The organism is Photobacterium ganghwense, from assembly GCF_017329545.1.
GTDB classification, from domain to species: Bacteria; Pseudomonadota; Gammaproteobacteria; order Enterobacterales; family Vibrionaceae; genus Photobacterium; species Photobacterium ganghwense.
In genome coordinates this window covers 1208315-1265985 of sequence record NZ_CP071326.1, presented here as the reverse complement: position 1 = coordinate 1265985, position 57671 = coordinate 1208315, and the positions used below count along the sequence as shown (strand labels likewise).

General features: G+C 48.8%; 53 protein-coding genes and 2 pseudogenes (2 of these 55 running past the window's edge). 35 read left to right on the top strand and 20 right to left on the bottom strand.

Annotated features, from left to right (window positions below; translation table 11 throughout):
* Positions 1-306, top strand: partial view of a L,D-transpeptidase family protein gene (locus FH974_RS21920; protein WP_047886348.1) — the 3' portion only. It extends 597 nt beyond the left edge of the window; 306 of the gene's 903 nt are visible here — the last part of the coding sequence; its start codon lies beyond the left edge, outside the window; the stop codon is at positions 304-306.
* Positions 307-588: 282 nt separating this feature from the next.
* Here FH974_RS21920 and FH974_RS21915 read toward each other — a convergent pair whose 3' ends face one another.
* Both FH974_RS21915 and FH974_RS21910 read right to left on the bottom strand, forming a co-directional pair.
* Positions 589-1215, bottom strand: coding sequence for a hypothetical protein (locus tag FH974_RS21915; protein WP_047885931.1), 627 nt, complete (start codon positions 1213-1215; stop codon positions 589-591).
* Between the two features lie 453 nt (positions 1216-1668).
* Entirely contained in the window at positions 1669-2046 is a 378-nt protein-coding gene (locus FH974_RS21910; protein WP_242551908.1) for a hypothetical protein, read from the bottom strand.
* A gap of 730 nt (positions 2047-2776) precedes the next feature.
* On the opposite strand from FH974_RS21910, the gene FH974_RS21905 reads away from it, so the two are divergent.
* From FH974_RS21905 to FH974_RS21870, 8 genes are all read left to right on the top strand, one after another.
* Positions 2777-3538 carry a DUF3450 domain-containing protein gene (locus FH974_RS21905; RefSeq protein WP_047885929.1) on the top strand — a complete coding sequence of 254 codons (762 nt, stop codon included), beginning with the start codon at positions 2777-2779 and terminating at the stop codon, positions 3536-3538.
* 1 nt (position 3539) lies between these two features.
* Positions 3540-4874, top strand: coding sequence for a MotA/TolQ/ExbB proton channel family protein (locus FH974_RS21900; protein ID WP_047885928.1), 1335 nt, complete (start codon positions 3540-3542; stop codon positions 4872-4874).
* Positions 4874-5434: a MotA/TolQ/ExbB proton channel family protein gene (locus FH974_RS21895; RefSeq protein WP_047885927.1), complete on the top strand. Its 561-nt coding sequence runs from the start codon at positions 4874-4876 to the stop codon at positions 5432-5434. Before FH974_RS21900 ends, FH974_RS21895 begins: the two co-directional genes overlap by 1 nt.
* On the top strand, positions 5434-5838 hold the full coding sequence (locus FH974_RS21890; RefSeq protein ID WP_047885926.1) for an ExbD/TolR family protein: 405 nt from the start codon (positions 5434-5436) through the stop codon (positions 5836-5838). The genes FH974_RS21895 and FH974_RS21890 overlap by 1 nt, the downstream gene beginning before the upstream one ends.
* Positions 5838-6458 carry an energy transducer TonB gene (locus FH974_RS21885; RefSeq protein ID WP_047885925.1) on the top strand — a complete coding sequence of 207 codons (621 nt, stop codon included), beginning with the start codon at positions 5838-5840 and terminating at the stop codon, positions 6456-6458. Before FH974_RS21890 ends, FH974_RS21885 begins: the two co-directional genes overlap by 1 nt.
* Positions 6455-7627, top strand: a complete 1173-nt coding sequence (locus FH974_RS21880) for a tetratricopeptide repeat protein (RefSeq protein WP_107193880.1) — start codon at positions 6455-6457, stop codon at positions 7625-7627. Before FH974_RS21885 ends, FH974_RS21880 begins: the two co-directional genes overlap by 4 nt.
* A 367-nt stretch (positions 7628-7994) precedes the next feature.
* Complete coding sequence (fusA, locus tag FH974_RS21875; protein ID WP_047885923.1) at positions 7995-10022, top strand: elongation factor G; 2028 nt, start codon at positions 7995-7997, stop codon at positions 10020-10022.
* A gap of 262 nt (positions 10023-10284) precedes the next feature.
* The gene (locus FH974_RS21870; RefSeq protein WP_047885922.1) at positions 10285-11172 is read left to right on the top strand and encodes a DMT family transporter; all 888 of its coding nucleotides are present in this window, start codon (positions 10285-10287) and stop codon (positions 11170-11172) included.
* A gap of 122 nt (positions 11173-11294) precedes the next feature.
* On the opposite strand, the gene FH974_RS21865 is transcribed toward FH974_RS21870, so the two are convergent.
* On the bottom strand, positions 11295-12185 hold the full coding sequence (locus FH974_RS21865; protein WP_169776040.1) for a LysR substrate-binding domain-containing protein: 891 nt from the start codon (positions 12183-12185) through the stop codon (positions 11295-11297).
* A gap of 145 nt (positions 12186-12330) precedes the next feature.
* Here FH974_RS21865 and FH974_RS21860 point away from each other — a divergent pair, with 145 nt between their 5' ends.
* Genes FH974_RS21860 through phnE form a run of 4 tightly spaced genes read left to right on the top strand, consistent with a single transcriptional unit; the run spans position 12331 to position 15951 of the window.
* Positions 12331-13422 (top strand): phosphonoacetaldehyde reductase, encoded by a 1092-nt coding sequence (locus tag FH974_RS21860; RefSeq protein WP_047885921.1) that lies wholly within the window; start codon positions 12331-12333, stop codon positions 13420-13422.
* Positions 13423-13441: 19 nt separating this feature from the next.
* Positions 13442-14293 carry a phosphonate ABC transporter substrate-binding protein gene (gene phnD / locus FH974_RS21855; RefSeq protein ID WP_084712605.1) on the top strand — a complete coding sequence of 284 codons (852 nt, stop codon included), beginning with the start codon at positions 13442-13444 and terminating at the stop codon, positions 14291-14293.
* A gap of 40 nt (positions 14294-14333) precedes the next feature.
* Entirely contained in the window at positions 14334-15149 is an 816-nt protein-coding gene (phnC, locus tag FH974_RS21850; RefSeq protein WP_207103770.1) for a phosphonate ABC transporter ATP-binding protein, read from the top strand.
* Between the two features lies 1 nt (position 15150).
* Complete coding sequence (gene phnE / locus FH974_RS21845; RefSeq protein WP_053061874.1) at positions 15151-15951, top strand: phosphonate ABC transporter, permease protein PhnE; 801 nt, start codon at positions 15151-15153, stop codon at positions 15949-15951.
* Between the two features lie 319 nt (positions 15952-16270).
* On the opposite strand, the gene FH974_RS21840 is transcribed toward phnE, so the two are convergent.
* The 9 genes from FH974_RS21840 to FH974_RS21800 all read right to left on the bottom strand — a co-directional run bounded on the left by FH974_RS21840 (position 16271) and on the right by FH974_RS21800 (position 27042).
* Positions 16271-17545: an FAD-dependent oxidoreductase gene (locus FH974_RS21840; RefSeq protein WP_084712604.1), complete on the bottom strand. Its 1275-nt coding sequence runs from the start codon at positions 17543-17545 to the stop codon at positions 16271-16273.
* Positions 17546-17606: 61 nt separating this feature from the next.
* Positions 17607-18749 (bottom strand): ABC transporter substrate-binding protein, encoded by a 1143-nt coding sequence (locus FH974_RS21835; RefSeq protein WP_207103769.1) that lies wholly within the window; start codon positions 18747-18749, stop codon positions 17607-17609.
* A 74-nt stretch (positions 18750-18823) separates the two neighbouring features.
* Complete coding sequence (locus FH974_RS21830; protein ID WP_047885919.1) at positions 18824-19831, bottom strand: Rossmann-fold NAD(P)-binding domain-containing protein; 1008 nt, start codon at positions 19829-19831, stop codon at positions 18824-18826.
* A gap of 2 nt (positions 19832-19833) precedes the next feature.
* The gene (locus FH974_RS21825; protein ID WP_084712602.1) at positions 19834-22731 is read right to left on the bottom strand and encodes a type I polyketide synthase; all 2898 of its coding nucleotides are present in this window, start codon (positions 22729-22731) and stop codon (positions 19834-19836) included.
* Between the two features lie 12 nt (positions 22732-22743).
* Complete coding sequence (locus FH974_RS21820) at positions 22744-23319, bottom strand: allene oxide cyclase barrel-like domain-containing protein (RefSeq protein ID WP_047885918.1); 576 nt, start codon at positions 23317-23319, stop codon at positions 22744-22746.
* A complete protein-coding gene (locus tag FH974_RS21815) occupies positions 23306-24352 on the bottom strand; it encodes a pyridoxal-phosphate dependent enzyme (RefSeq protein ID WP_047885917.1) in 1047 nt (348 codons plus the stop codon). Before FH974_RS21815 ends, FH974_RS21820 begins: the two co-directional genes overlap by 14 nt.
* Positions 24353-24378: 26 nt before the next feature.
* Positions 24379-25161, bottom strand: coding sequence for a thioesterase II family protein (locus FH974_RS21810; protein ID WP_047885916.1), 783 nt, complete (start codon positions 25159-25161; stop codon positions 24379-24381).
* Between the two features lie 2 nt (positions 25162-25163).
* Positions 25164-26774: an AMP-binding protein gene (locus tag FH974_RS21805; protein WP_047885915.1), complete on the bottom strand. Its 1611-nt coding sequence runs from the start codon at positions 26772-26774 to the stop codon at positions 25164-25166.
* Positions 26767-27042 carry a hypothetical protein gene (locus FH974_RS21800; RefSeq protein WP_047885914.1) on the bottom strand — a complete coding sequence of 92 codons (276 nt, stop codon included), beginning with the start codon at positions 27040-27042 and terminating at the stop codon, positions 26767-26769. Before FH974_RS21800 ends, FH974_RS21805 begins: the two co-directional genes overlap by 8 nt.
* A gap of 274 nt (positions 27043-27316) precedes the next feature.
* Here FH974_RS21800 and FH974_RS21795 point away from each other — a divergent pair, with 274 nt between their 5' ends.
* From FH974_RS21795 to FH974_RS21785, 3 genes are all read left to right on the top strand, one after another.
* Positions 27317-27811, top strand: a complete 495-nt coding sequence (locus FH974_RS21795) for a TonB-dependent receptor (RefSeq protein ID WP_107193879.1) — start codon at positions 27317-27319, stop codon at positions 27809-27811.
* A gap of 199 nt (positions 27812-28010) precedes the next feature.
* Positions 28011-28982, top strand: a complete 972-nt coding sequence (locus FH974_RS21790; protein ID WP_207103768.1) for a FecCD family ABC transporter permease — start codon at positions 28011-28013, stop codon at positions 28980-28982.
* Entirely contained in the window at positions 28982-29773 is a 792-nt protein-coding gene (locus tag FH974_RS21785; RefSeq protein WP_047885912.1) for an ABC transporter ATP-binding protein, read from the top strand. Before FH974_RS21790 ends, FH974_RS21785 begins: the two co-directional genes overlap by 1 nt.
* A gap of 23 nt (positions 29774-29796) precedes the next feature.
* On the opposite strand, the gene FH974_RS21780 is transcribed toward FH974_RS21785, so the two are convergent.
* Entirely contained in the window at positions 29797-30429 is a 633-nt protein-coding gene (locus FH974_RS21780) for a TetR/AcrR family transcriptional regulator (protein ID WP_207103767.1), read from the bottom strand.
* Between the two features lie 309 nt (positions 30430-30738).
* Here FH974_RS21780 and FH974_RS21775 point away from each other — a divergent pair, with 309 nt between their 5' ends.
* The 5 genes and pseudogenes from FH974_RS21775 to FH974_RS21760 all read left to right on the top strand — a co-directional run bounded on the left by FH974_RS21775 (position 30739) and on the right by FH974_RS21760 (position 37546).
* A complete protein-coding gene (locus tag FH974_RS21775; protein ID WP_207103766.1) occupies positions 30739-32295 on the top strand; it encodes an MFS transporter in 1557 nt (518 codons plus the stop codon).
* Positions 32296-32420: 125 nt separating this feature from the next.
* Positions 32421-32531: pseudogene (locus tag FH974_RS26540) on the top strand (transposase); the annotation flags it as partial.
* A gap of 829 nt (positions 32532-33360) precedes the next feature.
* A complete protein-coding gene (locus FH974_RS21770) occupies positions 33361-35619 on the top strand; it encodes a TonB-dependent siderophore receptor (RefSeq protein WP_207103765.1) in 2259 nt (752 codons plus the stop codon).
* Positions 35620-35624: 5 nt separating this feature from the next.
* The gene (locus FH974_RS21765; protein WP_157038325.1) at positions 35625-36230 is read left to right on the top strand and encodes an ATP-binding cassette domain-containing protein; all 606 of its coding nucleotides are present in this window, start codon (positions 35625-35627) and stop codon (positions 36228-36230) included.
* The gene (locus FH974_RS21760) at positions 36227-37546 is read left to right on the top strand and encodes an LLM class flavin-dependent oxidoreductase (RefSeq protein WP_207103764.1); all 1320 of its coding nucleotides are present in this window, start codon (positions 36227-36229) and stop codon (positions 37544-37546) included. Before FH974_RS21765 ends, FH974_RS21760 begins: the two co-directional genes overlap by 4 nt.
* A gap of 692 nt (positions 37547-38238) precedes the next feature.
* Here the strand turns inward: FH974_RS21760 and FH974_RS21755 are convergent.
* The gene (locus FH974_RS21755) at positions 38239-38652 is read right to left on the bottom strand and encodes an LmrA/YxaF family transcription factor (protein WP_242551907.1); all 414 of its coding nucleotides are present in this window, start codon (positions 38650-38652) and stop codon (positions 38239-38241) included.
* Between the two features lie 65 nt (positions 38653-38717).
* On the opposite strand from FH974_RS21755, the pseudogene FH974_RS21750 reads away from it, so the two are divergent.
* Positions 38718-39077, top strand: a pseudogene (locus tag FH974_RS21750) (helix-turn-helix domain-containing protein); the annotation flags it as partial.
* On the opposite strand, the gene FH974_RS21745 reads toward FH974_RS21750, so the two are convergent.
* The 5 genes from FH974_RS21745 to FH974_RS21725 form a co-directional block, all read right to left on the bottom strand.
* Positions 39078-39953 carry an efflux RND transporter periplasmic adaptor subunit gene (locus FH974_RS21745; protein WP_047885909.1) on the bottom strand — a complete coding sequence of 292 codons (876 nt, stop codon included), beginning with the start codon at positions 39951-39953 and terminating at the stop codon, positions 39078-39080.
* Positions 39950-40180, bottom strand: coding sequence for a DUF1656 domain-containing protein (locus FH974_RS26475; protein ID WP_084712599.1), 231 nt, complete (start codon positions 40178-40180; stop codon positions 39950-39952). Before FH974_RS26475 ends, FH974_RS21745 begins: the two co-directional genes overlap by 4 nt.
* Entirely contained in the window at positions 40173-42113 is a 1941-nt protein-coding gene (locus FH974_RS21735; protein ID WP_047885908.1) for an FUSC family protein, read from the bottom strand. The genes FH974_RS26475 and FH974_RS21735 overlap by 8 nt, the downstream gene beginning before the upstream one ends.
* Entirely contained in the window at positions 42110-42574 is a 465-nt protein-coding gene (locus FH974_RS21730; RefSeq protein WP_047885907.1) for a MarR family winged helix-turn-helix transcriptional regulator, read from the bottom strand. The genes FH974_RS21735 and FH974_RS21730 overlap by 4 nt, the downstream gene beginning before the upstream one ends.
* 164 nt (positions 42575-42738) lie before the next feature.
* Positions 42739-43662, bottom strand: coding sequence for a LysR family transcriptional regulator (locus FH974_RS21725; RefSeq protein WP_207103763.1), 924 nt, complete (start codon positions 43660-43662; stop codon positions 42739-42741).
* 127 nt (positions 43663-43789) lie between these two features.
* Here FH974_RS21725 and FH974_RS21720 point away from each other — a divergent pair, with 127 nt between their 5' ends.
* The 10 genes from FH974_RS21720 to FH974_RS21675 all read left to right on the top strand — a co-directional run bounded on the left by FH974_RS21720 (position 43790) and on the right by FH974_RS21675 (position 53215).
* Positions 43790-44707 (top strand): alpha/beta hydrolase, encoded by a 918-nt coding sequence (locus tag FH974_RS21720; RefSeq protein WP_047885905.1) that lies wholly within the window; start codon positions 43790-43792, stop codon positions 44705-44707.
* Positions 44708-44938: 231 nt separating this feature from the next.
* Entirely contained in the window at positions 44939-45121 is a 183-nt protein-coding gene (locus tag FH974_RS26265) for a DUF1330 domain-containing protein (RefSeq protein ID WP_242551906.1), read from the top strand.
* Positions 45122-45176: 55 nt separating this feature from the next.
* Positions 45177-45815, top strand: a complete 639-nt coding sequence (locus tag FH974_RS21710) for an SDR family oxidoreductase (protein ID WP_047885904.1) — start codon at positions 45177-45179, stop codon at positions 45813-45815.
* A 179-nt stretch (positions 45816-45994) separates the two neighbouring features.
* Positions 45995-46825: an SDR family oxidoreductase gene (locus FH974_RS21705; RefSeq protein WP_207103762.1), complete on the top strand. Its 831-nt coding sequence runs from the start codon at positions 45995-45997 to the stop codon at positions 46823-46825.
* A 90-nt stretch (positions 46826-46915) separates the two neighbouring features.
* Positions 46916-48061, top strand: coding sequence for an NADH-dependent flavin oxidoreductase (locus FH974_RS21700; protein WP_207103761.1), 1146 nt, complete (start codon positions 46916-46918; stop codon positions 48059-48061).
* A gap of 178 nt (positions 48062-48239) precedes the next feature.
* On the top strand, positions 48240-49367 hold the full coding sequence (locus FH974_RS21695; RefSeq protein WP_047885901.1) for a low temperature requirement protein A: 1128 nt from the start codon (positions 48240-48242) through the stop codon (positions 49365-49367).
* A 294-nt stretch (positions 49368-49661) separates the two neighbouring features.
* Positions 49662-50576: an alpha/beta hydrolase gene (locus FH974_RS21690; RefSeq protein WP_047885900.1), complete on the top strand. Its 915-nt coding sequence runs from the start codon at positions 49662-49664 to the stop codon at positions 50574-50576.
* A 60-nt stretch (positions 50577-50636) separates the two neighbouring features.
* Positions 50637-51575 carry an alpha/beta hydrolase gene (locus FH974_RS21685; RefSeq protein ID WP_207104249.1) on the top strand — a complete coding sequence of 313 codons (939 nt, stop codon included), beginning with the start codon at positions 50637-50639 and terminating at the stop codon, positions 51573-51575.
* Between the two features lie 97 nt (positions 51576-51672).
* Positions 51673-52338, top strand: a complete 666-nt coding sequence (locus tag FH974_RS21680; protein WP_047886335.1) for a flavodoxin family protein — start codon at positions 51673-51675, stop codon at positions 52336-52338.
* A complete protein-coding gene (locus FH974_RS21675; RefSeq protein WP_047885898.1) occupies positions 52325-53215 on the top strand; it encodes an AraC family transcriptional regulator in 891 nt (296 codons plus the stop codon). The genes FH974_RS21680 and FH974_RS21675 overlap by 14 nt, the downstream gene beginning before the upstream one ends.
* A 739-nt stretch (positions 53216-53954) precedes the next feature.
* Here FH974_RS21675 and FH974_RS21670 read toward each other — a convergent pair.
* Entirely contained in the window at positions 53955-54860 is a 906-nt protein-coding gene (locus tag FH974_RS21670) for a LysR family transcriptional regulator (protein ID WP_107193877.1), read from the bottom strand.
* Between the two features lie 264 nt (positions 54861-55124).
* On the opposite strand from FH974_RS21670, the gene FH974_RS21665 reads away from it, so the two are divergent.
* From FH974_RS21665 to FH974_RS21655, 3 genes are all read left to right on the top strand, one after another.
* Positions 55125-56033 (top strand): alpha/beta hydrolase, encoded by a 909-nt coding sequence (locus tag FH974_RS21665; protein WP_207104248.1) that lies wholly within the window; start codon positions 55125-55127, stop codon positions 56031-56033.
* 72 nt (positions 56034-56105) lie between these two features.
* Positions 56106-56771, top strand: a complete 666-nt coding sequence (locus FH974_RS21660) for an NAD-dependent epimerase/dehydratase family protein (protein ID WP_047885895.1) — start codon at positions 56106-56108, stop codon at positions 56769-56771.
* Between the two features lie 10 nt (positions 56772-56781).
* Positions 56782-57671: the 5' portion of an NAD(P)-dependent alcohol dehydrogenase gene (locus FH974_RS21655; protein ID WP_047885894.1), read on the top strand. It continues 163 nt past the right edge of the window; the window shows 890 of its 1053 coding nt (coding positions 1-890); its start codon is at positions 56782-56784; its stop codon lies off the right edge, out of view.

Below are 57671 nucleotides of genomic sequence, written 5' to 3'. Positions count from 1 at the left end.
ATGCGTGTAAGTTCAGGTTGTATTCGCATGAACCCTTGGGATGTAGAGTGGCTTTTCCACCAAGTGTCACGAGGTACTAAAGTGCGTATTATCAACCAGCCTGTTAAACAGGCGATAGAAGCAGATGGTTCAGTATACGTTGAAGTTCACGAACCGCTGTCACGCGATGAAGATCAGATGGGCGAGCATAAACGTGTTTCTGCCCCAGATCAGCTGTTGGCGGAAGTTGCTGGTGATGTTCGAGCTCGTCAGTTACTGGATGAAGCCCTGATGAACCAGGTTGGCCTACCGGTGCAGCTTCGCTGATTAACTCGTTTTCATGGCGCTATTGTTTCATAACGGTTCTGTTTATGGCGTATTTTTTCATGATGCTAACTGTGATTTTATACGTTGACCGACACATTTATCGTGTGGTGTTCCCTCATGGTTTTTTGGCTGTTGGGAACATTGGTGAGCCTTATGAACAGGGCACAGTAAAACGCCATTATTACCGCTTGAACACGAAAAGCTTTGAATGAAAAACGGCAACCTTCGGGTTGCCGTTTTGTTTTGGGTTAGCTGATGCTAACCCGAAGTCAGCTCATTCGATCAGTTGGTGACCGTCGAAGGAATGCGGCTGTCGGTTAACCCTGTCAGAGGAGAGATGACGAAGGACATTGTGCGTAAATTCGGGTTGTGTTTGTCAAATAGCGATTTGTCCCGTTGGCTGGCATCACTGTGTGTGACAACGCCGTATCCGCTTGGGAAAAGTGTGTTCCACAAGGTACTTTTGGCGACCAGGCTAGAAGTGAGGAACTGGCCAATATAGGTGACCTGAGCCGGTCGGACGGTAAACGCGATATTCAGGTTATCTTTCGTTTTTGATTCAACACTCTGAATCCCGTTACTTCCCCTGAAGCTGATACTGTATAGCTCATACTGCCCAGGCGGCAGCGCAATAGTGAACAGCTGACCTTTTTGCAGGCCGTTATTGTAATCAAAGTCGGATTTAGAACTGGTGACCGTGATTGGATCTGCACTGCCTTGCTGTCTGAGATACAGCGTTGTGACAAGTCCTTCCCCCGTTGATGGCCATTCTGTGGTCACCCCCAAACTACCGGTAACATATCCGTTGTTCGATTCAGACTGAGCCAGTCTGTCTGGGACGGAAATGTTGATGCCGTTACTGCACCCGGATAGCAAAACTAATAAGAACAGAGAAATAAAAAGTTTCATATTGCATCCTAGCAAACGGTTAACGCTTCGTTTTAAAGCTGATACCACAAGTTTCCAATGTCACAACCAATGAAAACACTAATTTAACAAGTGCCAATGGTTGAATATAGACAACTCTGACCTCTTAAAATAGCGAGCCGCCAAAAAAAATCTACTGCTTTTCTCAATTTCACGAGGAAAAGTAGACGGATCACAAATTCAGTGCAGCAAGACACGATGATCAGTTGATTTTGACTGATCGCTGATCGCTGATCGCTGATCGCTGATTGGTGATTGGTGATTGGTGATTGGTGATTGGTGATTTTATATGCAGCTAGTTGGTATTAAAGGGAAAGATTATTTTAGCCGGGGAGATCTTGCTAGCGCAGATGATAGAGACGCAGAAAATATTACTCAAATCGAAAGACAGAGAGAAAACGAAAAGCCCCTGTAAAATACAGAGGCTTGAAGGCATTATTTTCGTTTTATTTTATCAACGTCAATGACGTTTTTAAATTTTTCAGCCTTACTCAGTACGTAATCAACATCCGGCGGGAAATCCTTGTTAGACTTCGCGTGTTTCATCATATCGAACACAGTAAACTCGGTCAGGACTGCAAACTGATATTCAGAAAACTCGCCCTCTGACTGCAGAGTAGGGTCGTAGTACTTGTCGCCTTTACGAATAATCGCGTGGTCAATCACGGTCTCTTCACAGCGGTAACCCAGGACATAGCGATCGCCTTTCCCGTAGATCACATTCATGTAGCTGTTGTAAAAGCATTCACCTGCGGTGGTGGTGCAAGACTCCAGTAAGTCAGCATCCATGGCCGAAACAGTTACAATACGCATCTTGTCTGCTTTAAAATTCAGCGCAGCAAGTTGATGACGTACGTCATCAAGGTTTACTTCATTCACTTCAAAGTACCGGAAAGTTCATTTTGAGCGCGGCATTATACATGAGGGATCAGAAAAAACGCACACTTTATGCGTTTATCGACAGGATGTTATTGCGAAGTCGTTTGAAGGTCAACGCTGTGACATGACTGGTGTCCTTGAGCTTTTAAATTAGGTCTTATTCAAAGAAAGATATAGAGGGGATAAGTGGCATTGGTGACATTGTCACTTAGTTATTGGAAATAGAGACAGGCATACATACACGTTGGCTGAGGTGTGTAGACGTAATCATGTAAAATAGACGGCGCGTATCGGGCTAGAAGTCTGGGGTGAAGTCTGGGTGTGTAGATATAGTTATATACACACGTCGTGTTGGTACCACACTGCGACAACTTATGAACAGGGTGATGCTCATGCTTGTTATTAGATCGCGTACAGACTCGCGACTGTTATCGCATTTATCAGGGGATTGCATGCAAACCGTACAACAGGGCAGGTAAACACATGATTCAGATCGTAGTCAGAGGTGCTATTACGGTTTTTTGTATGAAAATGGTTTAAATGAGATTCGTTTACAATTAGAATCTATAACCATTACCAGCTATGACGATAGCGGTTTATGTTTGTTTTTATATCTTCATTGATTGAAGCCTTTTATTTTTCTTAACCGACTGATTTATTAACAATGAAAGTAGCAAAAACCAGCCTGGCACTGTTGATGCTGGGCATGATTAGCGGAGCCAACGCCAGTACGCTGGGTGACGCACGTTCCATCGAGAACTCCATGAACGCCGCCTCGGCTAACAGCCAGAAGAAAATCGATCGCAGTGCTGACTCTGTGCTCAGCATGAAAGCGGAAATGGAACAGCTGAAGGAAGAAGTGAACAACCTCGGCATTTACCGCGATCACCTTTCAAACCTGGTGGCCAGTCAGCAGCAGGAAGCTGAAAGCCTTCAGCATCAGATCGAGGGAATCAAAGATACTCGTCAGGGGGTTGTGCCTCTGATGTACCGTATGCTTGCTGGCCTGAAGACAACAGTGGAAAACGATAAACCGATTCGCCATGAACAGCGCCTGGATCGTATCAGCAAGCTGGAAGACATGATGGCAATGGCGGATGTCAGCGACGCGGAGAAATTCCGCCGTATTCTGGAAGCCTACCAGATTGAAATGGATTACGGCACCAAGATGGGGATCTATCAGGGCCAACTGGCGCTGGATAACACGAAGATTGAAGCGGATATGCTGTACCTGGGACGCATTTCGCTGGTTGCCCGCAGCCTTGATGGCAAGCGTTTCTGGGCCTGGAATGATAAAACGTCCGGCTGGCAATCGCTGGAAAACGGCTATGCCAAAGACATCAATAAAGCATTTGCGATTGCTTCCAAGCAAGCTGCGCCAAGCCTGATCACCCTGCCGGTTTCCGTTAACGTGGAGAATAACTAAGATGAAATTCAAAGCGTTAGCAACTGCGCTGTGCCTTGTTTCCATGCCAATGCTGGTGTCAGCCCAAACTTCGCTGGCCGATCAAACACGTCAGGAACAACGTGTTCAGAAAGCGCATGACGCCGATCGTGAGCAGGATTTTCGTCTGACTGAGCAGGAAATTCGTGCTCAGTACAATGCGTTGGTCAAGCAGCGGGATCAGCTACAAGCCGAAACCGATGAGCTGAGCGCCACATTCAGTAAAAATGAAAACGACCTGGCCCGCCTGGAAGAACAGCTGCGTTTGGAAACCGGTAGTCTTGGTGAACTGTTTGGGGTTGTTCGTCAGGCCGCCAAAGAGCTGGATAACGAATTGGCTTATTCCGTGACCGGGGTCGACCGCAAAACATTCCGTCCGGTGGTCGACTCAATTGTTGAAGCCAAAGCGCTGCCTTCATTAAAGCAGCTGACTGCGCTGTGGCAGGGAATGGAAGACCAAATTTCGGCCAGCCGAGAAATGCGTCTGGTGCAGGTGCCTTTTATTAACGGCGAAGGGCAGACCAATAATGTGGATGCTTACCGACTGGGCAGCATCGGCCTGGTGGCTGAATACGGGTACATCAATTGGGACGGCAAGCGTGCTGTAGCGAAACCTTATCTGAAGCAGCCTGAAAATGGCCCGGTACTTAACACCCTTACGGGGTTGACGGAAACTGGGATGCAGGCAGCCGTGGTGGATCCATCACGCGGTATCATGTTGGAACAACTGGCAAACTCTCCAGAGTTGTCTGACCGTCTCGAGCACGGCGGCATCGTCGGAAAAATTATTCTTGGTTTGCTGGCGATTGGTCTGGGAATTTCTTTGTTCCGCGGTATCAAGCTGACCCTGGTGCGCCAGCAAATCAACAAGCAGCTGAAGTCGCCGACTCAACCGGGCGATAACCCACTGGGACGCGTGCTGTCAGTTTATAACAAAGAACAGAAGCGCAGCGTGGAAGCACTGGAACTGCGCTTACTGGAAACCATTGTCGATGAACAGCAGGGATTGGAAAAAGGCCTGTCGATGCTGAAACTGCTGGCGGCCTTGGCGCCAATGCTGGGTCTGTTGGGTACTGTAACGGGTATGATTGAAACCTTCCAGGTTATTACTCAGTTCGGCAATGGTGACCCAACCATTATGGCTGGTGGTATTTCTACTGCATTGGTTACGACGGTTCTTGGTCTGGTTTCAGCCATGCCGTTGTTGCTTGCTCATAATATCCTGAGTTCACAGGCAGAAAATATTCGCACCATTCTAGAGAAACAGGGAATAAGCCTGGTCGCAGAACAGGCTGAAAAAGCAGGAACTGCCGCATAATGGAAAACAGTCTTTACGACATCCCATTGATCCACAACTCAGCACTGGAAAGCTGGTGGTACTCACTGGAGCAGTTTATGAATCAGGGAGGCCAGATCCTATGGTGGCTGGCCGCCGTGGTAATGCTGTGCTGGGTACTGGTTGTTGAGCGGGTTGTGTATCTGTCTGTGACATATCCGAAGCAGAAGCAGCAATGGCTGACGTTGTGGCAGGCCAGAGATGATCAAACGTCCTGGTATGCCCACGCGGTTCGTAGTGGCTGGCTGAATCAGGCTCATCTGGCGCTGAATCAGAATCTGAACCTGATCAAAGTGCTGGTTGCAATATGCCCGATGCTGGGACTGCTTGGCACAGTCACCGGGATGATTTCTGTGTTTGATGTCATGGCCACGCAGGGCAGTAGCCAGCCTCGTCTGATGGCGTCTGGGATTTCCCTTGCGACCTTACCGACAATGGCCGGTATGGTTGCAGCGCTGTCTGGTATGTTTGTCCATTCCCGTCTGGCTAAAGCCTGTCATTTACGGGAAATGAAACTTGAAAAATTATTAAGGAGCCAGTGATGAGACTTAATCGTCCGTCTTCTGCCCGTGAAGATGCCCAGGTTGATCTGACCTCAATGCTGGATATCGTCTTTATTATGTTGATCTTCTTCATCGTCACCAGTTCATTTGTCCGTGAGTCCGGTGTTGAAGTGAATCGTCCGCAGGCCAGTAATGTTGTCAGCCAAAAAGACGCCGGGATTTTTGTGGCCATCACGTCAGCTAACGATGTCTATATTGATAAGCGTGTTGTGGATGTGGAGCGTGTGCAGGCGACGTTGGAACACTTGTTGCTAGATCAACCGGATGCCTCCCTGGTTATTCAGGCTGATGAACATGCTTACAACGGTACCGTGGTCAAAGTTATGGATGCGGCCAAAGGGGCCGGAGTGAAGAATATTGCTTTGGCCGCGGAGAAACGCTGATGTTTCGATTGTTAATCGCTCTGCCCGTGGCTTTTTCTGTCGCCTTGGGACTGTTTACTTTCATGGCATGGATGGTGGATAACGGCCATCCTCGAGCCCAGGAGGAAAAACAGGTTCTGGCGTTTGACATGGTTATGGTTGAGCAGGAACGGGACGTATCCCGCCGTCAGCGCGCGGTACCTGAACCGCCGGAGACACCGGAGCCGCCGCCACAGGTAATGCCGAAAACATCGCAGTCAGTGACAACCAATACGGTTACTCCGACCATGCCGAGCCTGAGTCTGGATACCGCAATTTCCGGGCTGGCGATTAATGTCCCGACGTTTTCTGATTTTGGGACAAGCGTTAATCAGCAGGCGATGCCGCTTTATAAACAGGATCCGGTTTATCCCCCTAAAGCGCAGCAGAGGGGCATTGAAGGTTATGTGGTGTTTTCGTTTACCGTGGATGCACAAGGACGCCCGACGGATATTCAGATAACCGATGCGAATCCTAAACGTATCTTTGATCGGGAAGCGATGCGGGCGCTGAAAAAATGGAAGTATCAGCCTAAAGTAGTGGATGGCCGAGCTGTGCCTTACGTCCAGACCGCGAAAATTGTGTTCAAGATGGAGAAATGATGAAGAAGTTCACTCTGGTTGCTTTGCTGGCAATACCACTCAGTGTTGCTTCTGTTCATGCCGCAGATTTGTCGCAGGGTATCGCGAACAAGGTGCAGCGGGCGAATACGTTGCAGCAGAATGAAAAGCTGGGCGAAGCCATTAATCTGCTGAAGGGGCTGAACCCTTCAAGGGAGTACGACAAAGCTTACGTACAACGTATGCTGGGGGTGTTCTATTGGCAGAGCGGTAACAAAAATCAAGCCATTACTAACTTGCAGAATGCGGTTGAGTCGGGTTTGCTGCAAGACGAGCAAGCCTGGGTAACTCGCCGAATGTTGGCTGACATTCTGCTGTCCAGCGAGAAATTCCGGCAGGCTTTGCCGCACTATTACACGCTTTCAAAATCGGTTCCGGAAAATCAGAACGCTGCCGAACTGTGGCTGCGTATTGCGCAAAGCCATTATCAACTGGAACAATGGAATGACGTGTTGAAGGCTGTTGCCAAACGCGATCGTTTTTTAAAGAAAACGGATAAGCATTCACTAAACATGAAGCTGGGAGCACAACTGCAGCTTCAACAGTGGAAAGGGGCGGTACCCACTCTGGAAGCATTGATTGCGCTGGAACCGAACCATGTGGCCTGGTGGCAGCAACTGACCGGTATTCAACTCCGACTCGGTCGTTCGCATGATGCCCTCAATACCATGGCGCTGGCGAAAAGGCAGGGGGTCGCACTAACGCAGCGGGATCTGCGAAGTCTTGCGCAATTATATGCCCAGAGAGGCATTCCTGAGCGAGCGGCACAGCAAATTGCTGAACTGGAAGGAGCCGAGTCCGACAGTGAATTGCTGGCGATTCAGGCCCAGTACTGGCAGATGGCAAGAGAGTGGGAGCAGGCGGTGAAAGTCTGGGAACTGGCAGCCAACCGCGACAATAAATACCGTTGGCAATTAGCTCAGCTATTGCTTCAGGAAGGGCATTACCGGCAGGCATTGACTCAGTTGCAAAAAGTGACGGATAAACGCCGTGCGGCAGATGTTGAACTGGCCAAAGTAAGGGCGTACTACAAGTTGACCGACTTTGATAAAGCGATTATCCACGCCAAGCGTGCCGATAATATTCAGTCGACTTCGACGTCACAAAGCTGGATTCGTTATTTGAATCAAATGCGTAAGATGGATTCCTGAACCATCCCTTTTTATTAAAGGCTGCAAACGACAAGGTATACGATTATCGTGTTAGACCTTTGTCACATTTGCAGCCTTTTCTTTCTCTGCCACGTTGCCCATTCTTCTGGTCATGAATTGCTTCACAGTATTGTGTCTGTCTGAAAGGCAAGCTGATGAAGTCTGTCAACTTTCCTATCCTTAATGCATAGCTCCTGACTTAGAGTTACTGACTCAGAGCTACTGACATCTTGTTCCTGACGACGGGCAACCAATAGGGTACGCGTATGAATGTTCCCATCCGGAAAATGACCTGGAAGACGATGAGGCGGAAATCCCGCCTACCTCAGCCTGTCTTTTCGTTTTCTGCGTGTAATGGGAGCAAGGTATGTCTGTTAATGAAATCCGCAATATCGTCTTTGTCGGCCAGAGTGGCGTAGGGAAAACGTCGCTTATTGAGCGGTTGCTGTTTGACGCTCAGGCAACAACTCACCTCGGGACAGTAAAAGGGGGGGATACCGTCACCGATTTTGATGATCAATCCATCCACTATCAACACAGTATCGAAGCTACTCCGGTTGCCTTGAGCTGGCAATCTCACCGGATGAACATTCTCGATACGCCGGGACTGCCTGAGTTGATTGGCAGAGCACTCAGTGTATTTCCGGCGGTAGAATCCTCAGTGTTGGTCATTGATGCTAACACGCCTTTGAATCAGGTCTCTGACAGACTCTATCAGTTTGCCCGCGATCAGCAGAAATGCCAGATGGTTGTCATCAACAAGATTGACCTCAATCCTTCTAAGTTAAGCGCATGCCTGACACAGATTCAGGCGCAGTTTGGTGCGGAGTGTTTGCCATTGAATCTGCCATCAGAAGATGCCAGCCAGGTGATTGATTGTTTCTTTACACCGGAGGAATCTGCTTCGACCTTGTTCAGCTCTGTCAGTGAAGCCCATGAACAGCTAATCGATCAAATCATCGAAGTGGATGAAGATCTGATGGCGTTGTATCTGGAACAGGGCTCGGAACTCAGCCCGGTTCAACTGCATGCGCCTTTTGAGGAGGCACTTCGTACCGGGCATGTTATTCCTGTTTGTTTTGTTTCTGCTGAAACCGGTGCTGGCTGTGACCTGCTGTTGCAGACACTGGCTGAAATCATGCCTATGCCGGAAGAAGGCAACCCGCCAATGCTTGAGAAGAAGGGTAAGCAGGTTCCCGTCAACAGTGAGCAACTGGATCATGCTGTCGGGCATGTGTTTAAGATCAGCGTGGATCCATATCTCGGTAAACTGGCTTACATCCGGTTGTTTCAGGGGGCAATAAACGCTGGTTCTCAGCTGTACATCGGAGAAAACAATAAAGCGTTTAAAGTCGGTCATCTCTACCAGCTTCAGGGCAAAAAGCGCAATGAAATCAGCGCTGCACGGTGTGGTGATATCTGCGTGCTGGCAAAGGTTGATGAGCTTCAGTTTGACTCGGTGATCCATGATTCACATGATGAAGACGGCATCACCATGCGTACGCTGGATTTTCCTGAACCTATGTATGGTTTGTCGATCAGTCCGATCAAGCGGGGCGATGAACAAAAGCTGTCTGAGATCCTGAATAAGATCGTGGCGGAAGATCCGTCTTTGCGGCTTGAACATCGGGCGCGGACAAATGAAACCGTACTCAGCGGACAGGGAGAGTTCCACCTCAAGATTGCGCTCGAAAAAATGTCATCACTCTATAAGCTCGATGTGGAAGCCACCGTGCCCAGCATCGAGTATTTTGAAACGATCACGCAGCCTGCAGAAGGCCATTACCGGCATAAAAAGCAGAGTGGCGGTGCGGGACAGTTTGGTGAAGTCCAGCTGCGGGTCAGGCCGCTTGAACGCGGTGAGGGATTTGTTTTTGTCAACAAGGTGGTTGGCGGAGCCATTCCGACGTCACTGATCCCTGCGGTTGAAAAAGGGATTCGGCAGGCGTTGGCTGAAGGCGCTATCTCTGGTAATCCGATTCGCGATATCGAAGTGACAGTGTATGACGGTAAGTATCACTCGGTGGATTCGAAAGAAATTGCTTTTGTGATTGCCGGTAAGAAAGCGTTTTTAGACGCGGTGCGTAACGCCAACCCGATTGTGCTGGAGCCGATTGTAGAGATGGCACTGACTATTCCAACCGAAGCCGTCGGGGATATCACCGGGGATTTAGCGGCCAATCGCGGAATGATATTAGGCACCAATGCAGAAGACAGCCATTTCACTCATATTCAGGCCCGCATGCCGCAAAAAGAGTTGATTGAATATGCCCAGCGACTGAAAGCCATGACCGGCGGAGAGGGCAGTTTCAGTATGTCGATGAGCCATTATGAGCCTGCACCGGCTCAGGTTCAGATGGAAGTGTGTAAGGCGGCTACTGCCTCAGACTACTGACAGGTGAAAGTGACTGATACAAGCTAGCTGCCAGATTATGGGAACTCGGTGGTGTCGTCTGAATAACACGCCCAGAATACCATCACACGTACAGGCAGAAAAACTATCCCCCTGAGCTGCCGCTTCTGGCGGCTCTTGGGGACACTCCGCTAATTTCCGTCTATACCCTCAGGTAATTAATCAGTTAGTACTTCATTCCTTGTAGTAAATGACGTTACAATATCGGTACAAAATTATCATACAAATAACATAACAGGTTGCTATGTCGTCATCACGTCGTGCTGATTTAATCTTGGTCGCCACCACCATGCTCGCGGCATCGGGCTGGATTTTTTCCAAAGAGACTATTCAGGGCTTGCCACCATTTGGGTTTATCGGATTCCGCTTCGTGCTGGCTTCAATCTGTTTGCTGCCATTTTGTCTGCGTGCTTTTCGACAGGTACATCGCTCTGATATTTTCAAGGCAATGGGGGTCGGGGTGTTATTGGGTATCTCCCTGATGTGTTGGGTTTATGCGATCTCTCACTCTCAGACGTTAGGTGAGGGAGCGTTTATCATGAGCTTGTCCATGCTGTTTGTGCCAATTGTCGCGTGGGGAGTCTTCAAGTTAAAGCCGTCGCGGAATTTCTGGTTTTCATTGCCCGTTGCGGTGGGGGGGTTATTGCTCCTGGCGCTTGGCGGCGGGCAGGCGTGGCAATTGTCTGTCAGTCAGCTTTGGTTTCTGATTGCAGCTTTGACGCTCGCAGTGCACTTTAACTTCAATAGCAAATATGCCAGCCGTATTCCAACTCTGCTGCTGACCTGCTTGCAGCTATTTGTGACGGGATGCATGGCACTGAGTGTTGCCATTTTCACTGAAACCTGGCCCGAAAGTGTACCAGGTTCAATCTGGGGATGGTTTGCACTGAGTACGTTAGTCGCAACCAGCCTGCGATATGTGATGCAAACGACAGGTCAGAAATATGCCAACCCAACCAATGCTGCCATCATCATGATTCTGGAACCGGTCTGGACGGTGATTCTCAGTGTGATTTGGTATGGAGAGCAAATGCCACCGCATAAGGTGATGGGCTGTATGATGATTCTCCTGTCTCTGCTCATGTTCCGGGGTGGCCATTTGATCTTCAGGCGTTTCAGAGCCCGGGCGTAACCAGTTGTTTTCGCGTTTTGTGATTCAGGAAAAACATCTGATACCACATTGATCTTATTGATAAAAAAGCGACACCCATTAATGGGTGTCGCTTTTTTAATATCTAATTCTTTCCATCGTGATTACACGGTAATAGCTACGGTATGGCTGGTTTTAATGGAAGCCAGTATCGCGATGATGGCCTGTATCATGGGCAGGTTTTCCAGCTCTTTAGAGTAAATCAAATAGGACTTTGACAAGGTATCCAAGTCATTCAGATGAACCAGTGAAATGTTGGGATGAGGCTGAAACTCATGTTGTCCCACATAGCTGATGCCGATGCCATAAATACTGGCTTCCCGAACGCCTTCTCGGCTATTGACCTCCAAAATGCATTTCGGACTGATACGTTGTACCTGCAGCGCATCTTCAATGATTTTTCGGGTGGTCGAGCCAACTTCACGGTGTACCAGAGGCACATCTTCCAGCGCCGCTATGGGAATCGCACGACGGCGTGACAGTGGGTGGGAATTGGGAACCGCTAACACAACCGGTTGCTGGGTTATCTCAAGGGACACCAGGTCCGGATTCGGTTCGCGGTAGGCGAGCATGCCCATATCCAGTTCGCCGTTGAGCACACCGTTTTTGATATGTTCTGAGCCCCCGGTATGTATCGTGATATCGATGCCGGGGTAGTGGGTGTTGAATGCATCAACCAAAGGCATCACTGCGCCGGGACTGACCGCACCCAGATGGAGCTTGCCCGAACGTAGTGCGCCGTTTGACTGGAGTAGCTGTTTGGCACGTTGCTCGAGTGAAAACATGATCAGTGTTTGCTGGTACAGCTGCTGACCGGTTTCCGTCAGTCGATTATTGTTTCTTTGTCGGTAAAACAATCTTACGTTGTACTGTGATTCCAGCTCCCGAATTTGAGCCGTAATTGTCGGTTGCGTAATGTTGAGTTCATCTGCGGCTTTTGAAAAGCTGCCAAATTTAGCAACCATATGAAAAGAACGTAACTGAGTATGTCGCACTGGCATCATCCAACCAAATAGAATCCTAGCAGCATAGATTTTTTCTATGACAATCCTATTTAATTAGTATTTTCACTCCATATTACTGTCATTTCGCACGCTTACCTTGTGTTCATTCAGAACAGAATCAGAAAGGTAATGCGATATGTGGCAGTTTCATAATCCGGTCAACGTCATCTTCGGCCAGGGGGCGATTACTGCTCTGACTGAGCAGATAAACGGACGTTCGTTTGCGTTGGTGACCTACGACCATCCTTATTTTGCATCACTGGCTGTTGGTATCAGGGAGTCGCATTCAGGCTGTCGAGTTGTACTCAATCAGGTGAGTGAAAATCCGGATATCTCAGATATGGCGACGATTTGTGCGGCGTTTTCCCCTTATGCGGCGGAAGTCGAGGTGCTGGTGGCATTGGGGGGCGGGTCGGTGATTGATGCAACCAAAGCACTGGCGGTGGCGAAAACTGAACCCAATCACATTAGGGCTGTGTTGACGCAGGGCGAAAAGATCATTGGCACGCCCCTGCCTATCATCGCGGTGCCAACCACTACCGGCACAGGCAGTGAAGTGACATCTTGGGCCACAATCTGGGATACCTCCGCAGGTCGCAAGTATTCACTTGTTCACCCCCATTTATACCCGGAAGTCGCAATTTGCGACCCGCAACTGACGTACCAGCTTCCGGTTTCGCTGACTATCCAGACCGGGTTGGACGCGTTGTCTCATGCGCTGGAAAGTCTTTGGAATAAACACCGAAACCCTCTGTCGACTCAGTATGCCAAGCGGGCTATCCGTCTCATTCTGAAGGTGCTGCCGAAGCTTAAGTGTGAACCAACAGACTCGTTGTTACGAGAGCAGATGATGACGGCGTCACTACTGGCCGGGTTGGCGTTCTCTAACACCAAAACCTCCATTGCCCACAATATTTCCTATGCCATCACGATAGAGACCGGACTGGCTCATGGCATTGCCTGCTCATTCACTTTGCCGGCGATTGTACGGAGCTTTGCGAACGATGACAGTGATATTGCTGATTCGCTGCGCTCATTGTTTGGAACTGATCTGACTGATGCAGCCTGTGAGCTGGAAGGCTGGTTGGCAGCGTTGGGGGTAGCAACAGAACCACAATGCTACGGCTATAGCGAAGAGCGCTGGCAAATACTCGTCAATGATGCGCTAAGCGGCGAACGGGGAAAAAATTTCGCGGGCAATTCAACCACTTTACTTCAATCATTTTGAAACAGATGAGGAAATCCTAATGAACAATACATGGAAGAAACATGCAGCGGTATCTGGTTTACTGGCCGTTTTACTGGCAGGGGCTTTACCAGCACAGGCAATGGATGATCTGAAAATGGCGCTGATTCCTTCTGAAGATTCACGAGCCATGCTCAAACAGAGCAAAGTGTTGATAGAGACACTGAGCAAAAAGTTGGGAGTGAACGTCGAAGGCTATGTGGCGACAGATTATAACGGCGTGATTGAGGCACTGCGTGCCGGGCATGTAGACATTGCTTATCTGGGGCCGTTTTCGTATGTGAAAGCCAGTGAAGTAGCTGATGTTGAAGCCTTTGTGGTTGCCGAAACCGCAAAAGCGGGCGATGTTGCCTATCACAGCCAGATTATTGCGCCGGCATCTGCGACGGAGATTCAGACGTTAGCTGATCTGAAAGGCAAAAATTTTGCTTTTGTTTCGCCGACCTCAACGTCTGGTTACCTGTTCCCCAGTGTTGCGCTCAAAAAAGCCAACATTGAGCCTCGTGAGTATTTCGCCAATGTTGTTTATACCGGTGCGCATGATGCCAATATCCTGGCTGTCAAAAATGGTCGGGTTGATGCTGCGACGGTTGCTGACCGAATTCTGAATGCCGCGGTGGAAAAAGGAATAATCGGCAAAAACGACTATAAGGTGATCTGGCGTTCTGAAGCGATTCCTGAATCGCCGATGGTTTGGCGTAAAGCGCTGCCTGAGCAAGACAAACAGAAGATTAAGCAGGCATTTCTTTCTATTGAGTCCGTACAGTTTGGTGACCAGGGTATTGTGAATCGCTATGTGGAAACCAACGATGCAGCCTATAACCCGGTACGCGAAGCGGCGAAATATAAGTAATCCAATGAACAGATAATACAGGGCATCTGTGGAAATCATTATGTTAGTTATTAAAGATCTACAAAAGTCTTATGGCGATAATCAAGTCCTGAAAGGGGTTGACTTAACCATTAACGAAGGTGAATTTGTTGTGATTCTCGGTCCTTCCGGTGCGGGTAAATCGACATTACTACGCTGTATTAACCGCCTGACAGAAGCGACCAACGGGGACATTTTTCTGAACGGTAAAAACATTGCCCATGTGCAGGGGAAGGAGCTGATTTACCTACGACGTAATGTGGGTATGATTTTTCAGCATCACAATTTGACCAAACGACTTTCTGTACTGAAGAATGTGCTGGTTGGCAGAATGTCAGAGCTACCTTTCTGGAGTTGTGCGCTGCAGCTGTTTCCTCAGTCTGATATCACCATTGCCCATGAATGTCTGGAGCAGGTTGGGTTGGCAGATAAAGTGAATCAACGTGCAGACAGCTTGAGTGGAGGTCAGCAGCAACGTGTGGGCATCGCCCGGGCACTGGCCCAGCAGCCACAACTGATGCTGGCTGATGAACCGGTAGCCAGTCTGGACCCTAAATCATCCCGTAAAGTTCTCAGCTACATCCGTAACAGCTGTAAACAAAGCAAAATTGCCGTGCTGTGCAACCTCCACCAAATTGATTACGCCATGGAGTTCGCTGAACGTATTGTTGGTCTTTCTAATGGCAAGGTCATTTTCGATGGGCTGCCAGAGTCTCTGACCCCTGAGGTTGTCAGCCAAATATACTCGGGCCTGGAAGATGACAGCATCAGCCAATTAGTAACGCGTATGGCAAGTGAACGACGGGCAACCCGTTTAAGTGAAATGAGGGTGGCCTGAGATGACGTTATACCCGTTAAAGCTTGTGATGAATCCGCCAAAACAGGGCTGGTGGATTGTGTTTCCGATCATTCTGGTGAGTTGCGGACTATTACATTGGTCTGCAGAGGGAGCACGCATGAGCGTGTCTGATTTAGTCGCTGGTTTGCCGTGGATCGCAGATTTCGTCTCACGGATGATGCCACCCAATTTGCCTTATATCGGTGAAAGTTTAATTGAACCTGCTATCCAGACATTGCAAATAGCCTTGTGGGGCACCGTTTTGTCTGTTGTTATTGCTATTCCTATCAGCTTTCTGGCTGCGAAAAATATCACCCCTCATACGGGTATTTACCATATCTGCCGGCAGATATTGAATGTACTCAGGGGAATTAATGAACTGATATTGGCGTTGATCTTTGTGGCTGCGGTCGGGCTGGGGCCTTTCGCTGGTGTGTTGGCTCTCGCTTTACACGGCGCGGGTATGGTTGGAAAGTTCTTTGCTGAAGCAATCGAAGAAATGGATCAGGGGTCAATGGAAGCCATGAAAGCGTCCGGCTGTACAACGTTGCAGACGATAATATTTGCTGTGCTTCCACAGGTTTTCCCTAATTGGATCAGCATTATACTGTACCGTCTGGAAGCCAATATCCGTATTTCTGCAGTATTGGGCATGATCGGTGCTGGTGGAATCGGTTTTGAGCTCATTACCTCAATGAAAATGTTCGAATACGGCGATACCGCATCTTGCGTGATAGTGATTCTATCGCTGGTTTTTCTGACAGATATTTTTTCGGCTAAATTGAGGCAGTTGATTCGGTAGGAAAGCTGAAATCACTTTCTGTCGTTTAGGCAGCCCCAATAAATATCGACAAACTTGGAATGTTTGAATAGTTAAAAGGCCACTGTAAGAGTGGCCTTAAATTATGCGAACACGAAAAGCAGCAAAGGCTCTTTTGCATCAGGTACAAATAGGTTTGTCCAAATATGATTAATCACTGTAGTGCGAAAGAACAGTGGTGGCTATTCAATTGAATTGATGGAAAAGGTCTGCAGCGTGTTATGAATTGAAGAATTTTCATCAAAGATGCAAAGCATTTCACCATTGCAAGAGTGCTTGCTTTGAACTATCAAATCGACGATCAGTTAAAGAGCCCCTCCCGCAGAGGTGAGAAAATATCCAGATCGGACTGATAGGGGGATTTCCCATCAATAGCCAGTTCCACCAACACTCGGCCAAAGAGCGGGGCGTATTTGAAAGCGCGCCCAGACTCCATGATGCACATGGAAGCGCCATGATAAAACGTCTCTGAGCATGGTTGCGTGGGAATACGGCCAATCACCAGCTTGCCGTCCGGGCTCATCGAATAAAGGCAGGTGCCCGCATCTTCCATTTGCTCTAGATGAATGGCTTGCGGGTTTAGCAGCGATGATAAATGTCCGGAGAGTTCCTTCATCAGTCTCTGACTCACCTTATGATGAATCTGTGCGGGATGATCGAAAACATCATAGGTGTAGTCCGCACTCATCTTGACGCGGTTTGCCATTGAAGGGTCAAAATTGAGCGGCGGAAAACCATAGAATGTGCCATGGTCGTTCGCGTCCAGATTGCCGAACTCAAACCAGATCGGGATTTTGACGTCATGACTTTTTACTGGCCAGTAGGCATAGTTCATCTGCCAGATTTTCCAGTCCCGTGTTTGATGAAGTCCCAGCGGGTTCAAGACACTATCCGCCCATACACCAGGAGACAGGATCAGGTGACGTCCCCTTATGCAAAGTGCATCCTGCTCGGATTGTGCATAGATGGCATAGGTCTGGTTCTGATGGGGGACGCCGCTGGGTTCAAGGCCGGACACTGCATATTTCTCCAGCACAGATAGTCGGCCTGTTTTCATTGCGGCACTGAAGAAAGCGCTTGCAGCAGCCTGGACATTGATTGAGGCGCTTGAAGCCTGAACCAGACCAACGTAATCGCTCGGCAGGGCTTCGCGATTGAACACCGGAAACCGTTTGTGGATCGCGTCTGGTGAGTCCAGATACTCATAAGGCATGGCCATGCGATCCATGGTTTTCTTCACCTGACTGACGTTGCCTTCTGTGGTCAACGGTGCGTCTTTGTGTCCGAAGAAAATCAAATCATCCATGGCCAGCAGTGGTGTACCAGTGGCCATCTGAAGTTCCATCCAGAGTGCCAGAGATGTTTCAGCAAGGCGGGCTTCGGATGTGTTGTCCTGCATCAGCCTGAACATTCTTTCGTTTCCTTTGGAGCTGTTGACGTTGTTTCGGATGCCATACTGATCGACGACTAGAGTGCGAAGGCCTCTTGCCGTTGCATAATAGGCACTAGCAAGCCCGACAATCCCGCCGCCGATGATCACGACATCGTATTCGCTTCCTGGTTTGATTGATTGCATGTGTTTTCCTTTGATGAAATTGAGTTTGATGGGCAGAACAAGGACTTTGGACTGCCAATGCCTACAGGCTCAGCCAATAGCCAGGCCGGTAGGGAGTTGGCAGAAACCGCTGGTGAAGTTCCCTGAAGGTTGCTTCCGGATCTAAATCTTCAAACTTTTCCGGGTGCAGCCATTTGGCTATTTGCTGCAACGCGATAAAGTTGTAAGGGTTGTCATAGAATGCGTGCCAGATGGCATATACCTGCTTCTTGCGTACAGCTGGCAGTGTCTGGTACGCAGGCCGTTCCATCAGACGGGTGAGATGCTGGTGGGCAACGTTCAGGTCGGCCCCCGGTCCCAGCCGAATCCAATCGCCTGAAGGCGAATAAAGTGACCAGTTTGCCCCGGTGACCAGCACGACGTCGGGTTGTGAGTGAATCACTTGCTCCGGGTGTAGTGTCCCGAAGTTAACCCCAATGAAATCTGAACCAAGGTTCCGGCCACCAGCAGCCTGGATTAACGCGCCAAAATTTCCCGGCCCATAACTCATGCAGCAGTCCTGATAAAGGCCAGCCGAACGTTCAATCATGACGCTCGGGGAATAGTGCACGTCGGAAAGACGGGAAAGCACCCGGGTAATCTGTTCTTCACGAAATTGCAGGAATTGGCTAGCCCTTTCATTAGCGTCCAGCAGGGTGCCTATCGTCTGTATGCTCTTTTCCACACTGCTGAAAATGTGCGTGCGGAAGTCGACAAAAACCACCGCGATACCGATTTTGTTCAAATGTGCCAGTAAGCCTGAGGACTGTACTGCCGCAAGTGAGCTCAAGTTCATTAAGACCAGATCCGGTTCCAGTCCGATCACTTTTTCTGCATTGAGCGAGTCTGTCGTGTTGGCCGGAAAGGTCGGAATCGCCGCCAGTTCGGGAAAGCGTGCAAGATAGCTTTGATATCCGTCGAGATCCGCCGCTCGGAAGTTTTCTCCCCAGCCGACGACTTTGCCAAAGGGATCCTCAGGCAGCAGCAAAGGCAGCGTGTACGCTAATGTCCCGTCGGCCAGAATCAATCGTGAAACCGGGCGGGTCACCGTGACTTGCCGCCCTGCCAGATCGGTGATCGTGACGGGTTCGCTGGCAATTGCCTTTCCTAAATACAGCGGTATGCACCAAACGAAAATAATAAGGCACCGCAGCAGGCGGAACTGGCGGGAAGAAATTCTGTTCATGGCTTTTCTCATGTTACATGCGCCGGTAATGCCTGTTATTTCAGGCATTACCGGACACGGATGACGGTGAAGCATTACGCGGTCAGCAGCATATGGACATCGAAGCCCAATACCTGTGAGCGCCCGATCAGCTCTCTGGTTCGGTTGCTGATCAGGGCGGCGACATACTCGTTGGCCTGATCCTGAGACATGTTCCGGTAACGATCCGGGTACATCTTTTCAATGCTGTCACACAGCACGGCGCCTGCATTACTCACGTAATCAGGGAGATAGTTGATGCCTCTTTCAAGCAGGCGGTTCTGTGTTTCTGGGCTGGAGAAGGGCGAGTTGGAACTGCTGATGACCCAGCGGGCAGCCACTTTCTCCACGGTGGAAGCGTCGAGAATGCCGGACAGAGAAGCGATACAGAGAATATCTGACGGGAAGGCCCAGAACGCCTCTTTGTCCAGCATACGCACTTCGGCAGGAATTGCCGGTGTGGGACGGACATCAAAGCCGACAACATCGTATCCGTGTTTCAGGCACTGGCGGGCGATTTCACAGCCAACTTTGCCCATGCCGTGAATGGCAATCTGGGGGCGGGCACCTGTACCGGGCGCATGTTCAATGACGGTTTGCAGAGCACTCCATACGCCATACCCTGTGGCGATCGATGTGTTAATTTGCGGGCTTTCCAGCGCATCCAGAATCCAGGGAGAGGACAGCCGCAGGTACTGCATATGTGTGCTGCTGGTATTAATATCGCAGCCGGTGTACATCGAGCCGTTGTAACGATTCAGCAGTTGAGCGATAGCATCAAAGACATGCATTGCATTTTCAGGCTTCGCTGTGCTGTTCACCACAATTTTTCCGCCGCTGAACCCCGTCTGGTACAGGCCGTGTTTTCGATCCATTGCGTGTGCCAGCATGATGGCTTCTTCCTCCTGTGCTGCACGGGAGTCGTACGAGAGCCATCGAATACCGCCGTTGCCCGGTAAGGTATTTCTTCTTGGGGAGCAGGCAAGGGTAAAGGATGTGGTGTCATCCACGACAATGGTTTCTACTTCGTAGGTGCCATATGCCGGGTGATCGATTATTGCCATGATCAAATTTCCTTCGCTGTTTGTTGTTGGATAGCTTTGTCTGCACCGGCCGCGGTCAGGCAGGTGCTCAGGCCAAAGGGTGTGGGGTCATTCATCAAGTCGGATACGCTGATTTTCACTCCAAGTGTCTGCTCTGCCAGAACGGCGAGCTGAATGACGGCGAGCGAGTCGCAGCTTTCATCCAGAAGCGAATTGTGGATGCCGGACGGCGTCATTCCGGTTGTCCGTTCCCAGATCCCGGTTACAGCCTCGTCAAGCGTTGCGTAATGACTTGTGAATAGAGGTGGTTCACGGTCATCTGCCTGTTCACTGTGTCCGCCAAACGCCGGCGTGCCGGGGCCGTGGTGCTGCCGTTCAAAGGGGTAGTGCGGTAATTGCACCCGAACGCCAGCTTGAGCCCATGAGGGATGCCAGTTCAGGTTTATCCCTGCCAGCCATAATGACTGCAGCGCGCTGTGCCAGATTTCAGTGTCACTTGAGCGGTCTTTGATACCGCCCAGAGTCCGGATGGTGGTGCCTTCTGGCCGGATTGCTTTGACCAGAGCCGAGAGCGTTGCCCCTGGCCCCACCTCGATAAAGAGGGTGTTGTGTCTGGTTGGCAGGGAGTTGACTGCCTCTAGGAAGCGGACCGGTTCCCTCGCGTGTCTGGACCAGTAACGGGGTGTCAGTTCGGTCAGTGCATTCAGTTTTGTGCCGTAGAGCGTTGAGTGGAAACGGATGCCAGAACTATGCGCCTTGGCCGCCGGAGCCACTGCCGTGAGAGGGGCAAGGATCGGCGTCATCATGGCTGAGTGGAATGCATGAGAAACGGATAACTCACGGCAGCGTGTTTGCTGTCCGGACATTTCTGTCTGAACTCGCTGAATCGCCACTGAAGTACCAGAAAGCACGCAAGCGTCTGGCCCGTTGACGGCTGCCAGCGAAATCTCGTCGGACAGCCAGGGTGCGCAGTCGTCCTCACTCATATTCACCGCCAGCATCGCGCCGCTATCCAGAGCTGACATCAGGTCGCCTCGCTGTGCAGCGAATACCAGTGCCTGTTTGCTGGTGAGAGAACCCGAAATACAGGCTGCGGCGATTTCTCCGAGACTGTGGCCGATGACTGCATCCGGCATGATCCCGTGTTGCATCAGGAAACGTGCCATAGCAATCTCAACGGCAGTCAGGGCTGGCTGGGCCATTGAGGTGTTTGTGATCCCTGCAGCAGTCCCTCTGCCATCCAGCAGGAAACTCAGGTCAATCTCAGTCGCCTCTTTGAGCTCGTGAATCAAGACCTGAAGAATCGTTGCGAAAGCAGGGGTAGATCTAGCCAGCGCTGCGCTCATTCCAACGAACTGACTGCCTTGACCGGGAAACAGGAAGACGACCTGGGGGCGGCGTTTTCCAGCGTCTGTGATCTGCCCCGTAATCTGCGGGCGCCCGCTGTCGTCCAGTGCCATTATGGCTCGGTAGCGCAAGGGTTTTCGCGTGGACTGGGCGCTCCATGCCAGCGCTCGCGGTGATATTTTAGTTAGGCTTTGCTGGTAAGATCGAATCAGCCGATGACAGGCGCCCATGCTCTGTGCCGAAATCGGAATAGCAGCAGGATAAGTTCCGGACGGTGCCGGTTCACGAGCCTCAATCATATCAGGGCGAGCCAAAATAATGTGGGCATTGGTACCACCGATCCCAAAAGCGCTCACACCGATGGCGGACCGGGGATCCTTTGCCGGCCAGACTTCGGCAGTTAGCGGGAAGTAGAGCGGACTGGACTCTGTATCAATGGAGGGATTTACCGCTGTCATATGGAGCTGCGGCGCAATCCACCCATGCTGAATCTGCAGCACGGCTTTGATGAGGCCAGCCATACCCGCCGAGGTTTCCAGATGTCCGAGATTGGCCTTCACCGCACCAAGCGCGCAGCAGTCTGGGGACAGGCCCGCGCTGGACGTTATTGCGTCCAGCACCCCGAATTCAATTGGATCCCCGGCGGCCGTACCCGTGCCATGGGCTTCGAATGCCCGAAGGTCTGCTGCGGTAAGTGCCGCATCCGCCAGCGCCCGGTTCACCAGCCGACGCTGACCATCAGCGCTGGTTGTGGTGAATCCGACTTTGCGGGCACCATCGTTGTTCACCGCGCATCCTTTAATGATGGCAAGGATATGATCGCCATCTCTGGCCGCATCTATTGCAGGCTTGAGAACGACCAGGGCTGCGCCGCTGCCAAAAATTGTCCCGCTGGCCCCAGCGGTAAACGGCATACAATGACCGTTGTGCGAGTAAATCATACCTTCTTGCGCTTGGTAGGGCGCATATTGGGGATAGCGAATGGTGCAGCCGCCAGCCAGTGCCTGCCGGCAGCGACCGGCGCGGAGCGCTTCGACAGCCTCCGCAACGGCAACCAGAGAGGTGGCGCACGCGGCTTGGATTCCCATAACCGGTCCTTCAAGGCCGAGATGCCAGGCTGTGCGGGAAACCAGATAATCCTTGTCGTTGGCTATCTGTAAATCGAACGCTGAAGGACGATACTTGTCTATCAGCTCGGATGTCATCAGGTACGGCAGGTATGCAGAGCTGCTGCAGCCGCCGAACAGTCCGGTATCTACAAGCTGGCCGGGCTGAATACCTGCTGATTCCAGCGCGTGCCAGGCACATTCCAGAAAGATGCGATGTTGCGGATCCATCAGAGCGGCATCTCGCGGGGAGATGCCAAAGAAAGCCGCGTCGAAGGCGAGAACATTGTCGCTCAGGGGAGCCGCGAAGGAGACGGATTGCTGATCGTCCGATCCCGGATCGAACTCGACAATCGACTCAACCCCATTTAGCAGATTATGCCAGTATTCATCTGGATCATCAGCGCCCGGAAAACGGCAGGACATTCCGATGATCGCAATATCATGATGAGTGAACGGATGGTTCATATCACATTTGCCTTAATCGGTTATGTAGCCATTGCGGATTGCAGTCTGCAGCGATTCGTCAGTACGCTCGAGTGGGAGCAGCAGGATAAAAGCGCGGTAACGTTTGCGTGGAGTTTCCTGAAAAAGTTGCCTGACCCCAAACATGCCGGTCACATCACCAGAGACACCGGTCGCCGGGAGCGACTGCCACTGTTTTTGCCAAATTGCGCTGGAGTTCCACAGTCCTGCGACTTCGATCCGTCCCAGAGCGGTTTCGGCGGTCTCTCTATAGTACGAGATGATGTCTTCTCCAAACTGGGCGATTTTCCAACCTTCACCGCTGATTGTGCCAATTTCCCGTCCCGAATCGTCGAGCCAACGATCTGTGTGCGAATTGACATCACCGACACTCGGCTGGTCGTCTTTCTCTGCCTGGTATTTGATTTCGCTCAGCTCAAGCAGATTCAGCATCACGAAGTGGTCATGACCAATAATCTTTGTTACGACATCGCGAGCCTGCTGCTCACTTCCGGTGGCAGACAGCTCTTCTCTGGCGAGGTTAGCCAGCTTGACCAGCGAGGACATCATTTCATTGTTAGCAATTTTCATATGAAGCATCTCCGTGCGTGTGTTGTTCTTTTTCCAGAATGTTTTTGCCGCGCTCCCGGTCCGCATCGCTCCCTGCATCGGCGAATACAGTGACGACATTGGCATTTTGATCAAGGTGCTCGGCAGCCCGTTGTGCTGCGACCCAGTTGGCTGCAGCGGAACCGCCAATCTCAATGCCTGTATTTTCGAAAAACTGGTACATGGCTTTCAGCGACGTTTCATGGGAGACGTGCTGGAAAGTGACTGGTGCAGGAATCAAAGACACGAACGGTTGCTCGAAGCCGTAACCCAGGCCGCCAGCACCGGCGAATCGTGGGTCGCCATTGGGGGGATCCATCGTGCCGAAAGGCATCTCGCTCGGCGTACAGCCTATGACCTTGAGATTGGGATTTTGCTCGGAAAGCGCTTTGTAGACGCCTGCGATTGTGCCTCCCGTTCCTACGGCTGCAACCCAGACATCCGCCGTCTTGCCTTTCAGCTGCCGGCAGATCTCGGCACCGGTATGATGCTGGTGAACGGCGGTATTGACTAAGTTCAGGTGCTGGGACAACAGCGTCCAGTCTGGGTTCTCCCGGGCAATCTGCTGGCTTTTCGCAATGATCCCTAGCAGAAAGTATCTCCGGTCAACTTTGGTAATCGTGGCATGGCTCTCGGCCAAAGATCGAAGCAGGGCTTCGGGGGCAGTATCCGGAATGACGACATGAACCGGCACATCACAAAGATGTCCCAGATGGGCAAGTGCTCTGGCCATGTTGCCCCCTGACGAATCGATTAATTTCAGGGGGCCTTTTTCGAAGTCGTGACGGTTTACTGCGTCACAAAACAGGCCGAAGGCCACCCGATCTTTGATTGAGCCGGACGGGTTGCCTGACTCCAGCTTGGCAAATATACGGGCTCCATGTTTCGGACTAGGGACTTCAATCAGTGGGGTGTTGCCCAAGGCTTCGCTGTAGCTGAGCAATTGGGGAAACATCTGAATCGCTTTGTCTGGGGATGGCGCATGTGTTTGCGCGTTAAACAGTGAAAAGTCCATGTAAAAACTCCTATGGCGAATGAATGTCAAAAGTTGCATGAATGTGGTTTGAGCGATAAGGCTGGATACGGCTGCAATATGGCGTCGATCACCGAATTCAATCCATCGGACAGGTAAAAATGCCCGCCCGGGAAAAGCATTGGTTCAGCGCTTTGCGGCAGGAAACCGGACCACGCGTTGAGTTTATGTCTGTCCACGAGGGGATCATTTTGGCCGCCAAAGACCCTTGTCGGGGGCAGATTGCCGACTGGCAGGGCAGACAGTTGCTGCAGCAGTCTGAGATCGCTGAGGATCTGCTCGCCCAGATACTGGTGAGCGGTCTCATCCAGCGTGCTGATCCCATCGACCTCACCTAGAGACAAGGCTTGCTCCTTGAGAGATTCTATCTCTTGCTCCGATTTCAGCATCTGAGACAGTGTTGGCGGGGGACATTGCGAGGAGACAATGAGCTGCCCGATTTGAAATCTGGATCCGGCCAGTGCTTTGGCAAGATGCAGAGCAAGGATCGCCCCCATGCTATGGCCAAACAGGGTAACAGGCGCGATACCCAGCAGGCGGTTCAGGCTTCGCTCACAATGTCGGATTGCTGTTTCCGGAGCGCGCCATTTCTCTTGGTCTGCGTCCTGCAGCGAGTGCGGATACTGCATGATGATCAAATCCACCTCGGGTGGCAGCGCACTGCGCCATGCCCGGTAAAAGCTGAGATCGCCGCCGGCATGGGGAAAGATCACCAGCTGGTGGCTGACGGGGGCGGACGAAGCCAGGCTGAGTCGGACAGCAGCCGGGGTATAGGTTTCAATGAGCTTCATGGTTACCCCGTAATCATTTCAGTGACGGGGGCGCCGGAGAGCTGACGTACGCTGGCACTCAGCGACACCCGATCCACTTTTCCGATCCCTTTGCGGGGAATCGCATGAGTAATGACGAGCTTTTCTGGGAGTTTGAACTGTGCGGCACCTTTCTTTTCAAGATACTGGCGGCATTCCGGCAATTGCAGTTGCTGGTGGTCGTTGAGAACGACAAATAAGCACGAGACCTCGCCAAACTGGCGATCCGGCATTCCGACACAGGCGGCATCATGCACACTGGGATGGGATTTAATCAGCTCCTCAATTTCTTCCGGACTGAATTTTTCGCCCCCGCGGTTGATAGCGTCTCTCACCCGACCGTCGATGTAGACGTTGCCAGCCGCGTCCAGATGCGCAAGATCCCCGGTTCGGTAGAACCCTTCGGGTGTGAATGACCGGGAGGTCGCCACGGGATCATTGAAATAGGTTGTGATGGTGTAGGGGCCACGGGTAATGATCTCCCCAGACTCCCCGACGGGAACCGGTTCTCCTTCCGGGTCGACAATCCGTATCTCGTCGTCTGGCAATAATGGCCTTCCCTGGGAATGGTGCCGTATCTCCGCATCGTCCGTGTAATGCGTAAAGCACAGCAGTCCCTCGCTCATGCCATAGCACTGCTGGATTAGGATATTGAGCCTCGATTCAGCCTGCGCGGCAAGTTCAGGAGAAATCCGTGATCCGCCAACCTGGATGTATCGCAGCGAGTCCAAAGAGGCATAGTGATCACCGATTTTATCCATCCACTGATCCAACAGCGCCGGAACCAGCGTGGTATGGGTGACCTGATGCGCTGAAATCAGTGCCAGCGCTGTTCGTGCAGAGGTGTCCGGTGCCAGGACAACGGTACCCCCACAGGAAAGTGTTCCGAGTATGCCCGGACAGTTGATCACAAAGCCATGAGAGACTGGTAGAACCGCGAGATATACTGATTCCGCGCTCAATCCAAAGACTTCACTGGCGGCTGCGATCATATTGCTGTAGCCACTGTTCAGCCGGGCAATGGGCTTGGGTAAGCCAGTGGTTCCGCTCGACAGCAGCATCATCGCGGGATCGTCATTGCCCATCTCAGCCAGATACGGCGCAGCAGGGGCGTCTGCGGATGGTGCACAGAAATCTGAGAGTTGCTGCCATTCCTGCCAGGTTGGTGCAGGGATCCCGTCAATTAGCTTTAACTTGATCCCTGTGTGGTTCTCATTGAGATAGCGCTCAATGAACTGAGCAGAACTGAAACGACGGTTTCCCCGCGTTACAGCGACCACGGCGGGACGTGTTTTGTTCAGAAGATGCTCAAGCTCACGCTCTCGGTAGGCGTGCAGAACCGGCACCGGGATGGCGCCGAGCATCGTGGATGCAAGCATCAGTACAATGGCTTCGGCAGCATTGGGCAACTGATACGCAACTCGATCTCCTTTCTGAATCTGCGCGGCCTGAAGCCGGGCGACCGTACTGAAAACACGATTGTTTAATTGACGATAGGTGATGACTTCACCCTGAGACACCAAAGCAGGGGTATCAGCGTGATGACGCAGTGATGCTGCGATTTGTCGGTTCAGGCAAAAAGAAGTGTCAGCCATGATTCACCTCTGACCGGCCGAGGGCGGAATGGGCGTTTTCTTCAGGGGCAGTGATCATGGTTTCCAGTTCCTGAAGGGAATAGTCGTGTGTATCCCACAAATTGAATCCTGTGCATCCCAGCTGTTCGAGTTGTACCTGAAGATGCAGAGTTTCTGCCGAACTCAATCCCAAATCGGTCCTAAGTTGCCAATCACTCTCAGCCGAATGCAATAGATCTGGCGGAAGCCCAATCTTGACCAGCAAATTTATGACTCGTGTTCCTGTCATCTGTACCTCATTATGCGTCTCGTTTAATAAGAATGATTATTATTATCAAATGAACCGTCGGTCAGTCAATTTATAATTATTTGTTTTAAATAAAAAAATAAGTTGCAATGAAAATGATATTGAATATCATTACATGCCGACCATTGGTCGGTCAATGTGGGTGCATATGACTGGGTATCAGAAAACGGAGATGAATTGCTCCGGATCAGGTGAGTGCGCACCCTTAGCTGAGTGCTTTTGGTCGAGGCCATTTTGAACAGTACATCGGAGAGATATGAAACCACGTCATCGCGAACTGCCAGTGGCAGTTAAACCGGGAGATCCCCCTAAGCCATTTCCTCGTTCGTTAGGCAAAGGACTACCGTGTTTCGTTGTCTTGTCGGCGGGCATTTCGTGCTTTGGAGTCCATGCCCAGACAGAAGCGGGCATGAAATATCATCCTGAGGGCAGCGCAACAATGCTGACCGCCGCGGTTTTTCAACTCAATCAGGAATACGTGAAATCCGCCGACACCCAGCATCTGGGCTTCTGGACACAAACCGGGGAGACTTGCTCCAGAGGTGCCGGTATGCGTTATTCGGGCTCATCTGGGGGCAACCCGCATAACATATTTAAAGAGCCATCAGTTGCTCTCGATGATCTGGCGGTGAGCTATGACCTATATGGCCTGACAGGTACCGAAGTAACTGTTCCGATGAATGTGAGCAACCTTGCCGACAAGCAATACACAGCTAACTGCAGGTCAGATATGTACTTTTTTATTGGATGAGGGCGCTATGCGACAGTAGCCCAGACTTACAGGTGTTGAAATGAAACAGATCTCGCCGGATATTCCATCTCCAGAATTCAGGAATCACGCTGTCAGTCCCTCGCAGCTTGAAGTGTTAACAGAGGGGAGCACTGTGTCGGCTGGAGCTAAACCTGCTTATTTGTCGCTTGTCAGGCGTCGCTTGTGGCTGCTTACAGCCATGGCGACTGTGGTTCTGCTTCTGGCAATGATTGATTTAAGCACGGGACCGTCCAGCTACAGCCTCACGGATATTGCTCGTCTGCTTTGGGATTCAGAGTCACCGATTGCTCTGGAGGTGATTGTCTACGACATCCGGCTGCCTGCAGTTTTGGCTGCACTTGTCATTGGTGCAGGGTTGTCCGTTGCCGGTACTCAAATGCAAACGGTGCTTCACAACCCTTTGGCCAGCCCATTTACTTTGGGGGTTTCAGCCGCAGCCAGTTTCGGGGCCGCATTAGGATTGGTGTTTGGTGCAACAACGCTTCCCGTATCTCTGGGCAATTGGGTCGTGCCTGCGAGTGCTTTTTTCATGTCGACGATGGCTGTTCTGCTGATTGAGCGACTGACCCGGTGGCGGGGTATGAATAATGAACTGATCATCTTACTGGGTACGACTCTGGTTTTCACCTTCACGGCGCTGTTGCAGGGGCTTCAGTATGCCGTCCCAGATAGAGCGCTGGAAGCCGTTGTTTTCTGGACTATGGGAAATCTGTCAAGGGTCAGCAGCACTCAGCTTGTTCTGATCGCGGCCATTTTATTCTTGGTGATGGTGTGCTTCATGCGCAGCGCCTGGCAACTGACAGCTATGCGTCTGGGGGAAGAGCGAGCCAGTGCGATGGGGATTCCGGTCGCACGCTTACGATTGCAGACCATTCTGCTGAGCAGCGTGCTGGCATCGCTCTGTGTCTCTTTTGTTGGGACGATCGGGTTTGTGGGACTGGTCGCCCCGCACATGGCCCGGATTATCGTTGGTGAGGATCAGCGATTTTTGATTCCGGCATCGGCGTTATGTGGTGCTGCACTGTTATCTGCGGCTTCCATTGCCGGGAAAATCGCGGTGCCTGGTCAGGTTCTGCCAATTGGTATTGTGACTTCTCTGGTCGGCGTACCGATGTTTCTTGTTCTGATTCTGCGCCGGAGGAGGGTGTGATGATAACGTTAACCATTGAAGGGGTCAGTGTCAGGTTTGGCCGTAAGACTGTGCTGCATGATGTCACTATGGGTCCGCTGCATTCGGGAAAGCTGAGTGTGCTTTTGGGCGCCAATGCGGCAGGGAAGTCTACACTGCTGCGGCGGATCGCCGGTCAGCTTCAAGGTCAGGGACAGGTAAGGGTGGATGGCCAGCCAGTTTGTGATTGGCCTGAACAGCATCCGAGCCGACCAGCATTAGTGCCGCAGGATATTTTTACCGGCACAGGCCTGAGTGTTATGGAGGCGATCTTGTTGTCGGCCAAGCAGGGCAGTGGCTGGCGAGTTCGGGAGCATGAGCTTAACGCAGTGACTCGTTTGGTCGAGCAATTACAACTAACTGCCCTCGCGGGCAGCGAGCTGCACACACTCAGCGGCGGGCAGCGTCAGCTTGTTTCAGTTGCTCAGGCACTGGTCCGGAACCCCAAAGTATTGCTATTGGATGAACCGACCAGTGCGCTTGATTTGCAGCGTCAGTTTGAACTGCTGACGCTGCTTCGCCAACTGGCTCATCAGCATGGGTTATGTGTTCTGATGACTTGTCATGACATCAATCATGTGCTCAGATTCGCGGATCATGTGGATGTGTTGCACTGCGGGCAGATAGTGGCATCCGGCGAACCACGCACTGTGATTACGCCAGCATTGCTCCGTCAGATTTATGGTATTGAGGCCAGTATCGAACAAAGTGCGCAGGGATACCCCTATGTGGTCGTACTCGGAACCCGCGTTTGTGCAACAAGCGCGGAATGAGAGACAAGGTTCCCGACGGCTTGTCAGGCTTGATGCTCCGAGACCCCGACCATCCGCAGGCAATTCGCAAGGACCACGCGGATAAAATGCTCACGATCTGTTTCTGGGTAAGCAATGATATCGTCGGTCGCACCGTGTACACCGGCATAAATCAGGAGCGAGGTAATGCGTGGCTCAGCAATCTGCCACACACCTACGCGGGTACCGTTTTCGAGAATAACCTGCAGTTGTTCGAGAATCGCATTCTTTTCCCGGTTTGTGCGGTTATGGTGGTGATGATTGGTATAAACAATATCATGCAGGCGGTACGTGTCTGCGTAAGCCTCAATACTTTCTTGAATCCAAGCGCAAAGCCGGCCCTGCCAGTCATCTGCTTTGCAGGTGTCGATTTTATCCTCAAGCCGCTTCAAAAACTGGGCGGTATAGCGCTCCCCCATGGCTGCAAGCAACTCATTCTTAGAAGCGAAATAATGGTAAAAAGTACCTTTGGCTACCTGTGCCAGTTCGACAATCTCGTTGATGGTCGTCGAGTCGACCCCTTTGGCAAGGAACAGTTGTTCGGCGGCTGACATCAACTCGTTCAGGCGAACTTCTGCGGGCTTGACACATCTGGCTTTCGGAGGAGTAAACTCCGGACGGTTCTTTTTATATCTCATCGTAATCAGTGTTTTCCATTTCAATCTGTGTCGCTTGTTCCCGCAATGAGCAGGAGCAAGATCGCTTGTGCATTCGTGGAGTGTGTACTTAGACGTAACCGCGAATACCAAACAACGGATTCAAAGTGATACGACCAAAGTCACCTTAGATCCACGTATCGAAAAATTTTCGTAAGCATATCAAAAACTACCGGCCAAATCCTGAAATTATAATTCCTTCCATCAACGTCACGAAGTTTATCACATATTGACCGACGGTCGGTCGTTGTATATTATTGAGAATAGTTATTATTCAATTGGTGGGTGATCATGCAACGATACCGAACTCATGCTCTTGTCATCGCGGCCTATCTCGGGACCTTTCTGTCGACACTGGACATCAGTATTGTCAACGTCGCGTTGCCGACGCTTCAGGAGGCCCTTCATGCAGATATGGCAGGGCTTCAGTGGATTATTAACATTTACGCCATCGCGCTCTCTGCAGTGATGTTGTCCGCAGGCCCACTGGGCGATAAATATGGTCACAAGCGGGTGTGGCTGGGCAGCGTTGCCCTGTTTGTAATTGGCTCCGTGATTTGTGCCTTCGCCTCCGATCTGAACACTCTGCTGTGGGGGCGAGGGGTTCAAGGGGTTGCCGGTGCGCTGTTAATCCCCGGAGCCATGCCTATCCTGACCCACGCATTTCCCGATCCCCGTCAGCGTGCACGTGCAATCGGTGGGTGGTCGGCTTGTAGTGCCTTGTCATTGGTTTCAGGCCCTTTGATCGGCGGCTTGTTGATTGAGCATATTGGCTGGTCAAGTATCTTTCTGGTCAATGTCCCAATTGGTATCATTGCTGCCTTGCTTGGGGCCTGGGGAATTGTCGAGCGCAAACACCCTGAACATGCAGCGTTTGATCCGGTTGGCCAGATATTGAGCATGATTTGGCTTGGAATGCTCAGTTATGCGCTGATTGAAGTTGGCGAGCATGGGGCTTCCACGGAGAAAGTCCTGCTTCCGCTTTCATGTGCCGCAGTGGCTTTTGTGGCCTTTGTCTGGATTGAATTGACAGTCAAGAGGCCACTATTCCCTATTCTTCTTTTTCGCAATATTTCTCTGGCCGTGGCAAATCTGGCTTCTTTTGCGTTGGGATTTTCGGCCTATGCAAGCCTTTTCTTTCTGTCACTGTATCTGCAACAAGCGCAAGGCGACACACCACTTACTGCTGGGTGGCACCTGATGCCTCAATTTATGGTAATGGGGGGGGCATCGTTGCTGTTCGGCCGTATGGCACAAAATATTTCGCTAAAAAAACTAATGGTTGGTGGATACGCCTTGATTGGGGTATCCCTATGCTCAATGTCACTGTTTACCGCCAATACGCCTTACCTTATTGTCGGTAGTATCCTGGCGATTCTTGGGCTTGGGATGGGGCTCTCCGTTCCAGCGACCGGGATGATGGTCATGAGCTATGCGCCCGCTGAGCGTGCCGGGATCGCATCGGCAACCATGAACGCGCTGCGGCAGATAGGCATGACACTGGGTATTGCGGTACTGGGCAGTATCATGAGCATCTATGCGATCCAGCAGATGGCTGAGGTAGTCAGTTCCAACAATATGCAAAATGCTGTGGAGATTGCCCAGCGCGCAATAGTCAGCAATGAACTTCCTCCTGGTCAAGAAAGGTTGCTCTCGGCTTATCGTGCCTCGATGGCGGCCGGGTTTGGAATGGTCATGTTCTGTACGGGCTTGCTCAGTGTGCTGACTGCGGTGCTGCTGGTCGTTTTCACGGATGACAGCCATACCTCGCATGTTCATTCACATGCTGGCAGTACAGCCAGCAACCATAGGAAGGCACATAAACATACCTACAACAAGTCTGCCTGAAATCATTGGTTTGCATAGTGTCTAGGGCAAGAAGTACTTTCCTCTATGCGGCCTGTGGTTTAGTGGTTTAATGAATCCGGGCACCATATTAGGTGGTAAGTCGCTACCAAAGAAAGAGGTGCTCCATGACAAGACAGCGTCGTTCATTTTCCGCCGAATTCAATCTTGAAGCCGCTTGTTTGGTTTTTGACAAAGGTTACTAAATGCCAGCAGCGAGCCGTTCATTAAATGTTGGATAAAGGGTTCTTAGGCGTTGGTTACACATCTTGAACAAGGGCTTGTCGAATGGGGGCTGCGGTGTGTTCGGTGTTGCAATGTCTACTTATTATGATCATCGCCAGCGCCGCCATGTGGTAGATGCAAAACGCTTGAATCTTCGTAGTGAGGTGAACAGACTGTTTACGTTAAGACGAAGCTCTGCGTGCATTTCCTAAAACAGCTAGAGGAGAAAATCGACCGCTGCCAACCGGATGACTGGCTTGGCAAGTTGTGTGCCTGGATTTAGGGAAATATTGAAGCCTATACAGAGAGTTACCGCCTCATGACATGGTTTCTCCGGAGATGGATCGCCAAATCTCTCTCTGTGTGATGATTGCAGACTGCTTACGTATTGTTGGAGTAACGGATTGGAAAGCTTGATGGTTGGTACTATCGCTCAAGAGTATTAACCAGAAGCTGGAGTATGGAAATACCCTCCCTGGTAGCTACCTACCATCATATTTTTCTAGAGATCAAAACTTTTGCCGCCTATTTACTAAAAGGAGCGATTCTAGCGAGGAGTTAATGCCAGTCGTATTTTGTGTGTCGGTATAACTAATGAACAATTGAACAATTCGCCTGAGCAATTCGCCCGTAAAGGGGTAGAGAAAGTCTTTATCATCGACCGTGTGGGTTTGTCAGAACGTTATTTATACAAGAAACAAAAAGTTGTAAATAACCGGCCAATTAACTAACAGTTCTGCATCAATATGGTTAAATGCAATTAATTATCATTCGAATTGACTGACGGTCAGTCTTTAATTAAAATCTCCGCAACTCGTTCAATCTTTAACCTTTGAGGCCAAGATGTTTTACTTTCATGCGTTACGTTTCCAGACATCTACGAATTCAGTATTTTCTCGCTTTTCTGACCCATTAGCTTCAATTACCGCATCGCTGCTGCTTGTTAGCGGTGCTTCAGTTTATGCTGAGGAGACGTCAAAAGGGGGAGTTCAGGAGACAGGAAAAGCCAGATTGAATGACACTTATACTGTGACCGTAACTGCTGGCAAAATGTCGGATGAGGGAAATGGCCCGGTTCGAGGCTATGTTGCAGAGCAATCAAGGGTCGGGACAAAAACTAACACCTCAATTCTGGAAACCCCGCAATCGGTTTCTGTAATTACTCGTGAGCAAATGGATACTCAGCAGCCAGTTAGCAGTAGCTCTGCACTGCGTTATACAGCGGGTGCGACAAGTGAGAAATATGGAGGATATGGTGGCTACCTCGATATTACTAGGATCCGTGGTGTTGACGCAGATTATTATCTGGATGGATTAAGAATTATCAGCAACCCAGGGAGTTGGCTGCCACAAATTGATCCCTATTCGCTCGAGCGGATTGAAGTACTGCGCGGCCCTGCTTCAGCCATTTATGGCCAAGGGACGGGGGGCGGTATCGTAAATCAGATCAGCCGCAAGCCGCAAGATGTTGCCCTGCACGAATTGAATCTTCAGTACGGCAGCTTCAATCGCAAGCAAATAGGTTTTGATAGCACAGGGCCGATTAATGATGATGGTACTTTTCTCTATCGTTTTACGGCAAGTGGCTTAGATACTGAAGGCCAAGTTGAAGATACCCGTCATAAACGGCTTTATGTGGTGCCTTCACTCACCTGGCAGCCAAATTTACAAACATCGTGGACGGTTATCGCGATGTACTCTCAGGAGCCCGAGCTTCCTAACTATAACAGTCTCCCGGCCGCGGTATTGGGGTTGGATGGCAGCCTGTATCCGCAGATAAACCGGCGAAGAAACTTTACGGATATGAATTTTGAAAACTCTTCACGCCAGCAGAGTTTTCTGAGTTCATTATTTGAGTATGATTTTGAAAACAGTTGGCGATTGGTTAGCAATGCACGATATATGTATGTCAAATCCGACATACAGCGTGGTGTTGTTTATGGATACCAGGAAGTAAACGGCTCCCCACAATTAAAGGGTTATTATGAACTGACACCCGCCAAGGTGAATACATTCTCCATGGATAACCACTTGATCGGCAATGTCGAATGGGGCGATATGACCCATACCATCCTGATGGGCGTTGATTACGCAAAAGGAACCCTGAAAAATGAGCTGTATAGTGTCGGCCCTATTTTGTTGGATCCTTATGGTTCTCAGTACCGCCCGAACATTGTTCCGGATTTCACCGCAAGTCGTCTGGCACCCTGGAAAGTAAAGCAAGAATTCACTCGTGTCGGTGCGTATCTTCAGGATCAAATGGCTTACGATCGCTGGCGATTGGTACTCAGCGCAAGGCATGACTGGTCGCAAATAGATGATGAGACTCACAGTTATTCACCGACGTCCCGAGTGAGCAAGCAGGACGATACAAAGTGGAGTGGCAGAGCGGGATTGAGTTATCAATTCGATATAGGCTTAGCGCCATATATTAGCTATGCAACGTCCTTTGATCCTTTGTTGGGAACGGACTATCAGGGAGAACCCTTTGTGCCGGTTGAGTCTGAGCAAACTGAAGTCGGCATCAAATTCCACCCTGCGAACTCTAGTACGCTTTTAACAGCAGCAGTATTTCAGCTTGAACAGACAAACGTGAAGACAAGTGACGCGGACCACCTGGGATTTAATACACAGGCCGGGAAGGTACGAACGCGAGGGCTTGATTTACAGGCGACAACAGAAATAGTAAGTAATCTCAACTTGATTGCAAACTATACATATTTAGACAATGAGCTCGTCAAAGATACCTCCTACCAAGGGAAAAGCCTGGCACAAACACCAAAGCACAGCGCTTCGATTTGGATGGACTATTTGATTAACTATGATGCCTTTTCCGGCTTGAAGCTTGGTGGAGGCGTGCGCTACCTCGGTAAGTCGTTTGGAGACCCGAGCAATGATTTCGAAGTGCCTTCCGCCACTGTGATCGATTTGGCTGCCACGTACCAGCTTGATTCTCTTTCTTCGGAACTGAGTGGGGCGACACTCGCATTCAATGTGAGTAACCTGACGGACAAACAGTATGTCGCTAGCTGTACATCGCGACTTTATTGCTTTGTTGGGCAAGAACGGTCGATGATCGCAACATTGAGCTACCGTTGGTGAATTCTGTGACCAATTGTCTATATTCTCGCCGCGATGTACTGGGCCAGTTGCTGATGGGATGCACGGTTGTCGCGATGTCTCGTTTGTACGCAGGGATTTCTGCTTCGATGGTTATCACCAATATTGCCGCGCGCAGGATACATCTCGACCGACCTATCAAGTGTCTTCTGTTGGGCGATGGGGCTTTAGCTTATGTACTGTCTTCTCTCAATGGTGGCCAGAGGCAACTGGTTTCGAAGGCCCAAGCGTTAATTTTGACCCCTCAGGCCCAGTTACTCGATCAGCCTACAAGTTCCCTCAATTTACAGCATCAGCTCGTAGTGCTTGGGTTGCTGTGTCAGTTATCGCGAGTTCGACCAATGTGCGTCGTCATGGCAGTGCACAACATAAATCATGCCTTGCGATTTACAGATAATGTGGTCGTTCTTCGTGACGGTGAAGTGGAAGTTTCTGATTCGCCGGTTGATGTATTGACGCCGAGTCTATTGGAAAAAATATATGGTGGTCAGGCTCGAGTGGAACGGTGTTTACAGGGATATCTATATCTTTTAGTGGATTATTCAGTCAGAAACAGTTCGATATTACCTACAATAACGAAGGAGACGGTATGAGCATATCTCGTGGTCAGTTAACCCTCTTGGCAATGCCCAGTATCCACGCGGGTGCTTGGCGTTACCCCGGAGCTCGGCCTGATTTTCATGCCAATTTTGAGCAGATGAAATGGTTTGCCCAGACTCTGGAGCAAGGGTGTTTTGATGGGCTGTTTTTGCCAGATACCTTGGCGATAAGAGCAGCACCGCTCGAAGCTCTGATGAAAGGGCATAGCGTATCTACCCTAGACCCGTTGACCTTGCTTCCTGCACTAGCAGCCGTGACGCAGCATATCGGCCTTATCGCTACGGCGAGCACCACCTACAATGAACCCTATACGCTTGCTCGTCGTCTGGCTTCGCTTGATGTCATCAGCAACGGCAGGGCAGGCTGGAATCTCGTGACTTCAAGTAATCCAAACGAAGCGGCAAATTTTGGTGCTGAACAGCATATGGAGCACAGTGCAAGATACTTAAGAGCCAGAGAATTCAGTTCCGTTATGGACGGACTGTGGGAGAGTTGGGAAGAAGATGCATTCTGCAGGGATGTACAAACTGGTTGCTATTTCGATCCTGAAAAAATGCATATCCTCGATCACAAAGGCCCACACTTTTCTGTGCGAGGCCCCTTGAATGTTGAGCGACCTATTCAGTCTCGCCCTGTCATTGTCCAGGCCGGCGCGTCGGAGGCTGGGCGACAAATTGCGGCTGAAACTGCAGAAGTTATCTTCACTTATCAGACTGATCTCGACGGGGCTCAGCGCTTTTATACTGACATGCAGTCCCGAGCACAGGCTGCCGGGCGGCCACATAAACTGAAAATAATTCCAGCAGTTTTCGTTGTGCTGGGCGATAGCTTGGAGCAGGCGCAGGAAAAAAGACGCCAATTAGATCAACTGGTCGATGACGCGAGTAGTTTGGCAACCTTGTCAATTGCACTGGGACATGATGTCTCGCAATATGATGAAACAGCTCCTCTTCCTGATATTCCTGAAAGTAATGCGAGCAAAAGTGGCCGTGATCGAGTCATCGAACTGGCAAAAAAAGAGGAACTGAGCATTATTGCATTGGCAAGGCGCATTTGTGGATATCAGGGTCTGGAAATGGTTGGAACGGCAACGATGGTCGTTGAGCAAATGCAGCATTGGTTCGAAAACGGAGCTGCGGACGGGTTCAATATCATGTTCTCTCATTTACCCGGAGGCGTATCTGAGTTCGTAGAGCAAGTGGTTCCTGAATTACAAAGGCGGGGGTTGTTAAGATTGCAGTATGAGGGTAACACGTTTCGAGAAAACCTCGGTTTAGCAACGCCTCCTCACGGTTACTCACGCTGTTAAAATGTCGTACTGTTTTGGGGCAGGTCAGTTATGTGTAAGCATTTTGACATTGATATATCGATGAATATTCTTGCTCCGAGATTTTGTAGGTTTTCGGGCTGGGATTCAAAGGCGGATTCTAGAACGTGAGAACCACTTTATGGTACTGCCATAAAAAACGCCTCTTAATACCGTTCGTTGTAAACCTACAAAAGCGTGGTACAGAAAGAGGCGTTTTCAAGTTATCGTTGTGACAATTATCAAGTTATGGTGGTAAATATCACTTTATGGTTGTTTCAACAATAAATTCGCAGGTGTAGACAGTTGGTGTTTTGAGGTAGTAAAAAGGCCGCTAAAAAGCGGCCTCAAATAGTGTTGATGCAACCATAAAGTGATAATCACACTCTAAATATAATCAATTGGTTAAAAGAAAAACAACCATGTGCTGATATCGAGTAATACAACCATAAGTTGAAATTATTGTGATTTATTGTTTGTACTGAGGTGCCTTATAAAGGAAACTTTCTTTCAAAAACACTTCAAAGACCAATAATAAGTGAGGCGGGTTAGTGCATATTTTCCTTGCAATAATGGCTCAATATTAGACAGAAGTGTGTTTCGGAAAACAGAATATTAGCATTCCATGAATTAAACCAGATATGGCAAAGTCGCTTAACTCGATATCTCAAACTAGTTATGTAGCACACTCACTATTAGGCGTTATATTCCATTAACTTAGGCACGCATTTTAAAATTGCATCTAAAGGTTGGATATTTTGATGCGCTCGACACAACACAACGGCTCCTTCGATACTCGCAATGATTCCCAACGCAAGTGTTTGCGCATTAGATACCGAGTGACCTTGAGAAATTAGGTGATCAGCGATAAGCGATTGCCAGTTATTAAATACTTGTGGTACCGCGTTTTTGACCTTTTCTCCTTCCGGCTCCTGCGGAGCTTCAATGGCCGCATCCACAATTGGGCAACCAGCACGAAAATCCGATTTTCTTAGGCGCTCACGCCACTGCGACAGGAACAAGCTAATTCCATTTTTATTATCCACATCAAGACAGGCTTGTAATTGTGCGGCCGCTTTTCCTCCCGCCCAAAAAATGGCCTTGGTCACAATTTGCTGCTTTCCTCCAGGGAAATTGTGGTACGTAGAACCAAGCGGTGCATTAGCAATGTATCAAAGCCTGTAAGGTCATGGGCGTATCAAGAGACACGTTATATCGTTATCAAGAGTTGGTTAAAACTGGTGGTATCGATGCCCTTATTAATCATAGTCTTATAACACCAAATATGAAGAATCGTGTCGATAATGAAACTGAACAAGTGGTTCTAAAGTACGTCATTGATTTTCCAGCTCATGGACAAGCCCGAACAAGCAATGAACTACGCACACTGGAGGTGTTTATTTCTCCAAGTGGCGTTCGCTCAATCTGGCTTCGTAATGATCTAGAAAACTTCAAGAAACGCCTTATAGCACTTGAGAAAAAGGTTTCTGAGAACGGTATCATCTTAACGGACGACCAAGTTGCAGCCCTTCAATTAATTAAATTCTTCTAGCGAAACAGAAACGGTTCGTCCTGCAATTAACGTGAAGTCCTTTGGAATCGTATCTATTTTGATCCGAACTGGAATGCGCTGAGCGAGGCGTATCCAACTGAATGTCGGATTCACATTTGCCAGTAATGTTCCTGAAGCTGTTGTTCTTTCACTGTCGTTAATTCCCGCAGATAACCCTTCAACATGCCCATATATCGTTTTGGTTTCGCCCATCACAAAGATGGTGGCGAGTGCACCATTCTGTATACGGCTTAGTTTTGTCTCTTCAAAATATCCGGAGACATAAAAACTATTTTGATCAACAAGTGCCATGACTGGTACGCCAGCAGAGGCGAATGTACCTGGTCTGAGAGAGAAGTTCGTTATCACACCATTAACCGGCGAGTAGATGTCGGCTCTGCTCAGGTTAATTTCAGCCAGTTCTAGGTCTGCTAAAGATTTATCCACGCTGGCCTGAGCCAAAATTAGTGCATCGCGTTTATCGTCACGTTGCTGCGCCGAGACTGCGTTATTTAATCGCTGATAGCGTTTGTATTCCCGATCAGCTGCGTGAAGTGTGGCGTTGGCTTGTTTCACCATTGCTTTGGCTTGCGTAACTTCATTGTTCAGGCGCTTTTTATCCAAACTAAACAGCAGTGTGCCTTTGTTAACGACCTGATTATCGTGAACGTAGACGGCTTCTACATTTCCTGAAATATCGGTGGCAAGCGGAACGATATCGGCACGAATCTTTCCATCTCGAGTTTGCGGCGCATAGTGATAGTAACTGTATAAATTCCAAACAACGACGCCTGCTAGCAGCACTGAACCTGTTGTTATTAGAACTTTAAAGCTCGATACAACTTTGTTTTTAATCATGATAGTGAATGACCTGTTGGTGTTGTGATGATCGCAAATACGTGAAAGACCAAGCCGGTAAGAGAAATTAATAGGGCTGAGTCAAAAATGGGTCTTTGCGCGATGAGTCGATAGAAACCTGTCCTTAAAAGTAAATAGGAGAGTAAGATTCTGAGGCAATAAGCGAGCACTATACATAACAGCAATGGTGAAACGTAAATCCCCAAAATATCGAGTTCGTTAAGCATAAGATGGTTTCCAGTGTGGTGCTGTTGGATAGAGGGCGATTCGCAATCCGGTTAATAGATGTAAAACGTCAGTTTGGTTTTCATGGTTCGCACGCTGAATGTTGAGATCGATTTGTCTGAGCAATTCGTCCGTCAATTGAGATTGACTGTCACGGTGCTGGCTGAGGTTTTGCAGCAGTGGTTGCAATGTTGAGGGCATTGAGTGTTCGCTGCTCATCAACTGTCTCAATTTGGCCGTTATGATGTTGGCTCTGAGTTGAGTCAGAAGGATGAGGCTGTCTTTGCCGAGTGTTGCGTCTAGTCTCGATAACTGTAAAGCCATTCTGTCCAAGGAACGAATCACATAGTTTTCGATCGCTACGTCATCAAATCTGTGAGTCAGTGCCTGTTGATCTTTTTGCTCGCGCTTCAATAGTTGGTGTAGTGCATGTTGTGCTCCCCAGCGGCGGCATAATGCGACGGCAACGAAAGCTACAAAGATGCCTGTTAACGTTGCTACAGAGCTTTCCAAAAAGAAGCCAATGTCGAAAGGTGAATAATGATTTTGGAAGTTGATGTTACTCAGACTCAATGCCAGAACCAACACCGCCAGGGGGCTTCTTGATGCCCAAATTCCCATTGGCAACATAAAAGCAGCCATGATCACCAGAAAGCTGGTTTGGTTATTTGCCATTGGTAGCAACAGGTATCCCAAAATAAACGCGGTAAAGGTGGAGATAAATGCAAAGCGTCCAAACTGAGTTATAGCGATACCGGGTTCATCGCTGGCGCCAAAAAAGCTAATCGCCACCACACCCAGCAAGACTAAGTTGGGGCCCTGAGTCCATCCTGTCAGATACCAGACGGCACTGAGCAACGAATACGTCAGTAATATCCCGACGAACATGCGTGACATCAAGCCCGTGTCTGGCGGGAGCGGAAATGCTTTGGCTTTCATCGCCGCGTAGCGCATGAAACCGTGAATGGGTTTGTCTTCCATAAGACGTTGAAACGCAGTCACATATTCCCAGTCCTGAATGTGCTGGTTGAGCAATAACTGAATTCGATTGAGCACCAGTTTTTCCCATGGGGAGGATTGATGATAAACCTCGCTAGGTATCTTAATCGGTTGAACTTCCAATGCACCGCTATGGGTTTTCAGGCTTTCCAAACTTGGTAACAGGCGTTCACGTGTTTCAGAAGATAAATTGTGTATTGCATGACCCAGTGCAGAAATCGTCGGAATCATCTTCATGATTTGACTTTGCAGTGCGATGACGGCTTGGCGTGTCTGTCGATTAACAGCGTGGTCACGCTTGATGGTTGAAACCAGCAGAGACAATGATGAAACGTCGTTGAGAACTGCCAGCCTGTCTGCGTCTGTCGAATGATCGGTAATGCCAGCGAGGCAATCATCACGCCATGTTTTAAGGTCACGAACCCAGTTATCCACTCGAGATTGAATCATGGGTTGCGTGGTTCCCGGAAAAAACAGCGTATCGACGAAGGTGACCGATAATATACCAATGCAAATTTCGACAACTCTCGTCACAACCATCGTAAACATATGTTCAGGCTGACCGATGTACGCAACCAGCACTAACATAATGGTGACACCAGCCAATTGCAGGCTGTAAGCTCTTGGTGTTCGGTCGGCAAAAGACAAAGCAAGGATTGTAGAGGCAACCAAACCTGTTACGATCACCAAAATGAAAGGTTCACTCGCTAGCCAGGCTGAGAGTAGCAGTGAGATGAGGCCAGCAAATAATGTTCCTGCAAACCGGTATGTGGCTCGGGCTCGGACAGCGCCGGACAAAGGGTTACTTAACACACAGCACGTCACCATCGCCCAGTAAGGGTTCGTCAATCCAATCTCTACCGCGACGAAATAGGCGAGCATGGCCGATACATAAATTTTGGCAGCGAATAGCCATTGTTGACGCGTGATGTTCATTTCTTTGACTTAGATTGCAGCACAAACTCGTTGGCCCGCTTTTCAAACAACCGTAATACTTGAGTTGCTTGTTCAATCGCTGCCAAATCAACGTCATTCATCAGTTCAAGACGCAACGCGTCGGCAGCCCGCTCTATGCTTACCGCGATTTCGGTTCCCTTGGGCAAGATATGCAGAGTTTTGATTCGTCGATCGGCAGTGTCTTCGCGGCGCTCTAGCAATTGTTCATTGCTAGCTTGATCCAATAGGCGAACTAAAGCGCCAGGATTGATGCCAATTTCCTCAGCTAATAATTTCTGATTTAAACCTTGTGGATTTCGATACACAAGAACAACAGCGCTTGCCAGAGACATCGAGATGCCGTAGTCCGCGATGACTTCAGATACCGCTCGTTTCCAGGCGCGTCTTACTGGTTGAAGACTATTCGTGAGTTCGTGAAGAAGTGCGATTTTTTCTTGCATAGTCATGCCTCATATCAAGCTTTCTGTATGCCGTTCGTGGTGGCGTGGAGCGGATGATAGGAAATTATCGTTGCTTTAGCAATTACTTTGAAGGCAATCTAATTCTGTATGGACAGGCAGGGTTGAGGATAAAAAAATAGCCCCAGTATTTTGGGGCTACATTTTTATGGCGTGAAAAGTTCCCGCTTTTCTATCAGAAAGTCCATGAGAACTCTGATTTTTTTCGGCATCTGTTCGCGTGAAGGAACATAGAGGTAAAAGCCTGGGAAAGGTTTGCACCATGGGGTAAGAACTCGCGTCAGTCTTCCATCTTTTATGGGCTCTTGTACCCATAAATCAATGTGCTTAACTAATCCTACCCCCTGAATTGCGGCTTGGAGCATACTGTTGTCATCATTGAACACCGCATTGCCTTTAGGTTCAAAGACAACGGTATGACTGTCAGAGCCTGGCGCCGTCAACGCCCAATGATCGAGTGTGCTACTGGAAGTAAATCGATAGGCGAGGCAGTTGTGCATCTCCAGATCTTTGGGGCTTTGCGGAATCCCATTTTTTTTCAGGTACTGTGGGGAGCCCACGATTGCCGTCGTCAAAGGGGGAGTGATGGGAACGGCGACCATATGTTCATCCAAACTTACCCCCAAGCGAATACCCGCGTCCAACCCATCTGCCACGATATTTGTGAATCCGTCGTCCATCATTAACTCCAACCGTATCTTTGGATAACGTGACAAAAACTCACCAATATGTGGCTCGATAAGAAGTCTGGCGGCAGTCCTGGATGAACTGATACGTATCAGTCCAGACGGTTCAATGTGGGAATCATTTAACTCGTTAACGACTTGCTCAATGCTTGTCAGAGAAGGATGCATAATATCCAGTAGACGTTGCCCCTCGTCTGTCAGTGACATATTACGAGTGGTGCGATTCAACAATCGCACCTGGAGTTGCTGTTCCAGCGCTTTTAGATGCTGCGACAATGCAGCACGCGTTACCCCCATTTCTGAGGCGGCTTTCGTAAAGCTTCGGTGGCGAGCAATGTGAGCTAACCACGTCAGTGAAGAGATAAGAGAAGGTTCAATAGGCATTTGTTTAGTTTAACTTAACACTCATGTGTGTGAAACGATATTTATCATATACAGTTCGTTCACTAAGATTGCTTCAAGTTTACGTCATCCTAAGACGAACGGTGAATCGCTACAGGAGCAATGAGATATGTCTAAAGTCACTTTCAAAAACCTAAATGGTCAAGGCATCGAGATTTCTGCTGAGATCAACTTCCCACGCAATTTTGACGAAAGCAAACAATATCCAGCCATCGTTGTTTCCCACCCTGGTGGTGGCGTGAAGGAGCAAACGGCGGGTCTGTATGCCCGAAAACTTTCAGAACATGGCCTCATTACCATTGCGTTTGACCGCTCGTATCAAGGTGAAAGCACTGGAGAACCGCGCCAATTGGAAAACCCTTACGTAAGCACTGAAGATGTCAGCGCTGTGGTGGATTACCTAACCGTACTGCCTTATGTCGACAGCGATAAGATTGGTGCAATGGGTATCTGTGCCGGCGCGGGTTACAGCGCAAATGCGGCAATAAATGATCGTCGTATTAAAGCTTTGGGCATGGTGAGTGCCGTTAACATTGGTCAAATGTTCCGCAATGGCTGGGACAATACTGTGGCAGATGCTGACGCAGTGGGTTATCTGGAGTTCGGTTCTAATGCACGTACGACAGATGTAAGTAGCGGTGAGTATGCGATCATTCCACTGGCTCCGATGCGTGAAGAAGATGCTCCCAATGCGGAGCTACGCGAAGCATGGGAATACTACCATACACCCCGTTGTGAACATCCAAACGCACCGGGTTTCGCACTGACACGTAACCTGAATCAGATCATCACCTATGACGCTTATCACAAGGCGGAAGCTTTCCTGACTCAACCAATTTTTGCGATTGCAGGTAGCGAAGCTGGCAGCAAATGGATGAGTGATGACCTTATTGCTCGTGCGGCCAGCAAGAATAAAACGCTCTATGTTGTTGACGGTGCTAATCATATGTCTCTTTACGACGTACTACCGTATGTCGATGAAGCGGTAGCGCAGTTGGCTCCGTTCTTTAAAGAGACGCTGAAGTAATCGGTAACAGAGATCGGGCAGTGGCTCAATTATCGGTGCCACTGTCCACTATTGGTCATATAGCGGCACGCAAATTGGACTGATAAGCCGTTGATACCCAAGCCAAATGCATTTTGAGGAATATTAAATGTCAACGTTCATTGTTTTTACTCGGGAAAGCACGCAAGACCAAGAGGCGTTGGATACCTATATGAATTTGGTCGCCCAACCCTTGAAGGGCATACAGTTAACGTGCTCTCGTCTTACGGAGCATTGGAAACATTAGAAGGTGAAGAACCTGAGGGTGTGATCATTGTGGAATTTCCAACGAAAGCCGCAGCACGTGCTTGGTATGACAGTCCAGCCTACCAACAGGTTGTGCAATACCGCTTTAAAGGGGCTAAGTACCGAGCGCTTATGGTTGATGGAAACTAAGTTTCTCTATTAAAGCAGGGGATACATCTAAACGATTGTGATGAGGAAAAGTGATATGAGTAATGTTCTTGTACTTGGTGCCAGCGGGCAAATTGCGCAGTGGGTTGTGAAATCATTGAATGAGCAAACAACCCTAAATCAAACGTTACTGCTGCGTAACCCCCAAAAACTCGTCGACATTGCTTCTGCGAAGGCGAAAGTTGTTGTGGGAGATGTGTTAGACCGAGCACTGCTTAAATCCGCGATGGACGGGCAGGATATTGTTTATGCCAACTTAGCCGGTGATGATCTCTATGCCCAGACAGCCGCTGTGATCGATGCAATGCAGGAAACTGGCGTGAAGCGTCTGATCTTCGTGTTGTCTCTGGGGATCTACGATGAAATCCCTGGCAAATTTGGCGAATGGAACGATGCCATTATTGGTGAGTCGCTAAAGTACTATCGGCGAGCGGCTGATGCAATCGAAGCGTCGGGTTTGGATTACACCATTCTGCGTCCGGCTTTGCTGACTGATGAAGACGAAGTGGACTATGAAATCACAGCGAAGAATGAAGCATTCAAAGGTACGGTCGTGTCACGAAAAAGTGTCGGTGATCTTATTACGCAAGTCATTCTAAACCCAGCGACTTATGTGGGTGCAAACCTCGGTGTCAATAAACCGAATACCGACGGCGATCAGCCCTATTTCATGTAAGAGTAAGCACGCTCTGCGTTGACGAAATACCTTTCTGGTCAGCGCGTTCATTCTCACTGTTATTTATATGTGCACGTCTTTTGGGGCGTGTACTGGAGCGCTAATGTCTTCCGTTTTTGTTAACGAAGATATTTCTGAATGACGGTACATTTTTACCCTTATTTTACTGAGGAGAAATTATGACTCGTATTTGGTTTGTCACGGGCACGACCCGAGGTATGGGAACAGCCATCGTTAAAGCCGCTTTGGATCAGGGTGATAAAGTCGTGGCGACTGGCCGCAATATAGCGCGTCTTCGGAAGCTCTTCGCTAACGTACCCACAGATCGCATCGAATTTTTAGAGTTGGATTTCGCGAGTGAGCCACAGGCTCAGTCTGCAGTCAACGAAGCCGTAAAGTGTTTTGGTCGTATCGATGTGTTGGTCAACAATGCTGGTTATTGCTTATTGGGGCGTTTTGAGGAAGCAACGGCACAGCAAATTGAAGCCCAGTTTGCGACCAATCTATTTGGCATGGCCAACGTATTACGTGCGGTGCTGCCAGTGATGAGGCGTCAGGCCAGTGGGCGGATTTTTAATACGTCTTCGATTGCTGGCGTCAAAGCGGTTGCCAATGCGACTTTCTATTCCGCTTCAAAATATGCCGTTGAAGGGATGACTCTGGCTTTAGCTGATGAGGTCGCGCCGTTGGGCATTCAAGTGACGGCGATTGAGCCGGGCTTTTTCCGGACCGAGTTCCTCAATGATCAGTCGGCGGAGTACGGTCAAAACCACATTGACGATTACGAGCCTTATGGCAATACACGCGACCGGCTTGCTGCAGCCGACGGCCAGCAGCAAGGAGATCCAGCCAAGTTGGCCCAAGTGATCGTTCAAGTCGCTAATTTAGAAAAGCAGCCACGGCAACTGTTGATAGGCAATGACGCAATTGATTTCGTGATGCCTTCGTTAGAGGCACGAATTGCAGAAACTCACGAGTTCGCAAGCCTTACGCAATCGACCGATTTATAGCACACGTTAGTGGCAGCTGAGTGAAACTCAATCCCGTGATTATGAATGGGTTACACCAATAGATAGTGTTTTTAGAGGTTATAAACAGAAATGAAAGATGCATTATTTCAATCCTTTAAGTTCGACAATGGCGTGACATTGCGCAACAGAGTCGTGATGGCACCAATGACGACTTGGTCATCCAATCCGGACGAAACCATCTCCGATGAAGAACTCATGTACTACCGCGCTCGTGCCCAGGGCGTGGGTTTGATGCTAACAGGATGCAGTCATGTTCAACCCAGCGGGATTGGATTCACCGATGAATTTGCCGCGTATGACGATCGCTTTATTCCCAGCCTGAGCAAACTTGCGGATGCTTCCAAAAGTGGCGGTGCGGTCGCGGTGTTACAGCTGTTCCATGCGGGTAATAAAGCAGTGCCGGATTTAATCCCCAATGGTGAATTAGTCAGTGCCAGTGCCAGTGCCAGTGCCGTAGCGGCACCGAAAGGGCCATTTAACGATGGTAAATTGGCAAGTCGTGAGTTAACAGAAGCAGAAATTCTGGAATTGATTCGTGATTTTGGCCAAGCCACGCGTCGAGCGATTGAAGCGGGTTTTGATGGGGTAGAACTACATGGTGCGCATGGATTTCTGATTCAGAACTTCTTGTCGCCACTCTTTAATCAACGCAATGACCAATGGGGCGGTTCTCTTGAAAACCGTATGCGTTTCCCTCTGGAAGTAGTGCGTGAAGTTCGCAGAGTGATATCTGAACATGCAAGCCGTCCTTTCTTGCTTGGCTATCGTATTTCACCGGAAGAGCCGGGCGAGGGATCGTTGCGGATTGATGATGCGTTAGTGCTGTCGGAAAGATTGGCCGAAGAAGGTAATATCGATTACTTGCACACTTCGCTGTACAACATTATTTCTGGTCAGTCGCAGGATGACACCAGTGGTAAAACGACGGCTCAACGTTTTATCGAGCGTGTGGCTGATCGAGTTCCATTGATGGCTGCTGGTGAGGTACGTACTCCTGATGAGGCTCGCAACGTGCTTAACATCGGGATGCCACTTGTTGTGGTAGGACGCAGCTTGGTGATGAACCCAACGTGGGTCGAAATGGCGCAAGATGGACGTGACCCGGATATTCGTAAGGCGTTAGATCTGGCTGATAGCGCCGAAGGGCTGCAAGTCCCAGCGAAGTTATGGGAAGTCATAAAGTCGACGCCGGGGTGGTTTCCTGTTCAGTCATAATGTCGAGTATACATCATTGACTTTCGTCCAATGGCCCTATTGATTAGGGCCATTTTCGTTTGGAAAGTCCTTACGTGACCGCCTATGATTTAACGTATTCAAACCAAGCTCTGTATGATGAAATTCGAAATAAGGGTTCAGTGACCGAGGCCATTTAAAAGCCCGTAGGGATTTCGCGATGCAAAAACAAGAAGACTATGAAATTGCGCCTTTGGAGCTGTTTTTTGACCTCATTTTTGTTTTTGCCCTAATACAGTTATCACATCATCTTGCTGAGCATCTAAGCTGGCGAGGTTTTGCCGAAACAGCGACCCTGCTCGTTGCTGTGCTCTCAGTCTGGTCTTATACCAGTTGGGCGGCCACAATGATTCCGGTGTCCAGAGCAACGTGTACCATGATGTTGTTATTGGTCACTATGCTTGGATTGATCATGAACGCCGCCATCGGTTCTGCCTTTAGTGTTGCCCCCTGGAGTTTTGTTCTCCCCATGTTATGCATTCAGATTGGCCGCACAATCTGGACGATTATCAATGCCCCAACCAAAGATTATAAACGGCACTTCAAGGCATTATTGATCTGGCTTCTATTTGCCTCGCCGTTGTGGATTTTAGGTGCACAGGCTGATTCGGATACGAGGCTTTTTTGGTGGGGCGCCGCGGTCTTAATGGATTTACTGGGCTCTTATCTCGCTCACCCAATCCCAGGATATCGTTTGAACTTTGAACAACTTCCTTTTGACGCGGAACATATGCTTGAGCGATATAACCTTTTCATTATTATTGCGCTTGGTGAAACAATCTTGATGACGGGAGCATCCATAGCAAAAGCCCCTACAGACTTGATGACAATATTTACGGGTTCGTGCGCTTTATTGATTACGATTTCACTTTGGGCATTGGCATTTGGTTCCATCCAAAAGCATGCTGAAGCGCACGCTATCGTTACGATAAATCCAGTTAGAATTAGTCACTATGCCATGAATATCATGACGATAATGGTAGCCTGCCTAATTGTGTTGGCGGTCGGAAACGAAAACGTTGTCCATCATCCCGTCGGTCATGCAGCTTTATCCACTGGGTTAATGATTTCGCTTGGGCCTGGAGTCTTTCTACTCATGCAAGGTCTATTTCTTAAGAGCATGCTAAACATCAAGTCGAAATTGCATTGGTTCGGAGGGATTCTGACGGGGTTGTCGGGCTTATGGATTCTTATTCTTTCGCCGTATTTTGTCATTTTTATCATAGGGCTTGTGCTTGCCTGTTTTGCGTTTTTGGACTGGCATAACTGGCATAAATCGATGGAGTAAACCCGGTGGCAGCACTAAGAATTTGTTGAATTCGACAGGGTGGTGTTTTTGAGTTTTCATGAAAAATATAAATTTATCATTGTGTTATGATTATATTTTGCTGAGGCTTACTCAAGCAAAGCGTCCGGCTTCGTTATTTCAGGCATAAAAAACAAATCAGGCAAGTAGCTCGTCATTTTAGGCAAACATACGAATTGCCACCTACCTATAATAGCTCTATGTCAGGAGCAGACGACAATCGTTGGTACATCAATTCCTCCTGATAACGACGAACTCTAGTTAGGAGCAATCCAAATGAATAAAGTCTACTTCCCAAACACAAACGGTCTGGATATTACGCTAGCCGGACTGATTAACTTCCCTACAAACTTCGATGAGAACAAACGCTACCCAGCGATTGTTGTTTCGCACCCAGGTGGGGGTGTCAAAGAACAAACAGCGGGCACGTACGCTAAAAAGCTTGCTGAACAGGGGTTTATCGCGCTCGCATATGACGCTTCTTATCAAGGTGAAAGTACGGGGAGTCCTCGTCAACTGGAAAACCCTCATGTACGTACTGAAGATGTAAGTGCGGTTATTGATTACCTAACGACTCTGGAATATGTCGACAGCGATCGCATTGGTGCGATGGGTATCTGTGCCGGTGCTGGTTATACTGCAAACGCAGCGATTAATGATCGTCGTATCAAAGCGGTGGGTACCGTGAGCATGGTTAACATTGGGCAAATGTTCCGAAACGGTTGGGACAATAATGTCAAAGACAGCGATGCCATTCCTTTTCTTGAAGCTGGTTCTGGTGCGAGAACCGCAGATGCGAGTGGTTCCGAGCCTGCGACAATCCCAATGGCTCCAATGAAAGAAGAAGATGCACCTAACGAAGAATTGCGTCAGGCCTGGGAGTATTACCATACCGATCGCGCGGCCTATTGCACTGCGCCTGGCTTCGCGACCGCTCGTAGTCTGACACAAATCATTGCCTATGATGCGTTCTTCAAAGCAGAAGCTTTCTTAACTCAACCTTTACTTACAGTTGTTGGTAGTAATGCAGGCAGTAAATGGATGAGTGATGACCTGATGGTTCGTGCCGCGAGCAACGATAAGCAAATGTATGTCGTTGATGGAGCTAATCACATGGATCTCTACGACGGAGAGTCTCCGATTGCTGAAGCAATCGGTGTGCTGGCACCATTCTTTCAGCGCACGCTGTAACCACAAGCCAATCAATTATGAAGGCTCAATGTCATGAGCCTTCATGTCAGGAGTTGAATGATGAACATCAAAAAAGTGACCTTCCGAAATGCTGATATGGCCTGGGATATGGCTGCGTTAGTTCTGCTTCCGGACGGCTTTGACGATTCAAAACGTTATCCGACTATGATCAGTGTCCATCCATTTGGCAGTTGTAAAGAGCAAACATCCAGTGCTGTTTATGGCAAAGCTCTGGCGGAGTTGGGTTATGTCGTCATCGCCTTTGACGCCAGTTTCCAAGGTGAGTCGGGTGGTTTGCCTCGGTACGTGGAAGACCCAACTCAGCGAGTTGAGGACATCAGCCGCGTGATCGACTATGCGATAACATTACCTTATGTCGATGAAACCCGAATCGGTGGACTGGGGATCTGTGGCGGTGGTGGTTATATTCTAAACTCGGCACTGACAGAAAAACGTTTAAAAGCCGTGGTTGGTATTACGCCAGTTAACGTTGGACGTTTGTTCCGTGAAGGGTTTAGTTTGTATTACCCAATCGGCGCTCTTGAAGCCATGGCGGCGCAACGCACTGCAGAAGCCCGTGGTGCTGAGTTGCAAGTGAATGAACTTTTACCGCCAAGCCTTGAATTTGCCAAAGAAAATGGTTTGACTGAACGCGATGTTTTTGAAGCAACTGATTACTATAAAACACCGCGAGGCCAGGCTGAAGGTGGCGCAACACGTATGTTGTTCTCTCATGCACAAAAAACGTTAAGTTGGGATGCATTCGCTTTTGCGGAAACCTTGATGACGCAACCAATGATGGCAGTGGTTGGGCAGAAAGTTGGGGCGTTCGGAGCATTTCGTGATGGGCAGGAGATCTATGGCAGAGCCGTAGCGTCGAAAGATCGCAAACTGGTCGATCTGGAGAACTGGTCACATTACGAACTGTATGACCACCCTGAAGCGGTGGGACAGGCGATGGATAAAGTGGCGCCGTTCCTGGCTGAATATCTCAAATAAATGACCCAAATGCGTTCTTCGAATGTTCGAGGAGCGCATGATTTTCATTGGTCGCAATCAAACGATTGTTCTTTTTAATACTCATGGGATGGCAGCTATGGTTCGCTGGATAATGATTTTTCTGTTTGCTCTGGCCATCTTGTTGTTTGTTGTGGCCTTTGTGGTTACGCGTATTGAGAATTCACAATATGCTGAAAACAAGTCGTACAAGGATAAGTGGTCAGGGGCGGAACTACGAGAAACAACGACGGCGATTGTCGTATTTTCACGCTCTGGGAATACCGGGGTATTGGCTGATCATATTGCGACTAAAACCGATGGCGATGTCTATGAGATTTTGGCTGAAAAATACCAGCTTGGAATTCCAGGTTTGATCAGCGCATTAAATGACGCGAGGGGTAATGTTGCAGAAATCTCACCGGCTCAGATCGATCTTACGCAATATGATACCGTGTATTTGGGTTCGCCTATTTGGTTGTATAGCCCGGCACCACCCCTATGGCAATTCGTTGAAAATAATGATTTTACCAACAAGAACGTGGTTCTTTTTAATACGTTTAACAGCAAATTTGAGCAACATTTTATCGATGAATTCGAGGCATTAGTACGCTCAAATGGTGCGATAAATTTCACTCATCAATACGTTAAACGTGGACGAATGGGAGGACAGATTTCATCGCAGGAACTAACACAACGGTTCGATGAAAAATACGATAATGAAAGTGTAAGCGAAATAGTGGGTGATAGTGATGAACAACAGTAAGGCAAGTCAGATTCTGGTGGAGCAAGTGCAAGCGTATAGCAGTAAAGAAGGTAGCTATACGACGGAAATACCGGGATTAGAAGTTCATATCCGAAATACCCCCACGGCACCACTGCATTGTATTTATAGCCTCGGATTCTCGTTGATCCTCCAAGGCAGTAAGAAATTGGCGATTAATGATATGCAAGTGCCCGTGGAAGCTGGCCAATCGATGCTGACAACATTTGATACGCCGATTGTGTCACATGTCACTGAGGCGACGCGGCATCAGCCTTTTCTAGCGATCGTATTAAAACTGGATTACGAACTGATCATGCAGACGTGTGCTGAGCTGAAACTCGATAAACCAGACCGTAACTTTGATTACCAGCCCATTTCCATCCAGAAAATGGACAATGGGATATACCGAACCATGAGCCGTCTTTTGGAGTTAGAGCAAGAACCTGAGTATCTTAACAGCTTAATCCCGTTGATTAAAAAGGAACTCATTATTCGACTTTTACATGGGCCGCATGGTATGCAATTACGTCATATCGCCTCCGTGGGCTCTCCCAGCAATCACATACTTAAAATTGTGACCTGGATGAAGAAAAACTTCACCGAGACAGTGGGGATGAATGAATTGGCTGATCAAGCACACATGAGCGCCTCTAGCTTTAGGTTGCATTTCAAAGCATTGACTGGAAGTAGTCCGTTACAATATTTGAAAAACTTACGCCTCCAAGAGGCGAGAGAACAAATGCTGATAAATGGCTTGGATGCGACTCAGGCAAGTAATCTGGTTGGCTATGAAAGTGCGTCGCAATTTAGCCGTGAATACAGTCGTTTGTTTGGGCTTCCACCACAAAAAGACATTCAACGTCTGCGTCAAAATTAGACGTTTTAAAAAGAATGAATATTAATATTTGTCTGTGGTGCTGACCCTTTTGATAAGGGGGATTATTGTTCTGTGTCAGCGGAAGTCATAGAACCATGAGAGGAGGCTCAGTTGGGGCACGTCAGATTCCAGTTTTGCACCAAATATGTACACTGATCTCAGGCTTTCAGCAACATCATGGCATAGAACCGATTCAGTAAGCTGGCTTCAATAGCGAAACAGCTTTTGCTTTGGTCAGCTTGTGGCGTGGTATTGATGGCCAAACGGGTTGCTCAGGATTTTGAAGTAAAGCGATAGATTGCTTTATTTTTTTGCCCAGAACTGCATTGAAAATATCATAGAGATGAGTCTGGTTGTGTCATCGTGACAGTATGAAAGAAAAAATCTTACACTTTCCGTTGCAGCTGCTTAATCAAGGGAAGGTTATGTCACCTTATGCTTCATTTCTATGTCATATTATGGTGAGATTGGTTCGATAAGCCTCTGATATGATGCTCGCATTTATGTCTGCTTATGACATATCTTCCCCAATTTTCAACATAAATTGCAGTAGAAGCTGAGATAGTTACTCAATTGCGTAAATCAATGACATTCCAATTGAGTGTGTCGTTTTTTAGGAACGGTTTTCTTTAACTCATATTTGCCCCACTCCTTGATGGAACCAGATAAACTATGATTTCTGATTACTATGTTTTGACCTACTTTTCCTAATGTGATGAGGTGTTTATCTAATAGTGCTTTACCAGAGATCTCTTTTCTCCTTTAGAAAATGAATGAGAATACGAGTTTTGGCTGGCATATTTTCGCGTGATGGGACGTAGAGGAAAAAACCAGTGAATGGTGAACACCATTCATTTAGCACTCTGACTAATTTACCGCTCTCTATATGCTCTCTGACAGCGAAATTTATATGTTGTATTAACCCAATACCGTTTACCGCAGCCCTAATCATCCCTTCATCATCATTTGTAATAAGTTTGCCGTTAGGTTGAACCTCAAAATCTCCGCCATTCGGATCCGTGAATTCCCAGGAATACAAAGAGTGGCTTGTTGAGTTTCTAAAGCCTAAACAGTTGTGATTAACGAGATCTGAAGGTTTGGCCGGGGTGCCATATGTTTCAAAATATTGAGGTGACCCAACTACCGCCATTTCCAACATTGGAGTGATAGGGATCGCTACGACATGCTCTGCCAGAGATTCCCCCAATCTTATACCAGCATCGCACCCATCCGCGATTATATTGGCTAATCCGTCGTCCATAATTAGCTCGATTTTTAACTTCGGATATCGGGTCAAAAATTCCGCGAGATGGGGTTCTAAAATATACTTTGCTACGACTCTGGAAGTATTAATTCTTAACAGCCCTGTAGGCTCGACATTGATTTGACCAATATTTCGTAATGCTTCTTCAATTGACCCAAGCGCTGGTTGCAGAGTTTCATACAATAATCGTCCCTCTTCGGTAAGGGACATATCTCTGGTCGTTCTATAGATCAACGTGACGCCTAATTTCTGTTCCAGAGATTTTAGGTTTTGAGACAGGGCAGCCCTAGTAACCCTGAACTCTCTAGCTACTTTAGTAAAACTTTTTAGATGTGCAATGCGAACAAACCACAAAAGCGCTGGGAGTAGTGATGGTTCCATAAATATAACCCAATTGTTAAGTGTTGCTTAATTCTGTAGTCATTATTATGTGCTTGTTGTATCCAAATAACAAATCTATATTTAACTCAGTTTCCGGTTACCTAAGCCTGACGACAAGCTTCTAGAGTTGAGCAATCTCCTTAGGTGATTAGTTAACGGGAATGAAACCTACAGAGGTGATTTACAAAACAATCGCAATAACGTTTGCCTGTAAATTTCCTCGTAAAACAGATTGTTAATGAGGAATTTATTGTGAAAAGTGTAATGATAAAAAACAAATACTGGGATATTGCCGCTGACATTTACTATCCGCCAGGCTTCAGTGAAGATAAAAAGTATGCAGCCATTATCAGTGCCCATCCAATAGGTAGCTGTAAAGAGCAAACCTCAGGTGAAGTATACGGTGCGGCTCTAGCTGAAGCGGGATTTGTAGTAATCGCATTTGACGCAAGTTATCAAGGTGCAAGCGGTGGTGAGCCTCGCTATATCGAAGACCCAACACAACGAGTTGAAGACTTTAGAGTTGTTACTGATTACTTAATGACACTGCCATATGTTGATGAAAACAGAATCGGTGTGTTGGGGATATGTGGCGGTGGCGGTTACGCTATTAACGCTTCAATGACAGAACGACGTATAAAAGCCGTTGGTACCATCACGGGCGCAAACTATGGTCGATTAATGAGAGAAGGTTTTAGCGGTTTTGACCCTATCAGTGCAATGGAAGCTATGGCAGCTCAACGCACCGCCGAAGTGCGCGGAGAGCAGCTTCGAGTTGATGATTTATTGCCTTCATCTCCAGAAGAAGCGAGAAGTTTAGGCCTCGTAGAAACAGATTTAATGGGTGCAACTGAATATTACCGTTCAGATCGTGGTCGTAAACCAAACGGCGTCAATCGTTCTATGTTTTCTCACCAAGCAGCAGCAGTGGGTTGGGATGCATTCCATTTGGCCGAAGTACTTTTAACTCAACCTCTTCTGGTTGTTGTCGGCGACAAAGTAGGTGCGTTCGGCGCGTATCGAGACGGTTGTGAAATCATAGGCCGAGCGGCTTCAAAGAATAAAAAGTTAGTAGAGTTGCAAGGTTGGTCTCACTATGATCTTTATGACAAACCGGAGCCAGTAGGCATGGCGCTAGAAAAGCTGATCCCGTTCTACAAAGAAAACCTATAGTCGAAAAGCAGCACTGTGTTAACGCGCAGTGCTGCGGACGCGGTCGCTGATCCTTCTCTTACTGGAAACAATATGAAGCTAATAATATTCGGGGCGTCTGGCATGGTGGGTCGTGCGACCCTTAGGGAGTGCCTAAACGCGAATGATGTAACTGAAGTTCTGGCCATTGGTCGCAGTAAGCTAATGGTAGAGCACCCTAAGTTAAAAAGTCTAATCCTGGACGATATGTTTAATTATGAAGGGTTGACGAACAAGCTTTCTCAGTTTGATGCATGTCTATTCTGCGTAGGTACTTCAATAGGAAGTAGCACTGAAAAAGAATATTTAAACCTGAATCAGACGCTACCTTTGGCGGTCGCAAAAGCAATGTCTGAGGCGAACCCTGATATGAGTTTTGTTTATATCTCCGGTAAGGGTACGGATTCAAGTGAAACGGGAAAAGTGGCTTGGGCACGTATAAAAGGAAAAACTGAAAACGATTTGCTGAGAATGCGCTTTAAAGCCGTTTACTTGCTTAGACCAGCGTTAATTATTCCGATGAACGGTGAAGAGTCTAAGGAAACCACATACCGACTACTGTATCGCTACACAGGCTGGTTAATGCGTTTAGTACGAAGCGCTTTCCCGTCGATGATTACCGACAGCGAAAAAGTAGGAACAGCCATTTTGAACTTACTGAGACAAGGACAAACTTCTGTTGTGGTTGAGAACCAAGACATAAATATACTCACCAAATAGGTAGTAAACAATGAATTCAAAAGTAAAGGGATATGCCGCGCACTCATCTGAGGCAGACCTAGTACCGTACTCGTTTGAGCGTCGAGAGCTTAGAGCTGATGATGTTGAAATTGACATTTTGTATTGTGGTATCTGCCACACTGACATTCACCATGTGCGCAGTGATTGGGGAAAGGAAGAATACCCAATGGTGCCCGGCCATGAAATTGTCGGACGGGTGAAACAAGTTGGAAAGGACGTAACAAAGTTCAAAGTTGGGCAGGCTGTTGGCGTGGGTTGCTTGGTGGACTCTTGTCAAACATGCTCTTCGTGCACAGATCACCAGGAGCAGTACTGCGACAATCTAGTCACTACTTATGGCGGGCGGGACCGTTTCGATGGCTCAATAACCTACGGCGGTTACTCTGAAAGAATTGTGGTCTCAGAAAACTTTGTACTGGATATCCCTGAAAACATCGATTTAGCTGGCTCTGCTCCTTTGCTTTGCGCGGGCATCACGGTTTATTCACCTTTACGACGTTGGAAGATTGGAGAGGGGAAAAAAGTTGCAATCGTGGGGCTGGGTGGACTAGGCCACATAGCGATCAAACTGGCAAAAGCAATGGGCGCAGAGGTCACCTTGTTTAGCCGCTCAAAAGGCAAAGAAGAAGATGCGTATCGCCTTGGTGCGGATAACGTCATTATTTCTACTGATGACACCCAGATGCAAACCGTGAAAAGTACGTTTGATTTGATCATCGACACCGTTCCTTACAATCACGATGTCAACCCATATATCAACACGCTAGCGCCAGATGGTGCATTGGTGCTGGTTGGTTATTTTGGTCCGTTAGAGCCAGCGGTTCAGTCCGGTCCATTAATTGCCCGTGGAAAAAGTTTGACCGGGTCTCTTATCGGAGG

What these genes read in the sequence shown, in the direction of transcription:
- FH974_RS21690 (WP_047885900.1), top strand. Translation starts at nt 49,662, where the DNA reads ATGAATAAAGTCTACTTCCCAAACACAAACGGTCTGGATATTACGCTA.
- FH974_RS21810 (WP_047885916.1), bottom strand. Translation starts at nt 25,161, where the DNA reads ATGAAGCTCATTGAAACCTATACCCCGGCTGCTGTCCGACTCAGCCTG.
- FH974_RS21770 (WP_207103765.1), top strand. Translation starts at nt 33,361, where the DNA reads ATGTTTTACTTTCATGCGTTACGTTTCCAGACATCTACGAATTCAGTA.
- FH974_RS21885 (WP_047885925.1), top strand. Translation starts at nt 5,838, where the DNA reads ATGTTTCGATTGTTAATCGCTCTGCCCGTGGCTTTTTCTGTCGCCTTG.
- FH974_RS26475 (WP_084712599.1), bottom strand. Translation starts at nt 40,180, where the DNA reads ATGCTTAACGAACTCGATATTTTGGGGATTTACGTTTCACCATTGCTG.
- FH974_RS21695 (WP_047885901.1), top strand. Translation starts at nt 48,240, where the DNA reads ATGCAAAAACAAGAAGACTATGAAATTGCGCCTTTGGAGCTGTTTTTT.
- FH974_RS21820 (WP_047885918.1), bottom strand. Translation starts at nt 23,319, where the DNA reads ATGAAAATTGCTAACAATGAAATGATGTCCTCGCTGGTCAAGCTGGCT.
- FH974_RS21775 (WP_207103766.1), top strand. Translation starts at nt 30,739, where the DNA reads ATGCAACGATACCGAACTCATGCTCTTGTCATCGCGGCCTATCTCGGG.
- FH974_RS21890 (WP_047885926.1), top strand. Translation starts at nt 5,434, where the DNA reads ATGAGACTTAATCGTCCGTCTTCTGCCCGTGAAGATGCCCAGGTTGAT.
- FH974_RS21730 (WP_047885907.1), bottom strand. Translation starts at nt 42,574, where the DNA reads ATGCAAGAAAAAATCGCACTTCTTCACGAACTCACGAATAGTCTTCAA.
- FH974_RS21910 (WP_242551908.1), bottom strand. Translation starts at nt 2,046, where the DNA reads ATGCGTATTGTAACTGTTTCGGCCATGGATGCTGACTTACTGGAGTCT.
- FH974_RS21735 (WP_047885908.1), bottom strand. Translation starts at nt 42,113, where the DNA reads ATGAACATCACGCGTCAACAATGGCTATTCGCTGCCAAAATTTATGTA.
- FH974_RS21870 (WP_047885922.1), top strand. Translation starts at nt 10,285, where the DNA reads ATGTCGTCATCACGTCGTGCTGATTTAATCTTGGTCGCCACCACCATG.
- FH974_RS21815 (WP_047885917.1), bottom strand. Translation starts at nt 24,352, where the DNA reads ATGGACTTTTCACTGTTTAACGCGCAAACACATGCGCCATCCCCAGAC.
- phnE (WP_053061874.1), top strand. Translation starts at nt 15,151, where the DNA reads ATGACGTTATACCCGTTAAAGCTTGTGATGAATCCGCCAAAACAGGGC.
- FH974_RS21825 (WP_084712602.1), bottom strand. Translation starts at nt 22,731, where the DNA reads ATGAACCATCCGTTCACTCATCATGATATTGCGATCATCGGAATGTCC.
- FH974_RS21915 (WP_047885931.1), bottom strand. Translation starts at nt 1,215, where the DNA reads ATGAAACTTTTTATTTCTCTGTTCTTATTAGTTTTGCTATCCGGGTGC.
- FH974_RS21725 (WP_207103763.1), bottom strand. Translation starts at nt 43,662, where the DNA reads ATGCCTATTGAACCTTCTCTTATCTCTTCACTGACGTGGTTAGCTCAC.
- FH974_RS21720 (WP_047885905.1), top strand. Translation starts at nt 43,790, where the DNA reads ATGTCTAAAGTCACTTTCAAAAACCTAAATGGTCAAGGCATCGAGATT.
- FH974_RS21795 (WP_107193879.1), top strand. Translation starts at nt 27,317, where the DNA reads ATGAAACCACGTCATCGCGAACTGCCAGTGGCAGTTAAACCGGGAGAT.
- FH974_RS21785 (WP_047885912.1), top strand. Translation starts at nt 28,982, where the DNA reads ATGATAACGTTAACCATTGAAGGGGTCAGTGTCAGGTTTGGCCGTAAG.
- FH974_RS21685 (WP_207104249.1), top strand. Translation starts at nt 50,637, where the DNA reads ATGAACATCAAAAAAGTGACCTTCCGAAATGCTGATATGGCCTGGGAT.
- FH974_RS21800 (WP_047885914.1), bottom strand. Translation starts at nt 27,042, where the DNA reads ATGACAGGAACACGAGTCATAAATTTGCTGGTCAAGATTGGGCTTCCG.
- FH974_RS21705 (WP_207103762.1), top strand. Translation starts at nt 45,995, where the DNA reads ATGACTCGTATTTGGTTTGTCACGGGCACGACCCGAGGTATGGGAACA.
- FH974_RS21880 (WP_107193880.1), top strand. Translation starts at nt 6,455, where the DNA reads ATGATGAAGAAGTTCACTCTGGTTGCTTTGCTGGCAATACCACTCAGT.
- FH974_RS21780 (WP_207103767.1), bottom strand. Translation starts at nt 30,429, where the DNA reads ATGAGATATAAAAAGAACCGTCCGGAGTTTACTCCTCCGAAAGCCAGA.
- FH974_RS21670 (WP_107193877.1), bottom strand. Translation starts at nt 54,860, where the DNA reads ATGGAACCATCACTACTCCCAGCGCTTTTGTGGTTTGTTCGCATTGCA.
- FH974_RS21680 (WP_047886335.1), top strand. Translation starts at nt 51,673, where the DNA reads ATGGTTCGCTGGATAATGATTTTTCTGTTTGCTCTGGCCATCTTGTTG.
- FH974_RS21790 (WP_207103768.1), top strand. Translation starts at nt 28,011, where the DNA reads ATGGCGACTGTGGTTCTGCTTCTGGCAATGATTGATTTAAGCACGGGA.
- FH974_RS21675 (WP_047885898.1), top strand. Translation starts at nt 52,325, where the DNA reads ATGAACAACAGTAAGGCAAGTCAGATTCTGGTGGAGCAAGTGCAAGCG.
- FH974_RS21760 (WP_207103764.1), top strand. Translation starts at nt 36,227, where the DNA reads ATGAGCATATCTCGTGGTCAGTTAACCCTCTTGGCAATGCCCAGTATC.
- phnC (WP_207103770.1), top strand. Translation starts at nt 14,334, where the DNA reads ATGTTAGTTATTAAAGATCTACAAAAGTCTTATGGCGATAATCAAGTC.
- FH974_RS21860 (WP_047885921.1), top strand. Translation starts at nt 12,331, where the DNA reads ATGTGGCAGTTTCATAATCCGGTCAACGTCATCTTCGGCCAGGGGGCG.
- FH974_RS21700 (WP_207103761.1), top strand. Translation starts at nt 46,916, where the DNA reads ATGAAAGATGCATTATTTCAATCCTTTAAGTTCGACAATGGCGTGACA.
- FH974_RS21830 (WP_047885919.1), bottom strand. Translation starts at nt 19,831, where the DNA reads ATGGCAATAATCGATCACCCGGCATATGGCACCTACGAAGTAGAAACC.
- FH974_RS21900 (WP_047885928.1), top strand. Translation starts at nt 3,540, where the DNA reads ATGAAATTCAAAGCGTTAGCAACTGCGCTGTGCCTTGTTTCCATGCCA.
- FH974_RS21895 (WP_047885927.1), top strand. Translation starts at nt 4,874, where the DNA reads ATGGAAAACAGTCTTTACGACATCCCATTGATCCACAACTCAGCACTG.
- FH974_RS21665 (WP_207104248.1), top strand. Translation starts at nt 55,125, where the DNA reads ATGATAAAAAACAAATACTGGGATATTGCCGCTGACATTTACTATCCG.
- phnD (WP_084712605.1), top strand. Translation starts at nt 13,442, where the DNA reads ATGAACAATACATGGAAGAAACATGCAGCGGTATCTGGTTTACTGGCC.
- fusA (WP_047885923.1), top strand. Translation starts at nt 7,995, where the DNA reads ATGTCTGTTAATGAAATCCGCAATATCGTCTTTGTCGGCCAGAGTGGC.
- FH974_RS21710 (WP_047885904.1), top strand. Translation starts at nt 45,177, where the DNA reads ATGAGTAATGTTCTTGTACTTGGTGCCAGCGGGCAAATTGCGCAGTGG.
- FH974_RS21805 (WP_047885915.1), bottom strand. Translation starts at nt 26,774, where the DNA reads ATGGCTGACACTTCTTTTTGCCTGAACCGACAAATCGCAGCATCACTG.
- FH974_RS21840 (WP_084712604.1), bottom strand. Translation starts at nt 17,545, where the DNA reads ATGCAATCAATCAAACCAGGAAGCGAATACGATGTCGTGATCATCGGC.
- FH974_RS21660 (WP_047885895.1), top strand. Translation starts at nt 56,106, where the DNA reads ATGAAGCTAATAATATTCGGGGCGTCTGGCATGGTGGGTCGTGCGACC.
- FH974_RS21835 (WP_207103769.1), bottom strand. Translation starts at nt 18,749, where the DNA reads ATGAACAGAATTTCTTCCCGCCAGTTCCGCCTGCTGCGGTGCCTTATT.
- FH974_RS21745 (WP_047885909.1), bottom strand. Translation starts at nt 39,953, where the DNA reads ATGATTAAAAACAAAGTTGTATCGAGCTTTAAAGTTCTAATAACAACA.
- FH974_RS21905 (WP_047885929.1), top strand. Translation starts at nt 2,777, where the DNA reads ATGAAAGTAGCAAAAACCAGCCTGGCACTGTTGATGCTGGGCATGATT.